Origin of the sequence: Legionella yabuuchiae, from assembly GCF_900640115.1 — a bacterium.
Classification (GTDB): domain Bacteria; phylum Pseudomonadota; class Gammaproteobacteria; order Legionellales; family Legionellaceae; genus Legionella_A; species Legionella_A yabuuchiae.
In genome coordinates this window covers 1-44,544 of the sequence record NZ_CAAAIW010000026.1, presented here as the reverse complement: position 1 = coordinate 44,544, position 44,544 = coordinate 1, and the positions used below count along the sequence as shown (strand labels likewise).

Genomic DNA, 44,544 nt, shown 5'->3' with positions numbered 1-44,544 from the left:
ATGCCAGGAGATAACGTACAAATGACCGTTAGTCTGCATGCGCCAATTGCTATGGATGAAGGCTTACGCTTTGCTATCCGTGAAGGTGGTCGTACCGTTGGTGCGGGTGTTGTCGCTAAAATCATCGAGTAAGAACAATGAGTGCAAATCAAAATATTAAAATTCGTCTCAAATCATTTGATCATCGAATGATTGATGCGTCAACGAAAGAGATCGTGGAGACGGCTAAGCGAACCGGTGCCCAAATTAAGGGCCCTATCCCTTTGCCGATGAAAAAGGAGAAGTTCACTGTGTTAACCTCTCCGCACGTAAACAAAGATGCTCGGGATCAATACGAGCTAAGAACTCATAAGAGACTGGTCGTTATTGTTAATCCAACTGAAAAAACAGTTGATGCATTAATGAAACTTGATCTGGCAGCTGGTGTAGATGTCCAGATAAGCCTAGATGACTAATATAGACGGACTCTGGATATTAAAGAGGTGTTACAATGACCATCGGTTTATTAGGCCGTAAAATCGGTATGACACGGGTGTTTACTGAAGAAGGAATATCAATTCCAGTCTCAGTAGTTGAGGTTAAGCCAAACCGCGTGTCACAAATTAAGACCGCTGAAACAGACGGATATAATGCCGTTCAGCTTACAGGCGGTACCAAAAAAGCAAGCCATGTTAGCAAGCCAATGGCTGGACACTTCGCTAAAGCCGAAGTGGAAGCAGGCGATATGTTGTGCGAGTTTAGATTGGATAATGCAACAGAGTATACTGCAGGACAAACATTGTCGGTGAACGATGTATTTAGCGATGGCCAAATGATAGACGTGGCTGCAATTACAAAAGGTAAAGGATTTGCAGGGACCGTAAAGCGCCATAATTTTAGAACACAAGACGCTACACATGGAAACTCAAGATCGCATCGAGTTCCCGGATCTATCGGACAAAACCAAACACCGGGCCGTGTCTTCAAAGGCAAGAAGATGGCAGGTCAAATGGGTAATAAGCGTTGTAGTGTGCAAAGCTTACAGTTGGTCAAGGTGGATGGCGAGCGTAACTTGCTTTTAATTAAGGGTTCAATTCCAGGAGCACCAGGAGCCAGAGTTGAAATTAAGCCTGCCGTTAAAAAAAGTGAAAGGGGCTAATCATGCAACTATCGACTAAAGACACAAACGCTACGTTAAAAGTAAGTGATGATATATTTTCTTATGAATATAATGAAGGTTTAGTTCATCAAGCCGTTGTCACCTACCTTAATAACGCACGTTCAGGCAATAGCGCACAGAAAACACGTTCTGAAGTAAGGGGTGGTGGAAGAAAACCTTGGAACCAAAAAGGTTCAGGGCGTGCCCGCGCAGGAACAATTAGAAGCCCATTGTGGCGGACAGGTGGTGTAACGTTCGCTTCAAAAAAACGAGATTACTCACAAAAATTGAACAAAAAAATGTACAAACGCGCATTGCGTAGTATAATCTCCGAGCTTTACCGCAATGATAACCTTGTTGTTCTCAGTGATTTTCAATGCTCTAGCAATAAAACAAAAGATTTTGTTAGTAAAATGAAAGATTTAGAGCTGACAAATGCGCTTATTATTATGGACGAGGTTGGTGAACAAGAATACTTGGCATCACGTAACTTAATCGATTTTGATATTTGCGATGTTACAGGCGTTGATCCCTTCAATCTTTTAAGATTTGAAAAAGTAGTGATAACGGAAGATGCCATCAAGAAATTAGAGGAGCAGTTGCAATGAAACAAGAAAGACTGATGATGGTTCTTCGTGAGCCTCATACCTCTGAAAAAACGACAGTTCTGGCCGATAGGCTAAAGCAATTTACCTTTAAAGTGTTAAAAAACGCGAGTAAGGATGAGATTAAGCAAGCTGTTGAATTTATGTTTAATGTGAAAGTTAAAAACGTATCGGTTATTAACGTTAAAGGAAAGAGCAAGCGCTTTAGACAGCTAGCTGGAAAGCGAAGTGATTGGAAGAAAGCGTTTGTATCGCTCCAGCCCGGATATGATATTGACTTCACCGTGACGGAATAATAAGGCAGAGAAAGATGGCATTATTAAAATCAAAACCAACATCACCTGGAAAACGTGGTGAAATTCGGGTTGTTCATCATCATATCCATAAAGGTAAGCCATTTGCAGGTTTAACCGAAAAGGTCAAAAAAACCGGTGGACGAAATAACCAAGGCCGCATTACAGTGCGTCATATTGGTGGTGGCTCTCGTAATCAGTATCGATTGATAGATTTTAAACGTAATAAAGATGGCATTGAAGCGCGAGTTGAACGAATCGAATACGATCCAAATCGATCCGCATTGATCGCTCTTGTCGTCTATGAAGATGGCGAGCGACGTTATATTATTGCTCCTGCGTCTTTAAAAGCGGGTGATAAGATTGTCAGCGGTCAAGACTCTCCTATTAACACGGGTAATTGTCTGCCCATTAAGAACATCCCCGTAGGAACAACGATTCACTGTGTCGAGTTAAAGCCAGGTAAAGGCGCACAAATGTTACGTAGTGCCGGGTGCAGTGGGCAAATTGTCGCTAAAGAAGGTGCGTATGCCACTTTAAAACTTCGCTCAGGCGAAATGCGCAAAGTGTTGACGACATGTCGAGCCGTAGTTGGAGAAGTGAGCAATAGTGAGCACAATTTACGCTCATTAGGTAAGGCTGGTGCAAATCGATGGAGAGGTAAGCGTCCAACGGTTCGTGGTGTTGCTATGAACCCCGTCGATCATCCGCATGGTGGTGGTGAAGGCAGAACCTCTGGTGGCCGACATCCTGTCACACCATGGGGTGTTCCAACGAAGGGTTATAAGACCAGAAGTAATAAGCGAACAAATCGGTTTATTGTTAGAAGCCGTAAGAAAAAATAAATGTTAAGAGGATATTAAAGTGGCACGTTCTATTAGAAAAGGTCCATTTGTAGATCAGCATTTGCTCAACAAAGTAGACGCAGCTGTTGAAGCTAAATCAAAAAAACCAATTAAAACCTGGTCACGGCGCTCAACGATTACACCTGAAATGATCGACTTAACCATAGCCGTTCATAACGGTAAAGATCATGTACCGGTCTATATAACCGACAATATGGTGGGTCATAAACTAGGCGAATTTGCCATGACTCGTACGTTTAAAGGCCATGCTGCCGACAAGAAGGCCAAAGGCAAGTAAGGGGCAATGATGGAAGTTATAGCAAAATTAAAAAACGCACCATTGTCTGCACAAAAAGGCAGGCTTGTAGCTGATTTAATCCGTAAAATGGATGTATCAGAAGCGCGTGATGTTTTAAGATTTACTCCAAAGAAAGGCGCTCAGTTGATGCTTAAACTATTGGAATCTGCAATTGCAAACGCAGAGAATAATAATGGTGCTGATATTGATGAACTTAAAGTTGGAACAATATGCGTTGATGAGGCAGCAACCATGAAGCGAATACGCGCTCGTGCTAAAGGTAGAGCAAACCGTATTAGCAAGCGCACTTGCCATATCACCATTAAAGTATCTGATGAGGAATTATAATGGGACAAAAAGTTAACCCAATTGGTATACGCCTGGGAATCATAAAAGATTGGAACTCGAAATGGTTTGCTAGCAAGAATTATGCTGAATTACTGAACCAGGATATCAACCTGAGACAAGACTTAAAGAAAAAGCTTATGTCAGCAGCCGTTAGCCGAATTCAAATTGAACGTCCAGCAAATAATGCCGTTGTTACAATTCATTCAGCTAGACCTGGTGTCATTATCGGCAAGAAAGGTGGCGGAATTGAAACCCTCCGAAACGAAATAGCTTCGAAACTCGGGGTTCCGGTACATTTAAATATTGAAGAAGTACGTAAGCCCGAATTAGATGCAACCTTAGTTGCTGAAGGCATTGCACAGCAGCTTGAGCAACGCGTGATGTTTCGTCGAGCGATGAAACGTGCCGTACAATCCGCGATGAAAGCTGGCGCTAAAGGAATTAAGATTTGCGTTAGCGGTCGTTTGGGTGGGGCTGAAATTGCGCGCAGCGAATGGTATCGCGAAGGTAGAGTCCCTTTGCACACGTTTAGAGCAGATATTGACTACGGCACTGCTGAATCTAAAACAACGTACGGAATCATTGGTGTGAAAGTTTGGATCTTTAAAGGTGAAAGTGTTCCTCAAAAGACCCGTAACTCAACAGCAGTCAGTGAGTGAGGATTTACAATTATGTTACAGCCGAAACGAACAAAATACCGAAAGCAAATGAAAGGCCGAAACCGTGGACTGGCTCAACGAGGCAGTAAAGTTAGTTTCGGGGAATTTGGTTTAAAAGCGGTTGAGCGAGGTCGCTTAACAGCAAGACAGATCGAAGCCGCACGACGTGCCATGACCCGTCATATTAAGCGTGGCGGAAAAATTTGGATACGAGTGTTTCCAGATAAACCTATTACTCAAAAACCTCTCGAAGTTAGACAAGGTAAAGGTAAAGGTAATGTTGAATATTGGGTTGCACAAATTCAGCCAGGAAAAGTACTTTTCGAGATGGAAGGGGTTAGTAAAGAACTAGCAATGGAAGCGTTTAACCTAGCTAAAGCTAAGCTCCCATTTAAAGTAACCTTCGAAGAGCGAAAGGTGATGTGATGAAAGATAACAGTGAATTAAGACAATTAAATATGGAAGAGCTTAAGCAGGAATTGCTTGATCTCAGGAAAGAGCAATTCAATTTGCGATTAAAAAAAGCCAGTGGCTCGCTTGATAAGACTCATCTTATCACTGCTGCTCGTAAGTCGATAGCTCGTGTTAAAACCATAATGACTGAAAAGGCAGGTGTGTAATGTCTGATCGTGAAACAACCGCCAGAACTGCAATTGGTAGAGTCGTTAGCGACAAAATGCAAAAAACGATTGTGGTGTTGGTTGAAAGAACCGTGAAGCATCCGAAATATGGAAAAATGATTAAGCGTACAACTAAAATGCACGCGCATGATGAAAATCAAGTTTCTAAAATTGGAGATACCGTTAAGATTCGTGAGACCCGACCACTTTCAAAAACGAAAACTTGGGAATTAGTTGAAGTAATTTCCTAAATTCACGATTCAATTTACTTTAAAAAATCCAAGAGGCCTGATATAATCAGCAGCCTTTTTCTGGTCAAATTTAGATCTGGAGAATAGAATGATACAAATGCAGACCGTGCTCGATGTCGCTGATAACAGCGGCGCGCGCAAAGTGATGTGTATCAAAGTACTCGGGGGCTCACATAGACGATACGCCCGAGTTGGAGACGTCATAAAGGTTAGTATTAAGGAAGCGATACCGCGCAGCAAGGTAAAAAAGGGAGCAGTGATGAATGCTGTTGTCGTACGAACAAGTCAAGGCGTGAGACGAGATGATGGTTCGTTAATCCGATTTGACGGTAATGCCGCGGTTCTGCTCAATAACCAATACGAGCCGATTGGTACCCGTATATTTGGCCCAGTTACACGCGAGCTTCGAGAGCGATTCATGAAAATCATCTCGTTAGCCGCAGAAGTATTATGAGAAGGATGATGTTATGAAGCGCATTAAAACAGGCGATACCGTCTTAGTAAACACGGGAAAAAGCAAACATCATGTCGGCAAAGTACTCCGAGTAGTTGGAGAGAAAGTTGTGGTTGAGGGCGCGAATCTTATTAAAAAGCACGTTAAACCCAACCCACAATTGGATCAGCGTGGTGGAATAGTTAGTAAAGAAGCACCCATACATGTTTCTAATGTTTCACTATACAATCCAGTTACCAAGAAAGCCGATCGTGTTGGCTTTAAATTTATCGAGAAAGATGGCAATAAGCACAAGGTACGATATTTCAAGTCAAATGACGAATTAGTTGACCTTGCATAATTAGGTGATGGAAATGGCTAGACTTAAAGAATTTTATAAAACAGAAGTGGTCGATAAACTGATGAAGCAATTCGGCTACAAAAGTATCATGCAAGTGCCAAAGATCGAAAAAATAACCCTAAATATGGGGGTTGGCGAAGCGGTTGGTGACAAGAAAGTGATGAATTTTGCAGTGGAAGATCTTCAAAAGATTTCTGGACAGAAACCGATTGTTACCAATGCAAAAAAGTCAATTGCAGGTTTTAAAATTCGCGAAGGCTGGCCAGTGGGATGCAAAGTCACGCTGAGACAAAACCGAATGTATGAGTTTCTTGATCGGTTAATTACCGTTACACTGCCACGGGTTCGCGACTTCAGAGGATTAAATCCTAAATCTTTTGACGGTACTGGTAACTATAGCATGGGCATTCAAGAGCAAATCGTTTTTCCTGAAATTGATTTTGATAAAATCGATACGATTCGCGGGCTTGATATTTGCATTACAACCAGTGCTAAAACAAATGAAGAAGGTAGAGCGCTTTTAACAGCCTTCAATCTGCCTTTAAGAGATAAAGATAGAAAATAAGAAGGGTATAACTGTGGCCAAAAAATCAATTATTGCACGCGAACTTAGAAAAAAAGAATTGGTTGATAAATATCGTAGTCGACGTGCTGAGTTAAAAAAAGTAATCAAATCATCAACGAATATTGATGACATAATGGAAGCGCAGGAAAAGTTAGCAAAATTGCCTGTTAATTCTAATCCAGCTCGATATACAAAACGATGTCAGCAGTGTGGTCGACCGCACGCCGTATACCGTAAATTTGGTTTGTGTCGTATTTGCCTGCGCGAGCAGTTAATGAGCGGAAACGTCACTGGCGGAAGAAAATCAAGCTGGTAATAACTATTTTAGTGGAGAACAATTGTGAGCATGCACGATCCTGTTGCTGATATGCTGACCCGAATTAGAAACGGCCAGCAAGCTAAGCACCAAAGTGTTACCATGATATCTTCTAATTTAAAAGAAGAGATCGCAAAGGTATTAAAAGATGAAGGTTATATCGCAGATTACACAGTCGAACCGTTAGACAACAACCAGAAATCTATCACGTTGACTTTGAAATATTATAAAGGTGCACCAGTTATTGAGCGTATTAAGAGAATTAGTCGCCCTGGGTTGCGCGTGTACAAATCGACCAAGGACTTATCCGCAGTGCCTGGATTTGGTATAGCTATTTTATCGACCTCGAAAGGCGTTATGACTCATATAGCAGCTAAAACAAACGGGGTTGGTGGTGAGCTTCTTTGTGAAGTGGCGTAATACAAGCGAGGAACAATATGTCTAGAGTAGCAAAAGCCCCTATTGAGCTGCCTTCCAACGTAGAACTTACTGTCGGTAAAGATAGCATAACTGTAAAAGGGCCTAAGGGAACGTTAACACAGCATTGCAATCGGTTAGTAAAAGTAACCAAAGAGAAAGAGAGTAACCTAGTTACCTTAAAGCCAGCATCGAATGATCCCAATGCATGGGCTCAGGCAGGAACAGCACGCGCCTTGATCAGCAATATGGTTAAGGGTGTAACCGATGGGTTTGAACGAGTTCTAGAGTTGGTTGGCGTAGGTTACCGTGCCCAGGCAAAGGGAAGCTCAATATCACTCTCTTTGGGATATTCGCATCCTATCGAGTATACGTTGCCCGAAGGTGTAACCGTTGAAACTCCAACGAACACAACCGTTGTTTTGAAAGGTATAGACAAGCAACTGCTAGGTCAAGTTGCTTCGGAAATACGAAGCTTACGACCACCAGAGCCTTATAAGGGTAAAGGGGTTAAGTACGCAGGTGAAACCATTGTTCGCAAAGAAGCGAAGAAGAAATAAGGTAGAAGACATGAATAAGCACACTGCCAGAAAACGCCGCGGTCTTAAAACAAAGTACAATATACGTAACTCCAGTCGTTTAAGATTAGTGGTATATAGAAGCGCATCACATATTTACTCACAAATTGTTGAGCGTACGCCAGAGGGCGATAAAGTTGTTGCGGCGTCATCAACATTAGACAAAGAATTGCGTACAACACTGTCAGGTAATAAGTCTGAGCAAGCAGCCCAGGTTGGCAAGTTACTGGCACAACGAGCAAAGCAAAACAAGATTGAGTATGTTGCCTTTGATCGTTCTGGTTATAAATACCATGGCCGCGTAAAAGCTTTGGCAGAAGCCGCTCGTGAAGCTGGCTTAGAATTTTAAGGATTTATTATGGCAAATGAAGAAATACAAAAGACAGACGGTTACCAGGAAAAGCTCGTATCGGTAACGCGAACTGCAAAAGTTGTGAAAGGTGGACGAGTTTTTGGCTTTGCTGTTCTGGTTGTTGTTGGCGATGGGAAAGGAAAGGTTGGATTTGGCCGAGGAAAAGCACGTGAAGTTCCTATTGCCATTCAAAAGGCGATGGACCAAGCTAAAAAGAATATGGTTTATATCCCACTCGCTGGAAACACCATTCATCATGAGATTACTCAGAGTTATGGTGCATCGAAGGTATTTATGAAGCCTGCAAGCGAGGGTACTGGAATTATTGCCGGTGGTGCAATGAGGGCTGTATTAGAAGTTCTCGGTGTACAGAATATTTTAGCGAAGAGCATCGGCTCTACAAACCCAAGCAATATTGTACGTGCGACTATTAGCGCACTGAAGCATATAGGAACTCCTGATTACGTGGCTGCCAAGCGCGGTAAGTCAGTACAAGAAGTTATGGCAGGCTAATTATGAATAATAAAATTAAAATTACCTTAATCAAAAGTCTGATCGGACGCGTACCTAGTCACATTGAAATTGCTAAGCAATTGGGTTTGAGAAAGGTTAATAGTACAGTGATTCAACCAGATAATGCGTGTATACGCGGTATGATTAACAGAATTGATTATTTGGTTAAAGTTGAGGAGAATGCAAAGTGAATTTGAATACCATATCTCCAACGCCAGGAGCTAAATCTAGCAAAAAGCGCGTAGGTCGCGGAATTGGCTCTGGGTTAGGTAAAACCAGTGGTCGAGGTCATAAAGGGCAAAAAGCTCGTGCGGGTGGTTATCATAAGATTAATTTCGAAGGTGGTCAGATGCCCATTCAGCGTCGATTGCCTAAGATGGGCTTTAGCTCTCGCGTTGGCAAAACTATTGATGAAATTACGTTATCTGAGCTTGAAAAAGTACAAGCAAAGACTATCGATTTGGCTTCGCTGAAAGAAGCAGGGTTAATCAACAAGTCCGTTTTGGACGTTAAAGTAATCTTGTCTGGCGAATTGAAGAACGCTGTTACACTGAAAGGTTTAAGAGTAACGAAAGGTGCTCGTAAAGTGATCGAAGACCTAGGTGGAAGCATAGAAGAGTGAACATGAGAAACCAGAAGCAAGGAATTGGCCCTTCATTAGGAGGATTAGCTGAACTTAAATCAAGATTGATGTTTGTCGCGCTAGCGATTTTAGTTTATAGACTGGGTGCCCATATTCCAGTTCCTGGACTTGATCCAAATAAATTAGCAAATTTTTTTAGCGAACAGCAAAACACTATTTTTGGTTTATTTAACATGTTTTCTGGTGGTGCGTTATCACGAGTGACGGTATTCGCGATTGGGATAATGCCCTATATTTCTGCTTCAATTATGATACAGTTGTTTACGGTGGTCGTGCCAACGCTTGAACAGCTGAAGAAAGAGGGCGAGTCGGGTAGACGGAAAATAAATCAATACACACGTTATTTGACGATGCTCTTGGCAATATTTCAATCACTTGGAATGGCGCGATGGCTAGCTGGGCAGCAGATTGCCCTGCAACCTGATCTTGCCTTTTATTTCACTGCCGTTGTGACACTGGTGACTGGAACCATGTTTTTGATGTGGCTCGGTGAGCAAATTACTGAGAAAGGGATCGGGAATGGAATTTCTCTAATCATCTTCTCAGGAATTGTTTCAAGTATGCCGGGCGCGATTGCTTCTGTGCTGCAGCAAGTTAAAGAAGGACAAATGCAGGCCTTAACATTGCTTTTAATCGCAGTAATTGTGGTTCTTGTGACTGGATTCGTTGTGTTTGTCGAACGCGGACAGCGTCGAATCCGAGTAAATTATGCTCAAAGAACTCAAGGTAGAAAAGTCTATGCAGCTCAGACCAGCCACTTGCCGTTAAAGATTAATATGGCTGGAGTGATACCGCCTATTTTTGCATCCAGCATCATTCTGTTGCCGGCCACCTTAGCGCAATTTTTTGCTCGTGGTAAAGGCATGGATTGGTTGTCTGATATTGGAATGGCTCTATCACCAGGTCAACCGTTGTATTTAATTGTGTATGCAGGAGCAATATTGTTCTTTGCATTTTTCTATACAGCTCTAGTATTTAATCCAAAGGACACTGCGGATAACCTTAAAAAGTCTGGAGCTTATATTCCCGGAATTAGACCTGGCGAACAAACCACACGATACATTGATTCTGTAATGACAAGGTTAACGCTGGTCGGAGCAATTTATTTGGTTCTGGTTTGTTTGTTACCTCAAATTATGATGTATACATGGCACGTTCCATTTTATTTTGGCGGAACATCACTATTGATTATTGTTGTTGTAATTATGGATTTTGTGGCTCAAGTCCAGGCTCATTTAATGACACAGCAATATGACTCGTTGATGAAGAAGGCAAATTTTAAAGGAACAAAACTGCCTGGTCTGTTATGATTTATTTTGGAGTAAATGATGAAAGTTAGAGCGTCAGTTAAACGAATTTGCCGCAATTGCAAGATTATTAAACGTGGTGGTACTGTTCGTGTGATCTGTAAAGATGCACGGCACAAGCAAAAGCAAGGGTAACCCTCTTGATTTTAATCACTGAAACTAGTATTCTTCTGTCCCTTTCGGCAGAGCAAGTAAAGATCGGAGAACAAATTAATGGCTCGTATTGCAGGAGTTAATATACCGGATAACAAACATGTGGTCATCGCATTGACCTACATCTACGGTATTGGAAAACAAACGTCCAAGACTATTTGCGAAAATGCAGGTATTGAGACAACCAAAAAAGTTACTGAATTAACCGATTCAGAGCTTGATAGCATTCGCTCACAAATTGCAAAAATTACCGTTGAAGGTGATTTGCGCCGCGTAGTAAGCATGAATATTAAGCGACTGATGGATTTAGGCTGCTACCGTGGTCTTAGACATAGAAGAGGGCTTCCAGTTCGTGGGCAGAGAACTAAAACGAATGCAAGAACTCGAAAGGGCCGACGTAAAGGCGCAGTTTAATATCACTTAGGATTTTAAGATGGCAACAACTAAGTCAAAACAACAAAAGACACGTAAGAAGGTAAAGCGTCAAGTCTCTGATGGAATTGTACATGTGCACGCTTCTTTCAATAACACGATAATCACATTTACTGATCGCCAAGGCAATGCGTTATGCTGGGCGACATCAGGTGGCTCTGGCTTCAGAGGTTCTCGTAAGAGCACACCGTATGCAGCACAGGTTGCCACAGAAAAAGCCGCTGCTGTGGCTAAAGATTATGGCATGAAATCTGTAGCTGTATTCGTTCATGGTCCTGGACCTGGTCGTGAATCAACGATTCGTGAACTGATCTCTCAAGACTTTAAGATTGTAGAAATAACTGACGTTACCGGCATACCACATAACGGTTGTAAGCCACCAAAGAAGCGTCGCGTATAAGAATCAGGAGTATTCAATGGCTAGATATCTTGGTCCAAAGTGTAAATTATCACGTAGAGAAGGGACCGATTTATTATTAAAAAGTGGTGTACGGGATCATAAGTCCAAGTGCAAATCCGAAAAATTGCCGGGTCAGCATGGGGATAAGCGCCCACGCTTAAGTGACTATGGCTTGCAATTGCGAGAAAAGCAAAAGATCCGACGTTTATACGGGGTTCTAGAGAAGCAATTTCGCAATTACTATAAACATGCAGCTCGACAAAAAGGTGCTACTGGTGAAAACTTAATGGCATTACTGGAGCGTCGTTTGGATAACGTAGTTTATCGCATGGGGTTCGCCAGTACACGAAATGAAGCACGCCAATTGGTGGCTCATAAAGCAATCCTGGTAAACGATCAAGTGGTGAATATACCATCCTTTTTAGTTAAACCTGGTGACGTTGTGTCAGTGCGACAAAAAGCGCGTGAACAAGGTCGTATTAAAGCGGCTGTTGCCTTGTCTGAACAACGTGCTTCATGTGATTGGCTAAATGTCGATTTGCCATCGTATAAAGGTACATTTAGTACAACACCAACCCTGGAAGATCTTCCACCTGATTTTAATGTTAACCTGGTGGTCGAACTTTACTCAAAGTAAAATCGGAGATATAGCCGAATGTATACTGATATTAATGAAATGCTGACACCTAAGGTTCTGAAAGTTCAATCGGAAACCCCTAATCACAGCCGTATTGTTCTTGAGCCATTGGAGCGGGGCTTCGGTCACACGCTTGGAAATGCATTGCGACGTATTTTAATGTCGTCAATGCCAGGCAGCGCTATTACTGAGGCTAGTATTGACGGTGTGTTACATGAGTACAGCACCATTGAAGGGGTGCAGGAGGATGTGGTCAATATTTTATTAAATTTAAAAGAAGTTGCCATTAAACTTTCTGTGGGTAATGAAGCAACCTTAAAGTTAAGTAAAAAAGGACCATGTCAAGTTACAGCTGGAGATATTGAACTTACTCATGGTACAGAAATTTTAAATCCAGAGTTTGTGATCGCCAACCTCAATGAGAATGGTTCGCTGGAGATGACCCTTAAAGTTGAAAAAGGCATTGGATTTCGATCAACTGAAACGTTCATGCGTTTTCTTGAAGAAGAGATGCAAGAGAAGTCGGTAGGTAAGTTGAAAATTGACAGTACTTTTTCACCGGTTAAGAAAGTGGCCTATTTTGTCGATAATGCACGGGTTGAAAATCGTACTGACTTAGATAAATTGACCATCGATTTGCAAACCAATGGAACGATTGATCCTGAAGAAGCTATTCGAATTTCTGCAAATATTCTACAGCGACAGTTGCATAGCTTTGTAGATATGAAGTTTGAAGAATCGCGTCATGATCAGAAAGAAAGCCAAGAGTTTGATCCTATTCTCCTAAGACCGGTAGACGACCTTGAGTTAACCGTTCGATCAGCAAACTGCTTAAAAGCTGAGAATATCAATTATATTGGTGATCTGGTTCAAAAGACTGAAAATGAATTGTTGAAAACCCCAAATCTCGGTAAGAAGTCTCTAACTGAAATTAAGGACGTGCTTGCTTCTCGCTCCTTATCATTGGGAATGAAACTTGAGAATTGGCCGCCAGAGAATCTAGGCGAATAATATTAGGAGTTTTAGTTATGCGTCATCGTAACATCGGCCGCAATCTTAGCCGCACAAGTAGCCATAGAAAAGCAATGTTCTCAAACATGTGTAATTCACTCATTGAGCATGAATTGATTAAAACCACATTGCCGAAAGCTAAAGAGCTACGTCGCGTAATTGAGCCTTTAATTACTATCAGTAAGGAAGATTCAGTTACTGCACGTCGTCAAGCGTTTGATCAATTGCGCAGTAAGAGTGCTGTTGGCAAATTATTCACACAATTAGGCCCACGCTACAAAGAGCGCCCAGGCGGTTACATCCGAATTCTAAAATGCGGATTCCGAACCGGTGATAATGCGCCGATGGCCGTTGTAGAATTGGTCGACCGTCCAACTGATTTTAGCGAAGAGACGGAATAACTTCTATCTTGATCTACCTAAGCCAGGTTTACGCCTGGCTTTTTTTCCCTCTGATATTCTGGCGATGGCTGGGTGTTCAATTTAATCAAATAGGTTTTTTTTTAACTTCCCAGGTGTCATCCTGAGCGTCTCAGAAGACGCGTTCAGTATGAGGTCCTGGAAAGTTACTTATGCACTAGTATGTAACATGGCTGCTCACAACTAGGAATTCGATAATCCCTCCACCCGGATGTCAGGCCTATGCCCTGAAATCCACGATCAACGCTTAATGCCAATCCTGAATTAAGGGTTACGACCTCTATAAATAAATTGGTTGTGATAGAGGTCTCCTGGATGCCGCGAACAAGAAAGTATGTGCCGGACTTGATCCGGTATCTCGGCACGTAGTTGGTGGTGATGAACTGTAAACACGGCCTAAGGGCTTAATTAAATTTATTAACAATATGTTCTATGGTAGGAATTAAAACGGAACATCATCATCCAAATCCTGGAATGCGTCCGGTTCGGCAACAGGTTGTGCTGGCTTTTGTGAGCTGGTTGGGTATCCTTGCTCCATGCTTGGCTCACTATAGGCATTTGATGGACCTTTTGAGTCTAGCATTTGGATATCTGAGGCAACAATTTCTGTTGTATAACGATCTTGACCTTGTTGGTCTTGCCACTTGCGTGTGCGAAGGCTGCCTTCGACATAAAGCTTCGATCCTTTGCGTATGTACTCGCCGGCAATTTCACCAAGGCGGTTAAAACAAACTACTCGATGCCATTCTGTGCGTTCTTGTTTCTCTCCTGTTTGCTTATCTTTCCAGGTTTCGCTGGTAGCAACGGACAGGGTAGTGACCGCATTGCCATTCGGCATATAACGAACTTCGGGGTCAGTGCCTACATTTCCAACTAAGATAACTTTATTAATCCCGCGGGCCATATGTTCTCCATTGTGCGATTGTTAGGGTAAGTTTGACATAAGCAAGAGGCCTACAGCAAACTGAATTGTTAGGAATGGATCCCGTAAAAGACGGGATATGATTCGTATAACAATCATTATAACGAATTCTACCGCCATTTCGTAGGGCAAACCATCATCAACGTACATGTATAATAAATTTAGGTACTATTTAGTTTTTATTCGATAATGTCGCGATTAATCGTTCAACGCTGCCAGACTCATACTGCGCATGATTAAGGCGCAAATAAATATTGTTTTCTTCAGGAACAAAACTAACCTCTACTACCCCGGGAATGGCCTTGAGCTTTGATTTTAAATTCGATTCTGATGGTGCAACCTCTGGCTGTTTGATAATGAGAGTGGAAAAGTACACATAAGGTTTCATGAGTACCGCAACTCCCATCCATAACAGTCCAACCAGGCTATTGACCACAAAAAGACCGGTGCTATTGAAACCTTCGTATACTATCCCCGCCAGGGCGCCGCCTGCAAAAATCCCTAAAAATTGACAACTTGAATAGATTCCCATGGCCGTGCCCTTGTTTACAGCACTGGCTTGCCTTGAAACTAGGGAGGGGAGACTCGCTTCAAGGAAATTAAACGCGATAAAATAGAAAAAGAGCAACAGGCAAATCGCTATCCAATAGGAATGGGTGAAGATCAATATGAACTGGCATAATGCGATTAACGTGACCGCTCCGACAAAGACCGGCTTTACCTGTTTTTTTCGTTCAGCAACTATGATAAATGGCATCATGGCTAGAAAAGAAAACACCATCAGCGGTAAATAAAAATGCCAGGATTTTTCTAGTTGTCCCGCCTCTATTTGTTGCTGTAACAGAATCGGAATGGCGAAAAAAGTGGAAGTCAGAATAAAGTGTTGGCAAAAAATGCCAATATTTAAGCGTTGTAAATGAGGGTTTTGAAGCACGGGTTTCAATAAAGCGGGGGAAATCTCGCTATCAAAATGGAAAGGTTCTTTCACGGGCGTAGGAACAACGACAAATACAAAAACCAGGCCAAGTGTCGCGAGAATTGCAGTTAAGTAAAATATTCCGGATAAGCCAAAGTAGTGCGTGATCGTTGGGCTAACAACCATGGCGAGGCTAAATGAAAGACCTATTGTGGCCCCGATGACTGCCATGGCTTTGGTGCGTTGCTCATCAGGAGTGAGATCGGCCATTAATGCTATCAATACGCTACCAATAGCGCCCATTCCTTGCAAAATTCGAGCAGCGATCATTCCATAGATTGAGTCTGTTATCCCCCCTAACAGACTTCCGGCAGCAAACAATAATAAACCAATCGCTAAGATTGGTTTGCGGCCAAACCGATCGGATAAGAGTCCCATTGGCATTTGTAATAATCCTTGGCTTAAGCCATAACTTCCCAAGGCAATACCAATTAAGGTAGGGGTCGCGTACGTTAAATTTGGTGCGTAGACGGTAAACACTGGAATCAGCATAAACAATCCAAGCATCCGAAACGAGAAAATAGCCGCAATAGGAAGAACGCAGTTCATCCAATTAAATTTCATTCGTACTTTCACCACGTAAAAACAGTGTGCAGATAGTACATAGATTGAGTGATAGAAACAAGTCTAACGACCCTAGACTAAGGAAGGAAGCAATTTCTCGCAGCACGCATCCACATTGACAGCCATACTGAATCGCGGTAGTTTTCAACTTTTTTATTGCAGAGATCGTTATGACCCAAGTCTTAGTCAACAAAGTGGCGCTCATTACAGGTGGCGCACGCGGGATTGGTAAAGCCACCGCTATAAAACTTGCAAAAGCCGGTTGTGATATTGCTGTTGTTTATTTCAATAGCTCAGACGAGGCAACGGCCTTGGTTTCTCAAATTGAAGCATTAGGACGAAAGGCTATCGCGATACAAGCCAATGTGGCCGATCATCAGTCTGTTAAAGAGATGTATGCACAATTTAAAACGCATTTTAACCAACTAGATATCCTAGTGAGTAACGCTGCAAGTGGGGTTTTAAAGCCTGCCACGAAAATGAGTACGAAACATTGGCGGTGGTGTTTGGAGACCAATGCCTTGGCCTTAAATCACTTAGTCACTGAAGGCAAGCATTTAATGCCAGTCGGTGGCCGCGTGATCGCCCTATCAAGCCTAGGCGCCCAGCGAGCGATTCCCAACTATGCTTTTATCGGCGCTTCAAAAGCCGCCTTAGAAGCTTTGGTGCGCTCGTTAAGTTTAGAACTTGCAGAAGATGGCATCAGTGTGAATACTGTCTCTGCGGGGGTTGTAGACACTGATGCCTTAAAGCATTTTCCAAATCGCGAGCAGTTATTGGATGAATATCAAGCGCACGCTTTAGCCTCTCGTGCACTGATGCCAGCCGATGTCGCCAATGCGGTTTATCTCTTGTGTTTGCCTGAGGCGGAGATGATCAAAGGACATACTTTGTTTGTCGATGCCGGTTATAGTGTAGTTGGTTAAAACTAGCCATTGGCATAGGCACGTAGGACGCAGCACAATGGTTATCCTTACTAGCGAAAGTTTTGGGCAATAACGTAGCTGCACTCAGAAAACTTATGATATACTGCGAACATTTTGATAAATGTTGGTCACACAGAGGAATAAAATGAACGTAGAACATGTTTATCCAAAGGTGCGGGAAATCGTTGCCGACGTCTTAGTAATTGATGAGGAAGAAGTGTCATTAAACAGCCGTCTGATTGCCGATTTAGGGGCTGAGTCCATTGACTTTCTTGATTTAGTATTTCAACTTGAAAAAGAATTTGACATTAAAATACCTCGTGGACAATTAGAAAAAAATGCCCGAGGCGACCTCGCGGAAGATGAGTTTGAAAAAGGTGGTGTATTGACTGATAACGGCATGCAGGCCTTAAAAAATTATCTAAGCGAAGTGCCTGCTGAGCATTTCAAATCAAACTTGAAAGTCAATGAAATTCCAACCCTGTTTACGGTTGAAACCTTTTGTAAGCTTATTGTCTCTGCCGTTAACGAGCAGAAAACAGCCGAAACTGTAGCTTAATGCGGTTTTTATTCGTTGATAAAATTGTAGAGCTAACTCCCGGTAAACGAACCCGGGGGATAAAACAGGTCACCGATAGTGATTTTTATCTGACCCGTACAGGCGATGGCCGTGTTTGCTTTATTCCCTCATTAATTGGTGAAACACTGGGCCAGCTTGCGGCGTGGAATGTAATGTATTGCAACGACTTTACCGCCCGCCCAGTCGCAGGCATAGTTTCTAGCGCACATCTCTTGCGGCCTGTCTATGTTGGTGAGACGTTGTTATTAGAATCGGTCATTGATGCGATGGATGAAACCTCCGTGCGTTATCATAGTCAAGCCTACGTGGGCGATGAAGAAGTGTTTCGAATTGATAGCGCCTTAGGTCCAATGCTGCCGATGGCTGATTTTATCGATGAAGCGACGGTTAGACGTCAGTTTTTTGAAGTTCACCCGAGCGGCTCAGAGGGGCTCACCTTTTCAAAGGCAGCGGCTAGGACTCCTATCGCTCGACCGTCTTCGCATGTACCTATGACGTTTGATCGTGTTGTGGAGTTTGAGCCGGGTATTCAAATGATCGCCGAAATGCATGTGGATCCAATGGCTCCTTATTTTCCAGATCATTTTCCAAAAAAACCAGTGTTGCCTATGACGGTTTTATTAGAGTCAAAGCTCAATATGGCCCGTGATTTTATTAAACATTCAAAATTTGATATGTCTTATCAAGTTCGCGAAATGCGAAGAGTTAAAATGAATGACTTCGTTGTGCCTGGCAATCAACTGATGAGTTATCTGACGCTCAAAGACCAAGCCAGTGATGAATTAACCTTAAGTTTTCGCAGTGAAGTGGACGGTAAGCGCGTTTGTGTATTAGAAGTGGTGATGACCGCGAAGGATCTATGATGAAAAAACGACGAGTTGCAATCACGGGAATAGGTGTTGTTTCCCCGTTAGGGCATAATGTTCAAAGCACCTGGCAAAATTTAATGACCGGTAAGTCAGGTGTTGCTGAAATTAAACAATTTGACGCCAGCGCGTTCCCCACCCACATTGCAGCAGAAGTCAAACAGTACACTCCCCCCTTAGCGCGCTTTGGAAAGCATAAGCGATTTGCGATGTCGTTTACTAATTTTGCCTTAGATGCTGCTGTTCAAGCCTTCGATGATGCAGGGATTCTTCCAACTGAATCCAACGCTAGGCGTTGGGGTGTGGTTACCGGGAGCGGAATGATGACCGCTGAATTCGACTATCTCAATCGATTTCAAAAAACCTGCGCACAACGTGGTGAGGTCGATTGGCAGGAATTGCATCGTCAGGAACAATCGTTTTATCAACTGGTTGACTTTGGGAAGACCACGTCGAACGCAGGTTTATCTTTATTAATCCAGCAGTTTAATATTAAAGGCTATGCAAGCTCAGTCCATACTGCTTGCGCCTCTGGTGGGCAAGCATTAGGGCTTGCGATGCAGGTCATTCGCCGTGGTGATGCTGACTATATGTTGGCTGGTGGGTTTGATTCGATGATTAATCCGCTTGGATTATCAAGCTTTTGCCTGCTTGGTGCCTTATCAACGTATAATGAAACACCTGAATCCGCAAGCCGTCCTTTTGACGGCACGAGAAACGGATTTGTTTTAGGGGAAGGCGCTGCTTTTCTAGTGCTTGAGGAATGGTCCAGAGCAAAGGCACGTGGCGCTCATATATACGCCGAATTGGCAGGGGAAGGCAACACCTTAAGCTCATACCGCATTACCGACTCGCATCCCAATGGCGATGGTGCAATTCAAGCCATGCAACAAGCAATCGCAGATGGTGGTATTCGTGCTCAAGATGTTGATTATATTAACGCCCACGGTACCTCGACTAAAATGAACGATCTAAGTGAAACCAATGCCATTAAGGCTGTGTTTGGTGATAACGCTAAGACCATTCCGGTGAGTTCAACAAAAAGTCAGACCGGGCACTTAATTGCCGCAGCCGGCGCCTTAGAAGCCGTTTTGTCCGTTTTAGCGATTCAGCATGCTCGCGTTCCTAAAACTGCTAATTTAACCACGCCGGATCCAGATTGCGATCTGGACTATATTGTGGATGGTCCACGGGAAAAATCATTAGGCGTCGTTCTATCAAACTCCTTTGGATTTGGTGGATCAAACAGCAGCTTATTATTTAAGCATCCTGAGTTTTAAGGAGTAGGGGCATGAGTCAGCCACATCGAGTTTTTATCACAGGATATAGCGCACTGACTGCAAGTGGCGCGAGTGCAGAAGAGACCTGGTCTTCTCTTCTTGCTGGCGAACATGGTATTGATGAAATTAAAAACTGGGATATTTCAACTTGGCCTTGTCGATTGGGTGGTGAATTGAAAGGGTTTCAGCCAGCCAAAATGTTGCCGGATCGAAAATTAATGAAAGTCATTTCCCGCCAAGATGTGATGGGAATTAATGCAGCCATGCAAGCGGTCGAGCACAGCCAGCTGTTGCCTTATCGCGAAAGTCTACACACACCAGATGAGTTTAATGAACAGACAGGCGTCTATGTCGGCTCTCCTGGAAACAAATATTATCAGCAATACGATTTTTTACCGCTCGTTGCTAAAACCGGCGAAAATATGCAAGCATTTGCCGAAAAATTGTTTGAAGAAGTTCATCCTATGTGGCTTTTACGGATACTGCCCAATAATGTTTTAGCCTATACAGGGATTACTTATGGATTTAAAGGTCCTAATCACAATATAACTAATCACGCGGTGGGTGGTTTGCAAGCCGTTTTGGAAGCGTATTATGCCATCCGACAAGGACTCATTTCTCGTGCGATTGTGGTGGCTTATGATATTGGCACAGAGCCTCAGGCTTTATTTTATTACAACAAACTTGGTGTTATCAGCCATCGCCACTTAAAGCCATTTGATGAGCAGCATGATGGTACTATTTTAGCAGAAGGAGCGGCGGCTATGGTGTTAGAAAGCGAAGCCAGTGCAAACGCTCGTTCTGCAGAGTGTTTTGCCGAGGTCGTTGCGGGCACAACATCCACTGAAGCGGATGGTCTTTTTTCAGTTGAAAATCAGGGCGTTCATTTGGCGACATCCATCTCAGACATGCTTAAGCATCACGGTCTAAATTCTGAATCCTTTAGCATGGTGGTGGCGCATGGTAATGGCAATGTGAAATCCGATGAAACTGAGGCTCAGGCGCTTGCTCAAGTATTTGGTGAGAACTCGGTACCCATCACAGCCTTTAAGTGGGCCATGGGTCATACCATTTGTGCATCCGGTCTTCTCGATGGTGTTCTGGCTACAAAATCATTAACTACTGGGATCATTCCTGGTATTGCTAATTTTGAAAATGCCACTGAATCTTGTAGCGCACTTAATCTTTCGGCAGCGCATCGTGAACTGGATAAAGCGAAACCTTATGCGTTGGTAGTAAACCGTGGATTTGGCAGCATCAATGCGTGCATGGTGATAAAGCGTTGTGATTAATAAAGACACTGAGATCAATAAGTTACCGATTAGTTTGGCAGGAAAATTTTTTTATTATGTCTTGCCTTACCGTAAACAGATCATTTTGTCCAACATCAAGCAAGTATTTGGCGATCGTTTGTCGGTGGCTGAACAAATTCATTTGGCAAAATCGTTTTACTCGCACTTAGCCACATCTTTAAAAGAGACTATTCAGTTACGCTTTATGAGTGAGCATGCTCTAAGAGAGCAAGTCGAAGTTCGAGGCTATGAGCGATTACTCAATGTTGCTCATGAAGGCCGAGGGGTTTTGATCTTAACGGGACATTTTGGGAACTGGGAATTTGCACCGATCGGCGGCATTTTAAATTTTAAAGAATTCCAGGGACAATTTCATTTTATTCGACGTACCCTGGGTAGTAAATGGTTAGAGCGTATTTTGTTTCGCCGTTATTACAAAGCTGGGCTTAATGTGATTCCTAAAAAAAATTCGTTGCAACAAGTTTGCGACGCATTGGACAAAAATCATGCGGTTGTATTTGTGCTGGATCAGCATGCGTCTCTTGTTAATCGCGATGGCATTGCCGCAGAATTTTTCGGTAAAAAAGCAGGGACGTATCGAAGCTTAGCGAGTTTCGCTCGTCATACTGGCGTCCCTGTCATTCCTGCCGCAGGATACCGCTTGGGTAAAGGGCGCCATGTGTTAGAGTTTCATGAGCCTATTTATTGGCAAGATTATGGCAGCACGCAAGAGTCTATCTATCAGAACACCAGAGCCTATAATAAAGCGTTAGAAAAAATTATCTTAGCCCATCCAGAACAATGGCTTTGGCTTCATAAGCGCTGGAAGTTAAAGGAGTCAGGGGATTGAATAGGATAAATTCTTAAATCTTATTTTTGCCAAAACTGTCGAGAAAATAAAATGAGCAGCGAAAAAATTTCCAGACGGCCTGCGATCATGGCAAACATTAACAACCACTTGCTGGGTAAGTTTAAATGATCAAATGTGACGCTTATTGCCCCAATTCCTGCCCCGGCATTGGCTAATGAAGCAACAATGGCTGAAAAGGACGTCACAAAATCATTGCCAAATGCGATAAACAACACCATCAATCCTAGAAAAAGGGCAATAAATACCGAGATAAATCCCCACATCGACTGCAGCACCGGCTCATCAAGAATATGCTCGCCAAATTTGATTGGAATAATGGCGTTTGGGTGCAGTAAACGAACCATTTCTCGTTTACTTTGTTTAAATAATAATAACGCTCTCAGGACTTTAACCCCACCACAGGTTGACCCGGCGCAGCCTCCTATAATGGCTAAGATCAAAATCATTACGGGTATAAACGTGGGCCAGGCGCTAAAAGGGGAGGAGATAAACCCGGTGGTGGTCGCTAAGGAGATAATGTTAAATAAGCTTTTGATAAAGGCATGATGGTTCGCTTCAAAATACCCATAACTAATGAGACCTACAGTCACCACACAAGTGGCTAAAAATAATACTTTGATATAAAACCGAAATTCTTCATCTTGCCAATAATGAGTGATGCTACGGTTTTTAATGGCTAAAAAATGCAATGCAAAATTTGTGGCGCCTAACATCATAAAAAACGAAGCAATGAGTTCAATGGTGTTGCTGTGATAATAAGCAAAACTTTGATCATGGAGAGAAAAGCCACCGGTTGAAACGGTTGAAAAGCTTTCGCCTAGCGCATCAAACCAATCCATGCCGGCGGCCCAATAACAGAGCATACACAGTACCGTGAGGAGAAAATAGATGGACCATAGGGCTTTGGCAGTTTGCGTGATTCGTGGTGTTAACTTTGATTCTTTCATCGGACCGGGTGTTTCAGCACGATAAAGCTGCATCCCCCCAACACGAAGCATGGGTAGAATAGCAATGGCTAAGACGATAATACCCATTCCACCTAAAAATTGCAGTTGCTGCCGATAATACAACACTGCATGGGGCAAATCGTCGATGTGACGAATAATTGTGGCGCCTGTGGTTGTAAACCCGGAAACGGATTCAAACACCGCATCCGTCAGGCTATGGGTTTCTGTATCGATTGCAAACACAAAGGGCAACGATGCGAATAAGCACAACACAAACCAAAACAAAACGACAATGAGAAAACCATCACGAGTTTTTAATTCGTTGCGATGATGTTTAAAGCAAGCCCACAATAAGCCTCCAGTGCCCAAGGTACAGAAAAAAGCAGCAATAAAAGGCCACCAAAAATCCTCGTGAAAAATGAGATTAAAAATTAATGGAGTCAGCATGCTCAGGCTGAATATCATTAATAATAAGCCTATCAATCGCAGGATGGTTTTTATTTGCATCACAAAACCTTAGTCTAAGAAACTTAAGTTTACTTGAAACAAAGACTCAACTTGTCGTACGTAGCGTCGTTTGTGCAAGAGTAAAATGACGTGATCTTCAGGTTGCAACGTGATTTCATTGCGAGCGATGAAAACGGTTTCTTCTCGCACAATCGCTGCAATGAGACAAGTGGGTGGTAAATCAATTTGATCTAAGTTGCGGCCAATAACTTTTGACGTGGTTTCATCCCCGTGAATGATCAGCTCGATGGCTTCAGCTTCATCATGTAAGCGATGAACTTTAACCATGTTTCCACGCCGTAATTTCGTAATAATGCTGCCAATGGTAATTCGCTGCGGTGAAATCGCATGATCAATATTGCTATCCGTAATTAAATCTACATAAGTACCGCGATTAACCAGCGCCATAACATGACGCGTACCCAGCCGTTTCGCTTGTAAACAAGACATAATATTCGCCTCATCATCGTTGGTCACGGCACAAAAAACATCCGTGAACTCAATATTTTCATTGACCAACAAATCACGATCAGCAATATCACCCTGCAAAACGGTTGATTTATGCAGTTGTGAAGCCAGGTAATTGGCGCGTTCAAAATTGTGTTCTATCACTTTAATTCGATAGTGCAGTTCAAGCGTTTGAGCCAATTTACTGCCAATATGACCACCGCCAGCAATGATTAATCTTCGATTAGGGTGTGTATATCGTCCTAATGCGATTAATACTTGCTGGATGGCTTGTGGTGAGGCAATAAAGAGGACATCATCGCCTCGCTCAATGACGCAATCTTCGTCCATGGGTAACGCGACATTATCGCGAAACACAGCGACAACACCTGCTTCAATCGCACTTAAATGATGATCCAGTTCTTTGATGGTTTTTCCAATCATCATCCCGTCGGATCGCGGCTTAATGGTTACGAGAAGAACTCGCCCATCAGAAAAATCGAGAATATTAGAGGCTCCTGGATAGTCGATGAGCTTTACGATGTGTTCGGTTACCAATTGTTCAGGACTGATACAAACATCAACAGGAATGTGTTCATTACTGAATAAATCAGGATATTGATAATAATGTCGAGAGCGAATCCGCGCAATTTTATTTGGGGTACGAAATAGACTGTAAGCAATTTGACACCCCATCATATTGATTTCGTCGCTGTTGGTCACAGCGATAAGCATATCCGCTTGCTCAATCCCGGCTTCTATAAGCACATTAGGATGCGAGGCACAGCCTTGCACGGTTTTAATATCAAGACGATGCTGAATGTCGCGCAAACGCGCACTGTCGATGTCGACTAAGGTAATATCATTGTCTTCATGAGCTAGGTTGCGTGCTAAGGTTCCACCAACCTGACCGGCTCCCAGTATTACAATACGCATAGTTTATCCGTTACAAGTTTGTCATCAATCGACCTTCATACACAAATACGGCAGGGCCCGTTAAGAATAGATCATCCTCTTTGCTTTCCCAGCAAATTATGAGAGACCCCCCCGGTAAATCAACTTGTATTTGAGCCCCTAAGCCATGAAATAGTCGTCCTACTGCAGCGGCAGCCACCGCTCCACTGCCGCACGCTTGGGTTTCACCGCAGCCGCGCTCATACACCCTTAGTTTAATGTGGTGCTTATTTTTAATTTCCATAAACCCAATGTTGGCTTGTTCTGGAAAAATCGGATGCTGACTAAGCAGAGAACCAGCCTCTTTCACCGGAGCTTTTTCCACATGGTCAACTAAAATGACAGCGTGAGGATTTCCAACATTAATCGCATGAAAATCATATTGATTCGATGCATTTAATTTTAATTGATACAATGCTTGTTCTTTTTCGACCATTAAAGGAATAGCTTCGGGATGAAGCTTTGGTTGCCCCATATTCACCGTCACGGTTTTATCGGGATTTAGGTATAAGATCATGCGGGTTGTTCGTGTCTCGACATTAAGGCGAGTTTGGTTGCTTAAATCATAATGCGCTATAAATCGAGCTAAGCAGCGGGCTCCATTTCCGCATTGACCAACTTCTTGGCCATCGGCATTATAAATACGGTAAAAAAAATCAACCTCAGGGTTTGTGCTCTTTTCCACAATCAAACATTGATCAAATCCGATTCCTGTGTCACGACGGCTGAGTAATCGTATTTGCTCATGATGTAAGTTCACGGACTGATTAATACCATCAATGACTATAAAATCATTTCCTAAGCCATGCATTTTGGTGAATTGTAAATTCATAATGATTTTGATTCCGTCTGTGGAGGTTCAGGTAAATATAACGCCCCCTTTTGGCCACAAGCCGTTATTAAGCACACCAGGATAATTAGACTTATCAATGGTTTAAATAAACCCAGTAAGTGTTTTAAAATCTTCATGGATAGCTTCAATGTTATTAATAGAAGATCAATATACTACATCAAAACATGAATCAATTCCTCAATGGAGCGGACTTTCGTACGAGCAACCACAGATGGCCTGAACAAATGGGTCCAGGTAGAGGTTGAGTTAATTATGAGCGCAGTTCTTAACGCGCTCTTCGTAGCCGTTTGCTTGTAAATGGGAATTAAATCAAAAGGTAGCAGGATTACACACCCCAACTTTAAATTACACCTAATTTGAGTCGACCAGGGCTGTCCCATCAAAATGACGTCTTTGCGAACGAAGTGAAGCAATCCAGGCCGATGTGCATTAAAAACATCGAACTGGATTGCTTCGTCATGGCTCGCAACGACGAGTTTTGAGTTAGAAAGAGTCAACTATGCTTATAAGTGCACATAAATTTATGGTGGGATAGCCGTGGTCGATGCATGCAGCTTGCCATGAGTAACCACATTAGCGATAATTTGCCTTTTTCTTCGGAGACGTGAGTTGAATTTTTTTATCAACGAACCACAAGGCGCTGGGCAAGCTTGCATTATTTGGATGCATGGGTTAGGTGCGGATGCTCAGGATATGAAGGGTCTGGCTCAAGAATTGAATTTAGACCGACCTGTTCGCCATGTTTTTATAGATGCACCTATCCGGGAGGTAACGGCAAATAATCATATGCCGATGCGCGCCTGGTATGATATCTATAGTTTTAGTTTTAGAGATAAGGTCGATCGCACAGGAATTATCGCGTCTGAAGAAGCTATACAGACCGTTATATCCCAGCAACTGGAGGCTGGATTTTCTACCAAGCAGATTTTTTTGGCTGGATTTTCACAAGGTGGCTCCATGGCTTTGTTTACAGGCTTACGATACAAAGAAGCTCTAGCAGGCATCATTGGCTTATCCACCTGGCTGCCGCTGCACGAGGAATGCACAGTGAATCAACCCTTAAACCTTCCTATTTTTCTAGGATATGGTCAGCAGGACGACTTAGTCAACCCAGCACTATCGGAAGAGACGATGGAGTGGTTAAGGTCACAGAGATTAGAGTCTCTATTTTCTCGTTCTTATTCGATGGGACACTCGGTTTGTTATCCAGAATTAATTGATTTAACCCGCTGGCTAAATGAGCGCATTTCAGAGCTACCTACTCAGGCAGGAGGGGAGCAATGACTATTGTAAAACAATCACGCACGGTACCTTATACCTGCGAGCAGATGTATAATCTAGTGAACGATGTTGAAAAGTATGATGAATTTTTGCCTTATTTTTCAAAAAGCATTGTTCATCACCGTGACGAAGATGAAGTTCAGGCGACTTTGGTCATTTCTGCTGCTGGAATGAGCAAATCATTTACTACGCGTAATCGTTTGCAAACGAACAAAATGATCGAGATACGGCTTGTCGATGGTCCATTTAGTCACCTTGAAGGATTTTGGCGATTTGATGAGACGAAGGACGGATGTCATATCTCGTTCGATTTGGAATTTGATTTTGCCGGCCGCATGTTTTCAATGTTACTTGGTCCTGTGTTTGAACAAGTGACCTTTAAAATGGTCGATGCATTTTGTGAGCGAGCTGAGGCGTTGCATGGTAACGGTTGAAGTTATTTATGCGCCTAGGGATAAGCCATTAGTGCATCTAAAGCTCACCGTTAATCCAGGAAGTACTGTCGCGGATGTGCTGGAGCAATCCGGAATAAAGAAAAACTACCCGGAAGTGGCGCAGCTTTCCCTTGGCATTTTTGCAAAGAAAGTAGCGCCAGACACGACAGTAAAGCCCGGCGATCGGATTGAAATCTATCGGCCCTTACTCATTGACCCTAAAGAAAAGCGACGGCAACGCGCTAAGTAGAGTACGCATACAATTCTATTCATGCTATTCTTAACGTATGATGTTACCCCATCCTACTCGCGTAAATGGTGCTTCATAGGGTACTTGCTGACTTAATCGCCATTAAGTACCTAAAAGACACTGTTCTTTGAACATGGATTTATTATGGCTATGGATAGAATGACCAACAACTTCTGTGACTTAATTCATTTAATTAACCATGATTTTGCGCTACAGCCTTGTTTCTACGTTGCCATTTTAGAGGACAAACACATTATCCGTGCGCTGAGTAATAACTGGGAAGAGCTTGGTTTAGGCAGTAAAGAAACCCTATTAGATCAACCCTTAGACAAGTTAGATCCAAAGCATGCCCACAAACTAAAAGAACGCCTGAGTCAGCATGAGGTTCGTTATTATCAACCTTTTCTTAAACGCGAACATTATACTATTTGGCTTCGAACAAAAACTATGGATTCATTCACCCTGCTTGAGTTTGAAACAGTGGATAAGAAACCGTTAATTCAGGATTTTTCGGTTCTTTTGGAATCTTACAGCCACATGATAAGAGAGCGGGCAAAATTACCCACCGAAAAACAACTGCTAGAGCATTTAATTTCGATAATATTTAAAGCCTTACATTTTGATGTTGTGAGAGCTTATCAATTTAATCAAGACTGTACAGGAATGGTCGTTGCTGAGAAAAAAATACAATCCGTTGCTTCTTATGAAGGATATTATTTTCCAGAAACGGATGTTCCTTTACCCGTTCGTAAATTGTTTCATGATATTTTATATCGCTATCTTCCTGACATCGAGGCTGAACAAGTCCGGATGTCTGGTCAAAATGATGCATTTAATGAATTACTTTTGAGAGCCGATGGGCGTGCTTTAGCAGGGGTACATTATGATTATTTAAAAAACATGAAGGCAAAGGCGGCCTTTACGGTTCCTGTAATTATAGATGATGCACTTTGGGGTTTAATCGCATGCCAGCATAAAACGGCAAACTATATTCATCCACAGGACCGTTTTTATTGCCGTTTGTTAGTTGAGTACTTTGTTTTAAGTAAAGTGATGATTGAGCAAGAGACAAAACGAGAAAAAAACCTCTTAATGCTTGCTGAGTATTCAAAGCTGCACTCTTCGACCCCGAAAACAAAATCGCTTGATCAGTTTTTTGGACATAAAAAAAACAATCTGCTGAATATGATGGATGCCGCTGGGTTTGTTTGTTTCTTAGATGATTCGTATTACACCAGCGGAACTCATCCCAGTAAAGATGAAGTAAACGAATTGATTCGTTGGTTAGGACGAAAAAAGTTTCTTGAATTTTATTACTGTGATGACTTGCCGTTGCAATTTCTTAAGGTAAAACGATTTAAACATCGGTTTTGTGGACTCTTCGCTATCTCGTTGTCTTTAACAAAACCGTATTATTTGCTGTTTTTCCGAGATGAATACATCTCAACGATAACTTGGGCAGGAAATCCCAAAGAAGCCTTAAACAAATCGACCAATGATGATTATTCTCCAAGGAGTTCCTTTAATGCTTGGCAAGAACAAGTTGCCAATCATAGTAAACCCTGGTCCAGTGAGTCTATAAAATATGCTGAGATTATTAAGCGAATCTTAATGGATAAATGGGTCCAGCTTAAATTTTATGAGCAATCTTTTACTGATGGGTTGACCAAGGCCTATAATCGCCATTTTTTAAATGATTACGTAAAAAAATTTGAAAAAAATCGACGAAACGAGAAACGTGTCTTTTGCGTATCAATGCTTGATATTGATAATTTTAAACGTCTGAATGATGAATACGGTCATGCATTCGGCGATGAGGTTTTGTCAATCATTGCCGATCTTATTAAACAGCATTTAAGAAAAACCGATCTTGTAATTCGCTATGGAGGCGAGGAATTTCTTGTGGTGTTAAATGGCTGCGATGATTCGCAAGGGCAAAAACTAATCACCAAAGTTCTAAACGCGATACGAACCTATCGCTTTTATTCTACGTCTGGAACCCTAGTTCATGTAACGATCTCAGCAGGAATTACTTCCTCGCAAGCGGCAGATAAAAAGTTGATGGCACTTATTCGGCAAGCGGATAAAGCGCTTTATCAAGCCAAATCCACCGGAAAAGATCAGCTAGTGAATTTTAATGAGCTCTGAGTCTTTGCCCTTAGCTAGCTATTTGCGTGAACACACCACACCGCTTCACCATAACGTGGAACAACACCCCTGGGTCATTCAATTACTGAAAGGGAGCTTGCCTCTATCGAATTACTATCTGTTTCTAAATTTATTATTAGAAGTCTATGAAGAGTTAGAGTCGTACCTAGCCGAGGACTCGATGCATATGTTATTTCGCAAAGAACTGATGCGAACAGATAAATTAAAACAAGATCTCCACACTTTTTCCAAATTATGGAACCTAAATGATTTGAAGGACTCGATGGTAATCAATCCCTACGCTCGGCATCTAAGAAAAGACGTTGACCTAGAAATGGGTGTGGGACATTTTTACACTAGATATTTTGGGGACTTTCAAGGTGGACAAATCCTTAAGCAGACTTTAAAAACACTCTACAACCTGCCAGAACAAGCGTTAAATTTTTATGATTTCAGCGAGTTTAAGGCAAAATACCCCCAAGGGATTGATTATTTAAGGGGGATGATTAATGACCTTCCTTTCTCAAAAAAACAAAAAGCTCGCGTCTTATTGGAATCAAAACAGGCATTTATTTTATCTAGTCAGTTGATGGATTTATGTCTATGAAACGGTCTTTTCGCTTACCCAGGATAGGAGGCTTCCAAAGCCCAAAACACTTTTAAAGCATCGCTGTACTCAAGGGGTTTGATAAAATGTTCGCGCACGTTTAAGGGCTCTAGGGCCAGCTTTTCTTTAGTCGTAAACGCCCCGGTTAGGACAAACACTGTAATATCATAAAATTGAGGATCCTGTCTTAGCTGTTTTAAAAATTCGATGCCATCCATGTTTGGTAGATTAAGATCCAACAGGATAATTTTAGGATGAATTGCTTCTTGCTTGTTGCGGCCATAAAGCTTATCCATAGCCTCAGCGCCACTCTTAGCGGTGTCAATTTTAATCAAAGCATTCACTTTTTTAAACGTACGACAGGCCGATTGAACGTCGACTTCGTCATCTTCTACATACAAAATATCAACAGGAGCGCGGACATCCATATATATCTCCTAGGGCAGATTAGTTCTAGCTATAAGTCCTTTACTTAAAGTATAGTACGCGTTTAGAAGACTTAAACTGTGGATTGGTTATTGCTTTCAAATAAGCACTCGCATATAATACCCGCCAGTTTCTTTTTTAGATTGAATTATAGGCACGTAGCTCAGTGGTAGAGCACCACCTTGACATGGTGGTGGTCGGTGGTTCGATCCCACTCGTGCCTACCAGATAACCCTGCTGCGCAGGGTTTTTTTTTCGATAGACCCTAAGCAAATGCTTGCGACATAAACGCTCGAATTCAATTTGTGGTATATGAGGGAAAAATGCCAAATATTCATTTGCCTGACGGTAGCGTTAAACACTTTGAGAGCTCAGTTACCGTGAGTGACGTTGCATTAAGTATCAGCCCAGGCCTTGCCAAAGCCGCTATTGCTGGCCGGGTTGATGGCCAATTGGTTGATGTCAGTCACCGCATCATTCAGGATTGCTCGTTAGTCATCGTAACGGAGAAGGATCCCGCCAGTTTGGAGATTATCCGGCATTCGGCGGCTCACCTTTTAGCTCAAGCCGTCAAACAGTTATTCCCCAGTGCGCAAGTGACTATTGGCCCAGTCATTGATGATGGATTCTATTACGATTTTGCATTTGATCGTTCTTTTACACCAGAAGACTTAGAGCGCATTGAGACGAAAATGAAAGCGTTGGCTAAGGAAAACTATCCTGTCACTCGTCGGATTATGCAACGAGATGAAGCCATTGAGTACTTTAAAAGCATTGGTGAAGAGTATAAGGCAAAAATAATTGCTGAGATTCCACACAATGAGACCATCTCGCTTTACCGGCAGGGTGATTTTGAAGATTTATGCCGCGGCCCTCATGTGCCTTCAACAGGATTTATTAAAGCGTTTAAATTGACCAAATTAGCTGGCGCCTACTGGCGTGGTGATTCAAACAATGAAATGCTGCAACGGATTTATGGTACCGCCTGGGGAGATAAAAAAGCATTAGAAGCGTACTTACATCGCATAGAAGAAGCCGAAAAGCGCGATCATCGCAAGTTAGGAAAAGCCCTTGGCTTATTTCATTTTCAAGACATTGCCCCGGGTATGGTATTTTGGCATCCCAAAGGATGGGCGATTTATCAAGTATTAGAGCAGTACATGCGCGGTCGCTTAACAGATTATGGTTATCAGGAAATTAAAACCCCGCAGCTTGTTGATCGTGTTTTGTGGGAAAAGTCAGGCCATTGGGAAAACTTTCGTGATGAAATGTTCATTACCGAGACTGAAAATCGCCACTACGCCGTTAAACCAATGAATTGCCCTTGCCACGTGCAAGTGTTTAATCAAGGCCTAAAAAGCTATCGTGATTTACCGTTGCGCTTGGCAGAGTTTGGTAATTGTCATCGCTGTGAGCCATCCGGTGCGTTGCATGGTTTGATGCGTGTTAGAAACATGGTGCAGGATGATGCCCATATTTTTTGTACGGAAGATCAGATTCAGCCTGAAGTCGGCATGCTATTGGACTTGGTGCAGTCTGTTTATAAAGACTTTGGATTTAAAGACATTATTTATCGTTTAGCGTTACGACCAGAAATGCGAGTAGGATCGGATGCCGTATGGGATAAAGCAGAATCGGCTTTAAGCCAGGCGATGAGCAGCCGTGGAATTGATTACATTGATGCGCCTGGCGAGGGCGCATTTTATGGCCCTAAGATCGAATGCTCCTTAACCGATTGCTTGGGAAGAATTTGGCAGTGTGGAACAATTCAAATCGATTTCTCCATGCCTGATCGCTTAGGCGCGCAGTTTGTTGCGGAAGATGGTTCTAAGCAAACTCCAGTGATGATTCATCGTGCCATTTTAGGTTCCTTTGAACGATTTATGGGAATTTTAATTGAACATCATGCAGGGTTAATGCCTACTTGGCTCTCACCCATCCAAGCATCGGTGTTAACCATCACCGAAAAACACAATGAATATGCACAATCAGTACATGAAATATTACAAAAAAAGGGCATTCGTTCAAATTATGACTTGAGAAATGAGAAGATTGGCTTTAAAATTCGCGAGCATACTTTACAAAAAGTGCCATACTTATTAATTATTGGCGATAAAGAAGTCGAAAATAATCTAGTTTCCGTCCGCACCCGCGAAGGGAAAGACCTTGGCGCTATGAGTATTGATGAAGTATACAAGATTTTAGGTCAAGCAATTGATGAAAAGAAATGACCAAGCACGATTCCATATCAGGGTCGTTGCTTAATGAATTTAAAAAACCAGCAGGAGGATTGAACCATTAGTGCATCAAACAGACGTGACGCTGATCGCGCACGAATTAATGAACAGATCAATGTCCCAGAGGTACGTTTAATTGATGTAGATGGCAACCAGGCTGGAATTATATCGACACGGGAAGCATTACGTGCCGCTGAAGAAAGCGGGCTGGATTTGGTGGAAATATCACCAACGGCTAAGCCTCCAGTGTGTCGCATCATGGACTACGGTAAATATCTCTTTGAAATTAACAAAAAGCAGGCTGAAGCTAAAAAGAAGCAGAAGCAAACGCAAGTCAAAGAGTTGAAATTCCGTCCTACGACGGAAGAGGGGGATTATCAGGTCAAGCTACGCAACCTGATACGTTTCCTTAATCATGGCGATAAGGTCAAAATCACACTGCGTTTTCGTGGTCGTGAAGTGGCCCATCAAGATGTTGGTATGAAAATCATGGAACGCTTACAAAAAGATACAGAAGAATTGGCTGTTGTTGAACAGCAAGCGAAACGTGAAGGCCGACAACTATTAATGGTATTATCGCCAAAGAAAAAGTGAAGTAGCGAAGAGAACGTTAGGTTGTATATACTTCTCGCGAAGTATCTATGGCCGACTCATTAAATGCGGAGTAGTTATTATGCCAAAGTTAAAAACACATCGTGGAGCAGCAAAACGCTTCCAAAAAACGGCTGGTGGAGCGATTAAGCGTCGCGGTGCATACCGAAACCATATCCTCACTAAAAAATCAACCAAGCAAAAACGGCATTTGCGTGTTGCAGCAAGCACCTTGAAGAAGTGTGATGCACGTCTGGCCGAACGTATGTTGCACGGTAGTTAAGAGGAGAATGAATTATGCCAAGAGTTAAACGCGGCGTTACTGCAAAAGCGCGCCACAAAAAAGTATTAAAGCAAGCCAAAGGGTACTACGGTGCCCGTAGTCGGGTCTATCGTGTAGCCAAACAAGCGGTTATTAAGGCCGGTCAATACGCATACCGTGATCGTCGTCAAAGAAAACGTCAATTTCGTTCACTTTGGATTACGAGAATCAATGCGCAAGCTAGAGAATGTGGCATTTCATACAGTCAATTGATTAATGGGCTTAAAAAAGCACAAATCGAGTTGGATCGAAAAGTATTGGCCGATATGGCTGTGCATGATAAGGCAGCTTTTTCTTCGATCGCTGACCAGGCTAAAGCAGCACTTGCCTCCTGATCCTGGAAGGCAAATAGACTTAATGAACAAGGGTTAATTTGAGATAGATTGGGTGTCTTACCCAATCTACCTTGCGCTACCTAGCTCGTCCTCTTAGACGAATGAAATAAGTCAAGCAAATTAACATTTTTTCTAGGGGGCGTTCGCCTCTTTTTTTATTTTCCAGGCTATACACATGCAAGATATCACCACATTACAAAAGGAAGCCGCTGTTGCTATCAATGCTGCTGAAGATATTCAAAGTCTTGAAACCATTCGAATTGAATATTTAGGAAAAAAGGGTAAGCTGACTGAAATTTTAAAAACGTTAGTGAATTTACCTCCTGAAGAAAAGCCTAAAATGGGCCAATTGGTGAACCAGGTCAAGCGTGATCTAAGTGCCCAAATCGAAGAAAAATTAACTGTTCTTAAAGAAGAACAACTACAAAAAAAACTCGCTGCAGAACAAATTGACGTCACATTACCCGGACGTAATAAACAAGCCGGAACATTACATCCAGTCACTCAGGTCAAGCACATTATTAATGATTACTTCAGTCGCCTGGGGTTTGATGTGGTTGAAGGGCCGGAGGTTGAGACCGATTTTTACAATTTTGAAGCGTTAAATATCCCGGGCCACCACCCAGCTCGAGCCATGCATGATACCTTTTATTTTGGTGATGGACGATTGCTTCGTACCCATACTTCTCCGGTTCAAATTAGAACCATGCAAAAACTCAAGCCGCCGTTCCGTCTGATTGCACCAGGTCGAGTCTATCGTTGTGATTCCGATTTAACACATACACCGATGTTTCATCAGGTTGAAGGGCTTTTAATCGATAAACAAGCGACATTAGCCGGTCTCAAAGGGTTGCTGCAGGATTTTTTTGCACATTTTTTTGGCCGAACACTAGCCATTCGATTTAGACCTTCTTATTTTCCATTTACCGAGCCATCAGCAGAAGTAGATATCGAATGTACCCAGTGTTCTGGAAACGGGTGTCGTTTGTGTAAATTTACTGGTTGGTTAGAAGTACTGGGTTGTGGCATGGTGCATCCCAATGTGTTAAAGGCCGTGGATATTTCACCACAGGAATATCAAGGGTGGGCTTTTGGCATGGGAATTGACCGAATGGCCATGTTGTACTTTGGCATAGATGATCTGCGGATGATGTTTGAGAACGATTTTTCGTTTTTGAATCAGTTTTAATCATCCCCCAAATTAAGCTAGGAATGTCGATGAAAGTTAGTGAATCGTGGTTACGTGAATGGGTTAATCCAGCATTAACAGCCCAAGAACTGGCTTCTCAGTTAACTATGGCCGGTTTAGAAGTTGATGCTGTTCATCCCGTCGCAGGGGACTTTACCAACGTTGTTGTGGCTGAGGTGGTTAGCACAGAGCCGCATCCCGAAGCGGACAAACTAACGGTATGTCGTATCAATGCCAATGAGAATTCTCTGTATACGGTGGTTTGTGGAGCATCTAATGTTCGTACGGGTTTAAAAGTGGCTTTCGCCAAATTGGGTGCGACGTTACCTGGTGGGTTTAAAATTAAAGAAGTCAAACTACGGGGCCAAGTATCACAAGGCATGCTTTGTTCGGGTGCAGAATTAGCGCTTGAAGAAAGCTCAGAAGGCATTATGGAACTACCAACGGATGCTCCAGTAGGGATGAATGTACGTGAGTACATGGCGCTAAACGATCATATTTTAGACATCGATCTAACCCCAAATCGCGCGGATTGTTTTAGCGTTTTGGGCATCGCTCGTGAGGTGGCTGCCTTAAATTCTATGTCATTACCACCTATTTCTGCAACAGCGATCAAACCACAACTGGATCAGACCCTAGTAATTGAGATCAATGCAACTGATGCTTGTCCACAATACTTTGGGCGTGTGATCAAGGGCATTAACCCCAACGCGGTGTCTCCTTTATGGTTAAAAGAGCGTTTGCGTCGTGGGGGCATACGACCGCTTCATCCGGTCGTGGATGTCACCAATTATGTCATGCTCGAGCTAGGTCAACCGATGCATGCGTTTGATCATCGTGTTCTAGACACCAGCATACAAGTTCGATACGCCAAACAGGGAGAATCATTAACGCTTTTAGATGGTCAAAATGTAGAACTCTCTCCGGCTGTGTTAGTGATTGCGGATAAGTCCAAGCCTTTAGCTATGGCAGGGATTATGGGAGGAGAGTCCTCAGCTGTTGATGTTGAAACGACGGACCTTTTCTTAGAAAGTGCCTATTTTAATCCGTTAGCTATTGCCGGTGTCGCTCGTCAATATGGTCTGCATACAGATTCTTCTCAGCGATTTGAACGGGGCGTTGACCCGGCCTTACAGCGTGTCGCAATAGAGCGCGCTACGGAACTGCTCCAAGAAATTGTGGGTGGAGAGGCTGGGCCACTGACTTCATTCTGTGAGTCTTCCTTATTACCGTCTCTGATTGAAATTTCCTTTAACCCTGCACAAGTTAAGAAACTAACTGGTGTGGAAGTCGCTGAACGGGAAATGGAAGCGATTTTTAAATATCTTGGCATGCAGGTTAATAGCAAAGAATCTATCTGGCAAGTCAAGGTGCCTTCTCATCGATTCGACATCGCATTAGAAGTAGATCTAATTGAAGAAATTATTCGCCTAAATGGCTACGACAACATTTCGGCCCAGCCAATGATGCTGCGCGCTGAAGCAGGCACGGTGAGTCAAACCGAACAGATGGTTACCCAAGTCTCTCGTTTTCTTACTCATCGTGGATATCATGAAACGATCAGCTATAGTTTTGTGGATCCCGAGTTGCAAGCGGTGATCTATCCAGATTCCCCAACCCTCAAACTTCTAAATCCAATTTCAAAAGAATTATCTGAAATGCGCGCAGGTATGTGGCCAGGTCTCATCGCATCGATGATCTATAATCTTCATCGTCAGCAAACGGCAATTAAATTATTTGAAGCGGGTGTGGTTTTTAATTTGGAGTCTCATGAATTAAAAGAAGAGCCTTGCCTTGCCGGTCTTATTGTTGGTGAAAAAGGCGCTTTAAATTGGGCGGAGCAAACAAGACCTTTTGATTTTTTTGATTTAAAAGGGGATTTAGAAGCACTTTTTGCGCATTTAAATCTCACTTCTGTAGAATTTAAACCCGATACTCACCCAGCTCTACACCCCGGTAAAACCGCCGGGATTTACATCAATCAGATTAAAGTCGGTTCGATTGGTGTTCTTCATCCAAAAATCGTCGATGCGTTAGATTTCCATGGTGAGGTGTTATTATTTGAATTAAAACTTGACGGCTTACAACAGCAGAGTCCAGTCCGCTATCAACCCATTTCAAAATATCCTCAGATTAGAAGAGATTTATCTTTGTTAGTAGGTGTTAATATAACTCTGTCGGATATTGAAAAAACCGTACGGTCAGTAATGAACTCAAACTGGCTAAAGTCATTTGATGTCTTTGATGTTTATACGGGAACGAATATTCCAGAAGGCAAGAAAAGTATCGCAATTGCGTTAACCCTACAGGATACAAATCGCACGTTGGTGGACTCTGAGATCAATGCCGGGATCAGTGCTATAATAAAATCGTTGGAAGAACAATTTGAAATAACATTGAGGGATTAATCGTGAATGCACTGAGTAAAGCAATAATAGCAGATGCTTTATCCAACGAAGTTGGGCTGGCTAAACCAGATGCCAAAGTAATGGTTGAGCTTTTTTTTGAGGAAATCCGCCAGGCATTGGAAAATGGACATCATGTTAAACTTTCTGGATTTGGAAATTTTATTTTACGAGATAAAGGCCGACGTCCAGGTAGAAATCCTAAAACTGGCCAGGAAATTCCAGTAAAGGAACGACGTGTAGTCACCTTCAAAGCAGGGCTAAAACTCAAATCCAAAGTTGAACAGAAGTCAAATAAATAGTTTGAAGGTTGATTCATTGTCTCACTACGCGAAGCATATTTTTATTTGTACCAACCAGAAAGCGCCTGGCAAAACATGCTGTGCAAACCAGGGTGGCGAGTTATTTTTTGATTATTTAAAATCTAAATTAAAAAAAATGGAACTTCATGGTTCCGGAAAAATCCGAGTTAGTAAGTCTGGTTGTTTGGGACGTTGCAGTTTAGGTCCCTGTATGGTGGTGTATCCTGAAGGCATATGGTATAATTACGCGTCATTTGACGACATCGATGAAATCGTTAATACCCATATATTAAATGGTGAGCCGGTAGAGCGTCTTTTGATTTAGAACATGTTCCTTAAGTTGGTTTTTTTTCTTTTTTCTCGCCTGCAACTGGTAAATTTAAAATTTTTACTTGTAGGTTTATCTACTTTTGGTTAAAATCGCCCGTCCAAGTATAAAAGATTACCAATAATGGCGGTACGGAGTTAAGTTGATGAAAACATTCAGCGCCAAGCCACATGAAGTCAAACGTGACTGGTATGTGGTTGATGCAAGCGATAAAACATTAGGTCGTTTGGCAACAGAAATTGCTCGTCGTTTGCGCGGCAAGCATAAAGCAGAGTATACACCACATGTGGATACTGGTGATTACATTGTGGTTACCAATGCCGAAAAAGTGACCGTTACGGGGCGAAAATTCAGTGACAAGATCTATTATAGTCACTCTGGGTTTCCCGGCGGAATCAAGTCGATTTCTTTTGAAAAGTTACAGGAGAAAAATCCTGTATTGATTATTGAAAATGCTGTGAAGGGCATGCTGCCTAAAAACCCATTGGGCCGTGAAATGTACCGTAAACTCAAAGTGTATGCTGGTTCAGAACACCCACATACTGCACAGCAACCTAAGCAACTAGAGATTGAGGAATAAGTATTATGGCTGATATGCAGCAATACTATGGAACCGGCCGCAGAAAAAGTTCAACCGCCCGCGTGTTCTTGCGTCCTGGTAAAGGCGAAATTCAAATTAATAATCGCCCATTAGAAGAATATTTTGGTCGTGAAACCTCTTGCATGGTGGTTCGTCAGCCATTAGAAACGGTTGATGTTTTAAGTAAATTTGATATCTATGCAACCGTTGAGGGTGGTGGTATTTCTGGCCAAGCAGGTGCAATTCGTTTAGGCATTGCTAGAGCGCTGGTTGAGTATGATGAGCAAGATTTGCCAGAAGATGCTGAACCTAGCGCTGATTCTTTCCGCAGAAAACTTCGCGCTCGTGGTTTGTTAACCCGTGACCCGCGTCGTGTTGAACGGAAGAAAGTTGGTTTGCACGGCGCTCGTCGCGCAACGCAGTACTCCAAACGTTAATTGGTTTTATCAAAAGCCCCGCTTAGGCGGGGTTTTTTTTTACCAATGAAAATATCGTATTTTCATTGGCGATGGGTATAATTCTTTGATATAAATGGTTTTATCGTTTTTACAATCAGGATGATGTATCTGTGAATGAGAAAACCGATCCAAACCTAGAAAACAAACCAAACGAAGAACTGGTGGATGAACAACGCCGTCAATTTTTATTGACCTCAACGGGGGTTCTGGGGGGAATCGGTGCGTTATGCGCTTTAACGCCATTTATCTCATCTTGGATGCCGAGCGCCAAAGCACAAGCTGCTGGAGCTCCAGTTGAGGTTGATTTAAGTAAGTTAGAACCTGGTCAGCAGATCACCGTAGAATGGCGGGGCAAACCTGTCTGGATAATTCGTCGCACCAAAGAAATGATTGACTCTTTAGACGAGCATGATAGCTTGCTGCGCGATCCTAAGTCGTTGGTCGATCAACAGCCAGAATACGCTCAAAATGAATACCGCGCTATCAAACCAGAATATTTGGTCCTAATCGGAATTTGCACACATTTAGGCTGTATTCCAAAATATAAACCCTATGAAAAAGAACTAGGCCCTGAATGGCCAGGTGGTTTTTACTGTCCGTGCCATGGATCAAGTTTTGATTTGGCTGGAAGAGTATTTAAAAATGTACCCGCCCCGATTAATCTTGCAGTTCCGCCGTATCGATTTGTCAGTGACCATGTCATTATTATTGGTGAAGATAAAGGATGATTAAAGAGGTGTACCGCTTTAAGGAGCAATTATGAATGGATTGTTAAATTGGATAAATGCTCGCTTTCCTCTAGTGTCAACCTGGAAAGCTCATTTCAGCGAGTACTATGCCCCTAAGAATTTCAATGTTTATTATTATTTTGGCTCTTTGGCTGTGGTGGTTTTAGCCAATCAATTAATCACCGGTTTATGGCTCACTATGTTTTATACTCCAACCGCAGCAGAAGCCTTTAATTCGGTTGAATACATCATGAGAGATGTGAACTATGGTTGGATTTTACGTTATCTACATTCTACCGGAGCTTCAGCATTTTTCATTGTTATTTATATTCATATGTTTCGCGGCTTGCTGTATGGTTCTTACCAAAAACCAAGAGAACTGGTTTGGTTGCTTGGCGTGTTACTGTTTGTTCTTCTTTTGGCCGAAGCGTTTTTTGGCTATCTCCTACCATGGGGGCAGATGTCCTACTGGGGAGCGCAAGTGATTACCTCGTTGTTCGGCGCTATTCCTTTCATTGGGGACACATTGGTCGTTTGGTTGCGTGGGGATTACAATATATCAACAGCGACCTTACAGCGTTTTTTTGCATTACACGTCTTTGGCGTACCCATGTTGTTTTTATTGCTGGTCTTTTTGCATATTATTGCGTTACATAAAGTGGGCTCGAATAACCCTGACGGGATTGAAATTAAAAAGTATAAGGATAAAGAGGGTAGGCCGTTAGATGGTATTCCCTTTCATCCCTACTATACAGTGAAGGATTTTTTTGGAATCACAGTGTTTTTAATCCTGTTTTTAGGCGTCGTGTTTTTTGCGCCCGAAATGGGGGGATACTTTTTGGAGCATTCCAATTTTACGCCAGCAAATCCGCTCACAACTCCAGAGCATATCGCGCCGGTTTGGTATATGACACCCTATTATGCCATGCTAAGAGCTGTGCCCGATAAATTGACAGGCGTGCTTATTATGTTTGCCTCAATTGCCATTTTCTTTTTTGTGCCTTGGTTGGATAAAAGTCCAGTGCGCTCGATGCGTTATAAAGGATACTACTCAAAAGGAATGTTGGCGGCGTTTGTAGTGAGCTTTATCGTTTTAGCCTATTTGGGAACCGAGGTGGTTACCCCGGTAAAACTATGGCTCGCTCGGTTTTTTACAGTCGTCTATTTTGCTTATTTCTTGCTGATGCCTCTATATAGTCGTAGTGAATCCCATGAGTCCGTGCCAGAGAGGATATCATCATGAGAGCGTTCATTACATTTATAGCACTGATGCTTAGCTCCATAATTTACTCGGCGGATGCTGGAATTAAATTGCATGAAGTGAAGGTTAATTTGTCGAATCAAGCAAGCTTGCAACGTGGTGCGAAGTTCTTTATGAATTACTGTTCAGGATGTCATTCGCTTAGATATTTACGTTATAGTCAAATGGCTAAGGGTCTAGGCTTAATCACCTTTGATGGTAGCATCGCTAAAGATTTATTAATAAATAATTTAGTGTTTACTTCAGCAACCGTTTATGACCCAATTAACATTGCGATGCCGGCGGTCGATGCAGAACAGTGGTTTGGTCGATTGCCTCCTGACTTAACGTTGACGGCGCGGGAAAAAGGAGCCGACTGGATTTATACCTATTTAAAAAGTTTTTACAAAGATGAGTCGCGCCCCTATGGCTCCAATAATCGCTTAGTACCAGATGTATCGATGCCAAATGTTCTAGCGCCTCTGCAAGGGGTTGTAGTAGCGCTTAATCACGGCCAATCTAAGGAACCTTCGGAGTTCAAATTAGCACTGATTGAAAATGGTACAATGACGCAACAACAATTTGATAGTATGCTGCAAGATTTAGTCAATTTCTTAGTGTATGCGGCGGAACCGAATCGTCTAAAACGTTACTCGATTGGCAGCGTTGTTATTGTCTTTTTAACACTGTTAGCCGTCTTGGCCTATTTGTTAAAACGAGTATATTGGCGCAAAATTCACTAATCATATTCTAATGCCAATCCAAAGCTTAAAATTTAATCAATTGTTAAATCCAACCTTTTAATCGTTCCTTAAGCTTTTCATAGTATAATTTTTTGACATATTTATGATAAGCTCATTTGTTTAAACGGTTAGGATAGATTGATATGCCGAAGAAAGATGAACAAAAAATGAACGAAGGTGCAAGTGGAGATTCATTATCTTTACTAGAGCAATTACCCACTGCACTGATTCAAGGGCCTTTAGCGCAATACCTTTCCAAAAAAGACTTGTCAAACCTTTCTCAAGCATCAAAAGTGATGTTTTTTTCTTGTCAACCACTATTAGAAAAACAGGCAGCTAAAATACTTTTATCCCATGTTGTTAAAGGTGAGGAAGCCGAAGCGCTTAAAATGATTGATAAAAACCCTCGTTTATTGCTTATTCTTTCTAAAGCCACTGACTATTCAGGCCGTTCCTATCAAGGGTTGACGCCCTTTCAGGCCGCTTTGTCCTCTCACGATGTCGCCCTGTGGAAAAAGATAGAGTCCTATTTTGATAAGCTGCCCGATGGTGAGGCAGAAAAGGTAAGGCAATTTAGACAACTATTTCCTGAAGGCCTGCCTCAACAGGAATCGTATGATTTTACCGAGCTAGTTCAAGTTATTTCTAACAGTTCAGATGCTGATATTATGGCAGCTCTTAGAAAAGAGAAAAATGACACACCGATTTGCCAGGCTTTAAACGGGTTTAGAACAGCTTTTACAGATTTGGCAATAAAAGAAATGTTTTTTAATCCATCGCACTTGATTGATGCGCTTAAGGTCTACGACGCGCAATTTGAGCGTTGGTCATCATGGAATCAACGTAATTTATTCTGGCGTCAGGTTATCGGTTATACGCAGCGCTTTCTGCCGGCGTGCTACGCACAAGCTTTCTGCCAGGGTCTTTATTATATTCTTGAAGTAAAAAAGCCGTTATCGCGTTCATTAAAGTTCAAATATGATGATGCCTCCTATTACCCCCTTACTGATTCATCTGGCCTTGGTTTTGATTTCGCGGTCGCGGGGGCGTGGGGGGGCTTTGAGGGCCCCGTGCTGCGGGGGGAGGCGCCGCGTGCATTGATAAACTATGTCGAGCAAATACAGCAGAACTACTTGGACTTGAGCGCCGCATGCGGCATGATGGACAATCCATCACGGGCAACGACAGTTTGACATCACGGTCGTGGTGTACGATTTCTTAACGACACGCTCTTTAAGTAGGTCTAAAGCACACGTTGCAAGACGTTTATCCCAGCATGTCTCTTGATACAGTATTAAGAGTTCGTTATAAGTCCAAATGTCTGAGGTATTTACCCACCAAAGGACAAAGCGGCGCCGAGCGTCTGATCGATTGGATAGAGAATCCATCGTGGACCATCTGCTTGATTTGCTCGCGTGCTTTCCGCATTGTTCTCGGATGTGGAACAATGCGTATTGGCTCAGGCAGCGAATGCGAAGAAATGGTCTCGCCCCCCATTGTGGGTGATAATTGAGCAACACAAGAACGTGCTGCAAACGCATTTTTCGCCTGCGCCCTGTTGGTGTTATCCGCCGGTTGTGTCGGTGGATAGTCGATACCAAGAAAATGAAAACCTTTATCAATAGTGCCCATGCGTGATTTCTTACGCGAAAGGCGCAACTGTCTTTCATGCAATATCTGCATCATGCGCCGACGGCAACGGTTCATCTGCCGCTTTGTTTTACACAAAATAACGATATCATCCTGATAGCGTAGATAAGTCACCTCCATGTTGTCAAACGCATCATCCAGCGGTTTTAAATAAAGACCACTGAAAAATTGCGATAAAGGACCACGAAGTGCAATACCAGTCCCGGGATTTTGATAGCCTCTGGGCGTTTCAATGGGATTGGTGATAATGTTTGTCAGCATTGCTTGCACTTTCTGGTCATCATAATGAGTTTTAACATCTTGTATCAGTTTGTGATGAGGAATGGATTTGTAAAAAGATTTAATATCGGCACAGATTAAAAAGGAATCGCCATGGACTGGGAAGTTGAATTAATATCATTATATCTCTTTGTGTGCAAACATTACCAAGCGGGACTGTCAAATTTTTGTGCCAGAATGACTCGGTATGCCGATTTGAAATTTAGCGATGAGGAAGTAATTGCCTTGTATTTATATGGTGTGATGGAAGGGTATCGCACCATAGAATCTATCCATCGATACGCGAATAAGCATCTTAAAGCATGGTTTCCTTATTTGCCTAGGTACAAAGCTTTTGATCATCGAATGAACCCATTGCATGGCGTTTTCGAACCATTTGTTCATTTACTCTGTGATGAGCTACTCAGTACACGACACGCAGTGCAACTTATA

63 protein-coding genes and 1 tRNA gene are annotated in these 44,544 nt (G+C 42.5%); 56 read left to right on the top strand and 8 right to left on the bottom strand.

Annotated features, from left to right (window positions below; translation table 11 throughout):
• The 29 genes from E1O47_RS10015 to rplQ all read left to right on the top strand — a co-directional run.
• Nucleotides 1–132: EF-Tu C-terminal domain-related protein (locus tag E1O47_RS10015; protein WP_479724353.1), on the top strand; the 132-nt coding region annotated here is incomplete at its 5' end.
• Between the two features lie 5 nt (nucleotides 133–137).
• Entirely contained in the window at nucleotides 138–455 is a 318-nt protein-coding gene (gene rpsJ / locus E1O47_RS10010) for a 30S ribosomal protein S10 (protein ID WP_133131120.1), read from the top strand.
• A 35-nt stretch (nucleotides 456–490) separates the two neighbouring features.
• Nucleotides 491–1,138, top strand: a complete 648-nt coding sequence (gene rplC / locus E1O47_RS10005) for a 50S ribosomal protein L3 (RefSeq protein ID WP_133131119.1) — start codon at nucleotides 491–493, stop codon at nucleotides 1,136–1,138.
• A 2-nt stretch (nucleotides 1,139–1,140) separates the two neighbouring features.
• Nucleotides 1,141–1,746, top strand: coding sequence for a 50S ribosomal protein L4 (gene rplD, locus E1O47_RS10000; RefSeq protein ID WP_133131118.1), 606 nt, complete (start codon nucleotides 1,141–1,143; stop codon nucleotides 1,744–1,746).
• The gene (rplW, locus tag E1O47_RS09995; RefSeq protein WP_133131117.1) at nucleotides 1,743–2,039 is read left to right on the top strand and encodes a 50S ribosomal protein L23; all 297 of its coding nucleotides are present in this window, start codon (nucleotides 1,743–1,745) and stop codon (nucleotides 2,037–2,039) included. The genes rplD and rplW overlap by 4 nt, the downstream gene beginning before the upstream one ends.
• Before the next feature lie 14 nt (nucleotides 2,040–2,053).
• Nucleotides 2,054–2,881, top strand: coding sequence for a 50S ribosomal protein L2 (gene rplB, locus E1O47_RS09990; RefSeq protein WP_133131116.1), 828 nt, complete (start codon nucleotides 2,054–2,056; stop codon nucleotides 2,879–2,881).
• A gap of 19 nt (nucleotides 2,882–2,900) precedes the next feature.
• Nucleotides 2,901–3,179 carry a 30S ribosomal protein S19 gene (gene rpsS / locus E1O47_RS09985; protein WP_133131115.1) on the top strand — a complete coding sequence of 93 codons (279 nt, stop codon included), beginning with the start codon at nucleotides 2,901–2,903 and terminating at the stop codon, nucleotides 3,177–3,179.
• A 9-nt stretch (nucleotides 3,180–3,188) separates the two neighbouring features.
• Entirely contained in the window at nucleotides 3,189–3,527 is a 339-nt protein-coding gene (gene rplV, locus E1O47_RS09980) for a 50S ribosomal protein L22 (RefSeq protein WP_133131114.1), read from the top strand.
• Nucleotides 3,527–4,186: a 30S ribosomal protein S3 gene (gene rpsC, locus E1O47_RS09975; protein WP_133131113.1), complete on the top strand. Its 660-nt coding sequence runs from the start codon at nucleotides 3,527–3,529 to the stop codon at nucleotides 4,184–4,186. Before rplV ends, rpsC begins: the two co-directional genes overlap by 1 nt.
• A gap of 12 nt (nucleotides 4,187–4,198) precedes the next feature.
• Nucleotides 4,199–4,612, top strand: coding sequence for a 50S ribosomal protein L16 (gene rplP / locus E1O47_RS09970; RefSeq protein ID WP_133131112.1), 414 nt, complete (start codon nucleotides 4,199–4,201; stop codon nucleotides 4,610–4,612).
• Nucleotides 4,612–4,806, top strand: a complete 195-nt coding sequence (rpmC, locus tag E1O47_RS09965) for a 50S ribosomal protein L29 (protein WP_133131111.1) — start codon at nucleotides 4,612–4,614, stop codon at nucleotides 4,804–4,806. The genes rplP and rpmC overlap by 1 nt, the downstream gene beginning before the upstream one ends.
• The gene (rpsQ, locus tag E1O47_RS09960) at nucleotides 4,806–5,057 is read left to right on the top strand and encodes a 30S ribosomal protein S17 (protein ID WP_133131110.1); all 252 of its coding nucleotides are present in this window, start codon (nucleotides 4,806–4,808) and stop codon (nucleotides 5,055–5,057) included. The genes rpmC and rpsQ overlap by 1 nt, the downstream gene beginning before the upstream one ends.
• 88 nt (nucleotides 5,058–5,145) lie before the next feature.
• Complete coding sequence (rplN, locus tag E1O47_RS09955) at nucleotides 5,146–5,511, top strand: 50S ribosomal protein L14 (protein WP_133131109.1); 366 nt, start codon at nucleotides 5,146–5,148, stop codon at nucleotides 5,509–5,511.
• A gap of 13 nt (nucleotides 5,512–5,524) precedes the next feature.
• Entirely contained in the window at nucleotides 5,525–5,851 is a 327-nt protein-coding gene (gene rplX / locus E1O47_RS09950; RefSeq protein WP_133131108.1) for a 50S ribosomal protein L24, read from the top strand.
• 13 nt (nucleotides 5,852–5,864) lie between these two features.
• Complete coding sequence (rplE, locus tag E1O47_RS09945) at nucleotides 5,865–6,416, top strand: 50S ribosomal protein L5 (RefSeq protein ID WP_133131107.1); 552 nt, start codon at nucleotides 5,865–5,867, stop codon at nucleotides 6,414–6,416.
• A 13-nt stretch (nucleotides 6,417–6,429) separates the two neighbouring features.
• Nucleotides 6,430–6,732: a 30S ribosomal protein S14 gene (gene rpsN, locus E1O47_RS09940; RefSeq protein WP_133131106.1), complete on the top strand. Its 303-nt coding sequence runs from the start codon at nucleotides 6,430–6,432 to the stop codon at nucleotides 6,730–6,732.
• 30 nt (nucleotides 6,733–6,762) lie between these two features.
• Nucleotides 6,763–7,152, top strand: a complete 390-nt coding sequence (gene rpsH, locus E1O47_RS09935; RefSeq protein WP_207384318.1) for a 30S ribosomal protein S8 — start codon at nucleotides 6,763–6,765, stop codon at nucleotides 7,150–7,152.
• A 17-nt stretch (nucleotides 7,153–7,169) separates the two neighbouring features.
• Complete coding sequence (rplF, locus tag E1O47_RS09930) at nucleotides 7,170–7,709, top strand: 50S ribosomal protein L6 (protein ID WP_133131104.1); 540 nt, start codon at nucleotides 7,170–7,172, stop codon at nucleotides 7,707–7,709.
• A gap of 10 nt (nucleotides 7,710–7,719) precedes the next feature.
• Nucleotides 7,720–8,076, top strand: a complete 357-nt coding sequence (gene rplR / locus E1O47_RS09925) for a 50S ribosomal protein L18 (protein WP_133131103.1) — start codon at nucleotides 7,720–7,722, stop codon at nucleotides 8,074–8,076.
• A gap of 9 nt (nucleotides 8,077–8,085) precedes the next feature.
• Nucleotides 8,086–8,592 carry a 30S ribosomal protein S5 gene (rpsE, locus tag E1O47_RS09920; protein ID WP_131776069.1) on the top strand — a complete coding sequence of 169 codons (507 nt, stop codon included), beginning with the start codon at nucleotides 8,086–8,088 and terminating at the stop codon, nucleotides 8,590–8,592.
• Nucleotides 8,593–8,594: 2 nt separating this feature from the next.
• Entirely contained in the window at nucleotides 8,595–8,783 is a 189-nt protein-coding gene (rpmD, locus tag E1O47_RS09915) for a 50S ribosomal protein L30 (protein WP_133131102.1), read from the top strand.
• Nucleotides 8,780–9,214: a 50S ribosomal protein L15 gene (rplO, locus tag E1O47_RS09910; protein ID WP_133131101.1), complete on the top strand. Its 435-nt coding sequence runs from the start codon at nucleotides 8,780–8,782 to the stop codon at nucleotides 9,212–9,214. Before rpmD ends, rplO begins: the two co-directional genes overlap by 4 nt.
• Before the next feature lie 2 nt (nucleotides 9,215–9,216).
• Nucleotides 9,217–10,545: a preprotein translocase subunit SecY gene (secY, locus tag E1O47_RS09905; protein WP_133131100.1), complete on the top strand. Its 1,329-nt coding sequence runs from the start codon at nucleotides 9,217–9,219 to the stop codon at nucleotides 10,543–10,545.
• A gap of 18 nt (nucleotides 10,546–10,563) precedes the next feature.
• Nucleotides 10,564–10,677 (top strand): 50S ribosomal protein L36, encoded by a 114-nt coding sequence (gene rpmJ, locus E1O47_RS09900; protein WP_010654813.1) that lies wholly within the window; start codon nucleotides 10,564–10,566, stop codon nucleotides 10,675–10,677.
• Nucleotides 10,678–10,755: 78 nt separating this feature from the next.
• Nucleotides 10,756–11,109 (top strand): 30S ribosomal protein S13, encoded by a 354-nt coding sequence (rpsM, locus tag E1O47_RS09895; RefSeq protein ID WP_133131099.1) that lies wholly within the window; start codon nucleotides 10,756–10,758, stop codon nucleotides 11,107–11,109.
• Nucleotides 11,110–11,128: 19 nt separating this feature from the next.
• Nucleotides 11,129–11,527 carry a 30S ribosomal protein S11 gene (rpsK, locus tag E1O47_RS09890; RefSeq protein WP_133131098.1) on the top strand — a complete coding sequence of 133 codons (399 nt, stop codon included), beginning with the start codon at nucleotides 11,129–11,131 and terminating at the stop codon, nucleotides 11,525–11,527.
• A 16-nt stretch (nucleotides 11,528–11,543) separates the two neighbouring features.
• Nucleotides 11,544–12,164, top strand: a complete 621-nt coding sequence (gene rpsD / locus E1O47_RS09885; protein WP_133131097.1) for a 30S ribosomal protein S4 — start codon at nucleotides 11,544–11,546, stop codon at nucleotides 12,162–12,164.
• Between the two features lie 18 nt (nucleotides 12,165–12,182).
• Entirely contained in the window at nucleotides 12,183–13,175 is a 993-nt protein-coding gene (locus E1O47_RS09880; protein ID WP_133131096.1) for a DNA-directed RNA polymerase subunit alpha, read from the top strand.
• A gap of 17 nt (nucleotides 13,176–13,192) precedes the next feature.
• Nucleotides 13,193–13,576, top strand: a complete 384-nt coding sequence (gene rplQ, locus E1O47_RS09875) for a 50S ribosomal protein L17 (protein ID WP_133131095.1) — start codon at nucleotides 13,193–13,195, stop codon at nucleotides 13,574–13,576.
• Between the two features lie 460 nt (nucleotides 13,577–14,036).
• Here the strand turns inward: rplQ and ssb are convergent, their stop codons facing one another.
• Both ssb and E1O47_RS09865 read right to left on the bottom strand, forming a co-directional pair.
• Complete coding sequence (ssb, locus tag E1O47_RS09870; protein WP_133131094.1) at nucleotides 14,037–14,498, bottom strand: single-stranded DNA-binding protein; 462 nt, start codon at nucleotides 14,496–14,498, stop codon at nucleotides 14,037–14,039.
• A 190-nt stretch (nucleotides 14,499–14,688) separates the two neighbouring features.
• Entirely contained in the window at nucleotides 14,689–16,056 is a 1,368-nt protein-coding gene (locus E1O47_RS09865) for an MFS transporter (protein WP_133131093.1), read from the bottom strand.
• Between the two features lie 170 nt (nucleotides 16,057–16,226).
• On the opposite strand from E1O47_RS09865, the gene fabL reads away from it, so the two are divergent.
• From fabL to E1O47_RS09835, 6 genes are all read left to right on the top strand, one after another.
• Nucleotides 16,227–16,982, top strand: a complete 756-nt coding sequence (fabL, locus tag E1O47_RS09860) for an enoyl-[acyl-carrier-protein] reductase FabL (RefSeq protein ID WP_133131092.1) — start codon at nucleotides 16,227–16,229, stop codon at nucleotides 16,980–16,982.
• A 145-nt stretch (nucleotides 16,983–17,127) separates the two neighbouring features.
• Nucleotides 17,128–17,541 (top strand): acyl carrier protein, encoded by a 414-nt coding sequence (locus E1O47_RS09855; RefSeq protein WP_133131091.1) that lies wholly within the window; start codon nucleotides 17,128–17,130, stop codon nucleotides 17,539–17,541.
• Nucleotides 17,541–18,425: an ApeI family dehydratase gene (locus E1O47_RS09850; protein WP_133131090.1), complete on the top strand. Its 885-nt coding sequence runs from the start codon at nucleotides 17,541–17,543 to the stop codon at nucleotides 18,423–18,425. The genes E1O47_RS09855 and E1O47_RS09850 overlap by 1 nt, the downstream gene beginning before the upstream one ends.
• A complete protein-coding gene (locus E1O47_RS09845) occupies nucleotides 18,425–19,708 on the top strand; it encodes a beta-ketoacyl-[acyl-carrier-protein] synthase family protein (protein WP_133131089.1) in 1,284 nt (427 codons plus the stop codon). The genes E1O47_RS09850 and E1O47_RS09845 overlap by 1 nt, the downstream gene beginning before the upstream one ends.
• An 11-nt stretch (nucleotides 19,709–19,719) precedes the next feature.
• Nucleotides 19,720–21,000 carry a beta-ketoacyl-[acyl-carrier-protein] synthase family protein gene (locus tag E1O47_RS09840; RefSeq protein WP_133131088.1) on the top strand — a complete coding sequence of 427 codons (1,281 nt, stop codon included), beginning with the start codon at nucleotides 19,720–19,722 and terminating at the stop codon, nucleotides 20,998–21,000.
• Nucleotides 20,993–21,850 (top strand): lysophospholipid acyltransferase family protein, encoded by an 858-nt coding sequence (locus tag E1O47_RS09835; RefSeq protein WP_133131087.1) that lies wholly within the window; start codon nucleotides 20,993–20,995, stop codon nucleotides 21,848–21,850. The genes E1O47_RS09840 and E1O47_RS09835 overlap by 8 nt, the downstream gene beginning before the upstream one ends.
• Before the next feature lie 20 nt (nucleotides 21,851–21,870).
• On the opposite strand, the gene E1O47_RS09830 is transcribed toward E1O47_RS09835, so the two are convergent.
• Genes E1O47_RS09830 through lptM form a run of 4 tightly spaced genes read right to left on the bottom strand, consistent with a single transcriptional unit; the run spans nucleotide 21,871 to nucleotide 25,695 of the window.
• Nucleotides 21,871–23,325, bottom strand: a complete 1,455-nt coding sequence (locus E1O47_RS09830) for a TrkH family potassium uptake protein (protein WP_133131086.1) — start codon at nucleotides 23,323–23,325, stop codon at nucleotides 21,871–21,873.
• A gap of 9 nt (nucleotides 23,326–23,334) precedes the next feature.
• The gene (trkA, locus tag E1O47_RS09825; RefSeq protein ID WP_133131085.1) at nucleotides 23,335–24,708 is read right to left on the bottom strand and encodes a Trk system potassium transporter TrkA; all 1,374 of its coding nucleotides are present in this window, start codon (nucleotides 24,706–24,708) and stop codon (nucleotides 23,335–23,337) included.
• Between the two features lie 10 nt (nucleotides 24,709–24,718).
• Nucleotides 24,719–25,558 (bottom strand): diaminopimelate epimerase, encoded by an 840-nt coding sequence (gene dapF / locus E1O47_RS09820; RefSeq protein WP_133131084.1) that lies wholly within the window; start codon nucleotides 25,556–25,558, stop codon nucleotides 24,719–24,721.
• Nucleotides 25,555–25,695, bottom strand: coding sequence for an LPS translocon maturation chaperone LptM (gene lptM / locus E1O47_RS09815; protein ID WP_133131083.1), 141 nt, complete (start codon nucleotides 25,693–25,695; stop codon nucleotides 25,555–25,557). The genes dapF and lptM overlap by 4 nt, the downstream gene beginning before the upstream one ends.
• 493 nt (nucleotides 25,696–26,188) lie before the next feature.
• Between lptM and E1O47_RS09810 the strand changes: the two genes are divergently transcribed.
• The 5 genes from E1O47_RS09810 to E1O47_RS09790 all read left to right on the top strand — a co-directional run bounded on the left by E1O47_RS09810 (nucleotide 26,189) and on the right by E1O47_RS09790 (nucleotide 30,299).
• Nucleotides 26,189–26,863, top strand: a complete 675-nt coding sequence (locus E1O47_RS09810; RefSeq protein WP_133131082.1) for an alpha/beta hydrolase — start codon at nucleotides 26,189–26,191, stop codon at nucleotides 26,861–26,863.
• Nucleotides 26,860–27,294 carry a type II toxin-antitoxin system RatA family toxin gene (locus E1O47_RS09805; RefSeq protein WP_133131081.1) on the top strand — a complete coding sequence of 145 codons (435 nt, stop codon included), beginning with the start codon at nucleotides 26,860–26,862 and terminating at the stop codon, nucleotides 27,292–27,294. The genes E1O47_RS09810 and E1O47_RS09805 overlap by 4 nt, the downstream gene beginning before the upstream one ends.
• On the top strand, nucleotides 27,281–27,544 hold the full coding sequence (locus E1O47_RS09800; protein WP_133131080.1) for an RnfH family protein: 264 nt from the start codon (nucleotides 27,281–27,283) through the stop codon (nucleotides 27,542–27,544). Before E1O47_RS09805 ends, E1O47_RS09800 begins: the two co-directional genes overlap by 14 nt.
• 144 nt (nucleotides 27,545–27,688) lie before the next feature.
• Nucleotides 27,689–29,692, top strand: a complete 2,004-nt coding sequence (locus E1O47_RS09795) for a sensor domain-containing diguanylate cyclase (protein WP_133131079.1) — start codon at nucleotides 27,689–27,691, stop codon at nucleotides 29,690–29,692.
• A complete protein-coding gene (locus E1O47_RS09790; RefSeq protein WP_133131078.1) occupies nucleotides 29,682–30,299 on the top strand; it encodes a biliverdin-producing heme oxygenase in 618 nt (205 codons plus the stop codon). Before E1O47_RS09795 ends, E1O47_RS09790 begins: the two co-directional genes overlap by 11 nt.
• Before the next feature lie 14 nt (nucleotides 30,300–30,313).
• Here the strand turns inward: E1O47_RS09790 and E1O47_RS09785 are convergent, their stop codons facing one another.
• Nucleotides 30,314–30,727 carry a response regulator gene (locus tag E1O47_RS09785; protein ID WP_133131077.1) on the bottom strand — a complete coding sequence of 138 codons (414 nt, stop codon included), beginning with the start codon at nucleotides 30,725–30,727 and terminating at the stop codon, nucleotides 30,314–30,316.
• 150 nt (nucleotides 30,728–30,877) lie between these two features.
• Between E1O47_RS09785 and E1O47_RS09780 the strand changes: the two genes are divergently transcribed.
• The 15 genes from E1O47_RS09780 to E1O47_RS09710 all read left to right on the top strand — a co-directional run bounded on the left by E1O47_RS09780 (nucleotide 30,878) and on the right by E1O47_RS09710 (nucleotide 43,376).
• Nucleotides 30,878–30,952 (top strand) — tRNA-Val (locus tag E1O47_RS09780).
• Nucleotides 30,953–31,048: 96 nt separating this feature from the next.
• Nucleotides 31,049–32,956: a threonine--tRNA ligase gene (thrS, locus tag E1O47_RS09775; RefSeq protein ID WP_133131076.1), complete on the top strand. Its 1,908-nt coding sequence runs from the start codon at nucleotides 31,049–31,051 to the stop codon at nucleotides 32,954–32,956.
• Nucleotides 32,957–33,022: 66 nt separating this feature from the next.
• On the top strand, nucleotides 33,023–33,556 hold the full coding sequence (gene infC, locus E1O47_RS09770; RefSeq protein ID WP_133131075.1) for a translation initiation factor IF-3: 534 nt from the start codon (nucleotides 33,023–33,025) through the stop codon (nucleotides 33,554–33,556).
• 79 nt (nucleotides 33,557–33,635) lie between these two features.
• Nucleotides 33,636–33,836, top strand: coding sequence for a 50S ribosomal protein L35 (rpmI, locus tag E1O47_RS09765; protein WP_133131074.1), 201 nt, complete (start codon nucleotides 33,636–33,638; stop codon nucleotides 33,834–33,836).
• Nucleotides 33,837–33,850: 14 nt separating this feature from the next.
• On the top strand, nucleotides 33,851–34,210 hold the full coding sequence (rplT, locus tag E1O47_RS09760; protein ID WP_133131073.1) for a 50S ribosomal protein L20: 360 nt from the start codon (nucleotides 33,851–33,853) through the stop codon (nucleotides 34,208–34,210).
• Nucleotides 34,211–34,385: 175 nt separating this feature from the next.
• Nucleotides 34,386–35,399 (top strand): phenylalanine--tRNA ligase subunit alpha, encoded by a 1,014-nt coding sequence (gene pheS / locus E1O47_RS09755; protein ID WP_133131072.1) that lies wholly within the window; start codon nucleotides 34,386–34,388, stop codon nucleotides 35,397–35,399.
• Nucleotides 35,400–35,428: 29 nt separating this feature from the next.
• The gene (pheT, locus tag E1O47_RS09750; protein WP_133131071.1) at nucleotides 35,429–37,807 is read left to right on the top strand and encodes a phenylalanine--tRNA ligase subunit beta; all 2,379 of its coding nucleotides are present in this window, start codon (nucleotides 35,429–35,431) and stop codon (nucleotides 37,805–37,807) included.
• 2 nt (nucleotides 37,808–37,809) lie between these two features.
• Entirely contained in the window at nucleotides 37,810–38,106 is a 297-nt protein-coding gene (locus E1O47_RS09745) for an integration host factor subunit alpha (protein WP_133131070.1), read from the top strand.
• 16 nt (nucleotides 38,107–38,122) lie between these two features.
• Nucleotides 38,123–38,431 (top strand): (2Fe-2S) ferredoxin domain-containing protein, encoded by a 309-nt coding sequence (locus E1O47_RS09740; RefSeq protein ID WP_133131069.1) that lies wholly within the window; start codon nucleotides 38,123–38,125, stop codon nucleotides 38,429–38,431.
• A 148-nt stretch (nucleotides 38,432–38,579) separates the two neighbouring features.
• On the top strand, nucleotides 38,580–39,014 hold the full coding sequence (rplM, locus tag E1O47_RS09735) for a 50S ribosomal protein L13 (protein ID WP_133131068.1): 435 nt from the start codon (nucleotides 38,580–38,582) through the stop codon (nucleotides 39,012–39,014).
• Nucleotides 39,015–39,019: 5 nt separating this feature from the next.
• A complete protein-coding gene (gene rpsI, locus E1O47_RS09730; RefSeq protein ID WP_133131067.1) occupies nucleotides 39,020–39,451 on the top strand; it encodes a 30S ribosomal protein S9 in 432 nt (143 codons plus the stop codon).
• Nucleotides 39,452–39,582: 131 nt separating this feature from the next.
• Complete coding sequence (petA, locus tag E1O47_RS09725; RefSeq protein WP_133131066.1) at nucleotides 39,583–40,200, top strand: ubiquinol-cytochrome c reductase iron-sulfur subunit; 618 nt, start codon at nucleotides 39,583–39,585, stop codon at nucleotides 40,198–40,200.
• A gap of 31 nt (nucleotides 40,201–40,231) precedes the next feature.
• Complete coding sequence (locus E1O47_RS09720; RefSeq protein ID WP_133131065.1) at nucleotides 40,232–41,443, top strand: cytochrome b; 1,212 nt, start codon at nucleotides 40,232–40,234, stop codon at nucleotides 41,441–41,443.
• The gene (locus E1O47_RS09715; protein WP_133131064.1) at nucleotides 41,440–42,183 is read left to right on the top strand and encodes a cytochrome c1; all 744 of its coding nucleotides are present in this window, start codon (nucleotides 41,440–41,442) and stop codon (nucleotides 42,181–42,183) included. Before E1O47_RS09720 ends, E1O47_RS09715 begins: the two co-directional genes overlap by 4 nt.
• Nucleotides 42,184–42,326: 143 nt before the next feature.
• Complete coding sequence (locus tag E1O47_RS09710; RefSeq protein WP_133131063.1) at nucleotides 42,327–43,376, top strand: F-box protein; 1,050 nt, start codon at nucleotides 42,327–42,329, stop codon at nucleotides 43,374–43,376.
• 112 nt (nucleotides 43,377–43,488) lie between these two features.
• Here E1O47_RS09710 and E1O47_RS09705 read toward each other — a convergent pair whose 3' ends face one another.
• Nucleotides 43,489–44,190 carry a reverse transcriptase domain-containing protein gene (locus tag E1O47_RS09705; protein WP_278025365.1) on the bottom strand — a complete coding sequence of 234 codons (702 nt, stop codon included), beginning with the start codon at nucleotides 44,188–44,190 and terminating at the stop codon, nucleotides 43,489–43,491.
• A 15-nt stretch (nucleotides 44,191–44,205) separates the two neighbouring features.
• On the opposite strand from E1O47_RS09705, the gene E1O47_RS09700 reads away from it, so the two are divergent.
• Nucleotides 44,206–44,544, top strand: a 339-nt coding sequence (locus E1O47_RS09700; protein WP_207384317.1) for a hypothetical protein, incomplete at its 3' end; no start/stop codon positions are given.

Coding starts and splice junctions, on each gene's coding strand:
- rpsJ (WP_133131120.1), top strand. CDS start 138: ATGAGTGCAAATCAAAATATTAAAATTCGTCTCAAATCATTTGATCAT.
- rplC (WP_133131119.1), top strand. CDS start 491: ATGACCATCGGTTTATTAGGCCGTAAAATCGGTATGACACGGGTGTTT.
- rplD (WP_133131118.1), top strand. CDS start 1,141: ATGCAACTATCGACTAAAGACACAAACGCTACGTTAAAAGTAAGTGAT.
- rplW (WP_133131117.1), top strand. CDS start 1,743: ATGAAACAAGAAAGACTGATGATGGTTCTTCGTGAGCCTCATACCTCT.
- rplB (WP_133131116.1), top strand. CDS start 2,054: ATGGCATTATTAAAATCAAAACCAACATCACCTGGAAAACGTGGTGAA.
- rplV (WP_133131114.1), top strand. CDS start 3,189: ATGGAAGTTATAGCAAAATTAAAAAACGCACCATTGTCTGCACAAAAA.
- rpsC (WP_133131113.1), top strand. CDS start 3,527: ATGGGACAAAAAGTTAACCCAATTGGTATACGCCTGGGAATCATAAAA.
- rplP (WP_133131112.1), top strand. CDS start 4,199: ATGTTACAGCCGAAACGAACAAAATACCGAAAGCAAATGAAAGGCCGA.
- rpmC (WP_133131111.1), top strand. CDS start 4,612: ATGAAAGATAACAGTGAATTAAGACAATTAAATATGGAAGAGCTTAAG.
- rpsQ (WP_133131110.1), top strand. CDS start 4,806: ATGTCTGATCGTGAAACAACCGCCAGAACTGCAATTGGTAGAGTCGTT.
- rplN (WP_133131109.1), top strand. CDS start 5,146: ATGATACAAATGCAGACCGTGCTCGATGTCGCTGATAACAGCGGCGCG.
- rplX (WP_133131108.1), top strand. CDS start 5,525: ATGAAGCGCATTAAAACAGGCGATACCGTCTTAGTAAACACGGGAAAA.
- rplE (WP_133131107.1), top strand. CDS start 5,865: ATGGCTAGACTTAAAGAATTTTATAAAACAGAAGTGGTCGATAAACTG.
- rpsH (WP_207384318.1), top strand. CDS start 6,763: ATGCACGATCCTGTTGCTGATATGCTGACCCGAATTAGAAACGGCCAG.
- rplF (WP_133131104.1), top strand. CDS start 7,170: ATGTCTAGAGTAGCAAAAGCCCCTATTGAGCTGCCTTCCAACGTAGAA.
- rplR (WP_133131103.1), top strand. CDS start 7,720: ATGAATAAGCACACTGCCAGAAAACGCCGCGGTCTTAAAACAAAGTAC.
- rpsE (WP_131776069.1), top strand. CDS start 8,086: ATGGCAAATGAAGAAATACAAAAGACAGACGGTTACCAGGAAAAGCTC.
- rpmD (WP_133131102.1), top strand. CDS start 8,595: ATGAATAATAAAATTAAAATTACCTTAATCAAAAGTCTGATCGGACGC.
- secY (WP_133131100.1), top strand. CDS start 9,217: ATGAGAAACCAGAAGCAAGGAATTGGCCCTTCATTAGGAGGATTAGCT.
- rpmJ (WP_010654813.1), top strand. CDS start 10,564: ATGAAAGTTAGAGCGTCAGTTAAACGAATTTGCCGCAATTGCAAGATT.
- rpsM (WP_133131099.1), top strand. CDS start 10,756: ATGGCTCGTATTGCAGGAGTTAATATACCGGATAACAAACATGTGGTC.
- rpsK (WP_133131098.1), top strand. CDS start 11,129: ATGGCAACAACTAAGTCAAAACAACAAAAGACACGTAAGAAGGTAAAG.
- rpsD (WP_133131097.1), top strand. CDS start 11,544: ATGGCTAGATATCTTGGTCCAAAGTGTAAATTATCACGTAGAGAAGGG.
- E1O47_RS09880 (WP_133131096.1), top strand. CDS start 12,183: ATGTATACTGATATTAATGAAATGCTGACACCTAAGGTTCTGAAAGTT.
- rplQ (WP_133131095.1), top strand. CDS start 13,193: ATGCGTCATCGTAACATCGGCCGCAATCTTAGCCGCACAAGTAGCCAT.
- ssb (WP_133131094.1), bottom strand. CDS start 14,498: ATGGCCCGCGGGATTAATAAAGTTATCTTAGTTGGAAATGTAGGCACT.
- E1O47_RS09865 (WP_133131093.1), bottom strand. CDS start 16,056: ATGAAATTTAATTGGATGAACTGCGTTCTTCCTATTGCGGCTATTTTC.
- fabL (WP_133131092.1), top strand. CDS start 16,227: ATGACCCAAGTCTTAGTCAACAAAGTGGCGCTCATTACAGGTGGCGCA.
- E1O47_RS09855 (WP_133131091.1), top strand. CDS start 17,128: ATGAACGTAGAACATGTTTATCCAAAGGTGCGGGAAATCGTTGCCGAC.
- E1O47_RS09850 (WP_133131090.1), top strand. CDS start 17,541: ATGCGGTTTTTATTCGTTGATAAAATTGTAGAGCTAACTCCCGGTAAA.
- E1O47_RS09845 (WP_133131089.1), top strand. CDS start 18,425: ATGAAAAAACGACGAGTTGCAATCACGGGAATAGGTGTTGTTTCCCCG.
- E1O47_RS09840 (WP_133131088.1), top strand. CDS start 19,720: ATGAGTCAGCCACATCGAGTTTTTATCACAGGATATAGCGCACTGACT.
- E1O47_RS09830 (WP_133131086.1), bottom strand. CDS start 23,325: ATGCAAATAAAAACCATCCTGCGATTGATAGGCTTATTATTAATGATA.
- trkA (WP_133131085.1), bottom strand. CDS start 24,708: ATGCGTATTGTAATACTGGGAGCCGGTCAGGTTGGTGGAACCTTAGCA.
- dapF (WP_133131084.1), bottom strand. CDS start 25,558: ATGAATTTACAATTCACCAAAATGCATGGCTTAGGAAATGATTTTATA.
- lptM (WP_133131083.1), bottom strand. CDS start 25,695: ATGAAGATTTTAAAACACTTACTGGGTTTATTTAAACCATTGATAAGT.
- E1O47_RS09805 (WP_133131081.1), top strand. CDS start 26,860: ATGACTATTGTAAAACAATCACGCACGGTACCTTATACCTGCGAGCAG.
- E1O47_RS09800 (WP_133131080.1), top strand. CDS start 27,281: ATGGTAACGGTTGAAGTTATTTATGCGCCTAGGGATAAGCCATTAGTG.
- E1O47_RS09795 (WP_133131079.1), top strand. CDS start 27,689: ATGGCTATGGATAGAATGACCAACAACTTCTGTGACTTAATTCATTTA.
- E1O47_RS09790 (WP_133131078.1), top strand. CDS start 29,682: ATGAGCTCTGAGTCTTTGCCCTTAGCTAGCTATTTGCGTGAACACACC.
- E1O47_RS09785 (WP_133131077.1), bottom strand. CDS start 30,727: ATGGATGTCCGCGCTCCTGTTGATATTTTGTATGTAGAAGATGACGAA.
- thrS (WP_133131076.1), top strand. CDS start 31,049: ATGCCAAATATTCATTTGCCTGACGGTAGCGTTAAACACTTTGAGAGC.
- rpmI (WP_133131074.1), top strand. CDS start 33,636: ATGCCAAAGTTAAAAACACATCGTGGAGCAGCAAAACGCTTCCAAAAA.
- rplT (WP_133131073.1), top strand. CDS start 33,851: ATGCCAAGAGTTAAACGCGGCGTTACTGCAAAAGCGCGCCACAAAAAA.
- pheS (WP_133131072.1), top strand. CDS start 34,386: ATGCAAGATATCACCACATTACAAAAGGAAGCCGCTGTTGCTATCAAT.
- pheT (WP_133131071.1), top strand. CDS start 35,429: ATGAAAGTTAGTGAATCGTGGTTACGTGAATGGGTTAATCCAGCATTA.
- rplM (WP_133131068.1), top strand. CDS start 38,580: ATGAAAACATTCAGCGCCAAGCCACATGAAGTCAAACGTGACTGGTAT.
- rpsI (WP_133131067.1), top strand. CDS start 39,020: ATGGCTGATATGCAGCAATACTATGGAACCGGCCGCAGAAAAAGTTCA.
- E1O47_RS09720 (WP_133131065.1), top strand. CDS start 40,232: ATGAATGGATTGTTAAATTGGATAAATGCTCGCTTTCCTCTAGTGTCA.
- E1O47_RS09715 (WP_133131064.1), top strand. CDS start 41,440: ATGAGAGCGTTCATTACATTTATAGCACTGATGCTTAGCTCCATAATT.
- E1O47_RS09710 (WP_133131063.1), top strand. CDS start 42,327: ATGCCGAAGAAAGATGAACAAAAAATGAACGAAGGTGCAAGTGGAGAT.